Here is a 56357-nt window from a genome sequence, read left to right as displayed (position 1 = left end):
CCTTGCGTAGGGCCGCGTTGGAGAGCCGGACATCTGTATCCCTGTTCTGTGTTCGCTAGTGCGAAACACAGTTCCTCGAATACGTAGCGATATTGGGGCAGCGATGTGGTGATGTTGCGCCAAGGCACTCGTGCTTGCGATCACCGCAAGAACGAAGAAAAAGAATCATGGAACCAGGCAAAGAGCTGCGAGTTGCAAACCGTTTGTGCAAGAACCGTTGCGCGCGATAGGCGAACCGCGCCTCGTTTCACGCAGCGCTGGCGACGTTCGCCGGCACTGCGAGGTGATCGAGCAACGTCTTCGCCGATTTCTTCCACGAATAGAGTGCAAGGCGATCCTGTTGCCGCCGGCGTTCCTGGTCCGAGATCGCGCCGATTGCCAATCTTTCGAGCATGAGCTGCTTCAGCGCATCGGCATCAGTGGCGTCAAAATACGCAGCCGCGTCGCCGCACGTCTCCACGACGGCGTCGGCCCTCGAGGCGATCACCGGGCAGCCGAAGATCATGGCTTCGAGCGGCGGCACGCCGAACCCCTCGTAGAGCGAGGGAAACACGAAGGCCGATGCGTGCGCATAGAGCGCGGCAATCTCGCTGTCGGTCAGACGGCCGGCCAGCACCAGGCCGGAAGCCCCTTCGCCCGAATTATCCTGAAAGACCTTGCTGTTATCGCCGCCGACAATGACCAGGGGAACGTCGGCCCGGTCGAGCAGCTGGATGGCGCGGATCGCGACGGACAGATTCTTGTTCTTGGTTTTCGAGCCCACGAAGAGGAAGAACTTCTGCGGCTGAACGCCAAGTCGGGCCAGGATGCTGGGATCGGGCTTCGTGGCTGCAAAGTGCTCGGCGCTGTTGGGGAAGACGGGAATGCGCGATGCCGAGAGATTCAGCACGTCCGCAAGCTCCTTGCGGGAAAATCCCGACACCGTTGCGATGCTTGCGTGCCGCGCGAGCATCCGGCCCATCGTGCGATGGACGGTCAGATAGCGCCAATTGAAGAAGTCGGGCCTGCGAAAGACCTGGGCGTCGTGAAGCACGACAATATGGTCGCGATGGAAGACAGGCCCGGAATTGGCCAGGCTGATCAAGCGGCCTCCGGCGGCAGCGCGGGCGAGATCGATTTGATCCCACGCGTGCCCATGCAACCGGCCGACAGCGCGAATCTTGATCCGGTCGAGATTAAGTTCCTCGCTTGCATCCGCGGGCTTCAACAATTGCCAGTCTGCGTTGCGCAGCGAGGCCGGAATCTGCTCCGACGCGAGCAGCACGTCGATTGCCTTGACCATTTCAGCGGCATAGCGCTGCACGCCCGTGAGCTTTTGCGACAGAAAGCGGCCGTTGATGAAGAATTTCAATTGAGGACCACGATGGTTCATGGAGTTCCGGCCGGGTTCGCGGGGAGCTCGCGGTGGAGGAGCCGCACGTGAGCAATCGTTAGGTACAGAAATATGACGCAGCCGGGCATGGCTCGGAGGCGCCGCCTGCATGGCCCGGCGTCGCCTTGCTGCGTGCCAGGCCGGGGTGTAGAGGTCGGCCATGACCGATGACACCCACTCCTTCCGCTGCGGCTCGCTCACCGCGACCGTCAAGGCGCACGGCGCCGAGCTCTGCTCGCTGAAGGGCGGCGGCACCGAATTCCTTTGGCAGGCGGGGCCGGAATGGCCGCGTCACGCGCCGCTGCTGTTTCCGATCGTCGGGCGCCTTGCCAACGACGAATTGCGGCATCAGGGCAAGACGTATCGGATGACGCAGCACGGCTTCGCCCGCGACAGCCGCTTTGCGTGGGCAGAACGCGGCGAGAGCCGTTGCACCCTGGTGCTCGAGGACAATGAGACGACGCGCGCGCTCTATCCGTTCCCGTTCCGGCTGACGGCGGCCTATGCTCTCGATGAGTCCGGCCTCGATCTGACGCTCACGATCGCCAACACCGGCAAGGAGACGTTGCCGGCCTCGCTCGGCGGTCATCCCGCCTTCAATTGGCCGCTGCAGCCCGGCGCGGCGAAGGAGAGCCATGCGCTGACTTTCGCGAGCGCCGAACCGTCTCCGGTCCGCCGTCTCGAAGGTGGATTGCTGCGGCCGGCAGCGGAGCCGAGCCCGGTCAAAGGCACCTCGCTTCCCTTGTCGGACTCCCTGTTCGTCGACGACGCCATCATCCTTGACCGCATCGAGAGCACTTCGGTCCGCTATGCCGCGGCGGGAGGTGCATCGACCGGGCCATGGCTGAAAATGTCCTGGCGCGGATTTCGCGAGCTCGGCGTCTGGTCGAAACCGTCAGGCGCGCCGTTCCTCTGCATCGAGCCCTGGCGCGGCTACGCAAGTCCCGCCGGCTTCCATGGCGAGTTCGCCGACAAGCCGGGACTGATGCACATCGCGCCGGGCGCTGAGGAAGAGTTATCCTACCGGATCGAGGTCGGATCGTCCTGACGCCGAACGGCTTCCGCACGCATGATTTGTTGCGGCGCGCGTGCTTCGATCTTCGATCATCCTCAGACCTCGATGCGCGTGAGATCCTCGCCGACCACGACGGGTCCTGCATAGTCCCGCCTGACGTCATCAAGCAATGCGTTCAGCATGGCATCGTCGGTGCGCGGACGGTGATGGGTCAGCGCGAGCTTCTTGACGCCGGCTTTGGCCGCGATCTTCCCGACGGTGTCGCCGCAGGCGATCGTATATTTCGCGAGCCGGCGCAAATGTTCGTTGTTGATCTCCGGCGTGGCGAGGAAGCAGCACTGCACCAGCAGGTCGGCTCCCTCGGCCAGCCGCTCGAGCCCGGGGCAGGGGACGGTGTCGCCGGAAATAGCAATGACCTTGCCTTCCGCTTCGAAGCGATAGCCGAGACACATCCAGCGCGCCAGAAAGGCCGGCGACATGTCGAGGCCGTCGCCATGCGAGACCAGTTCGGCACTGATCTTCCAGCGACCGGTGTCGACCACGGGGCCTGGAATGATGTCCGTTGCGGCGACGGGCTTCCAGCCGCCGAAGGTCGGCTCGCCCTGGTCGCGCCAGGCGATGTCCTTGTCGTAGACCTGCGTGACCAGCGTGTTGACGAGGCGTTCGGTCTCGGGCGGCCCGTAGACGCGCAACGCGTCCTTGCGCCCGTGCATCCACGAATTCAACATCACATCGTAGAGATCACCGATGTGATCGAAATGGTGATGGGTGAGGAAGACCGTGTTGATGGCGCCGAGCGGCACGCCCGCCTTGTGAAGCTGCACCATGACGCCACGACCGGCGTCGAACAGGATGTTCTCCTCGCCAAGCCTTATCAGCGTGGTCGTCGCCATGCGGCGCGGGTCCGGGCGCGGGCCGCCGGTGCCGAGCAGTATGACCTCCATGCGCCACCTCCGAGTGCAGGCTTTTGGAGGCACAGTAGATGCGAAGCTCACAGGGGAGCAAGCCGCAGGCGGCCGCTCGAAGTACGAGCTGATGTTCCGAATCGAGAGGCTGTCGGCGCGACGGTGCGCGGAATGAGAATTGTGGGCCAATTCATACTTAATGTGCCAAGAGCATGACCAATATTGTTTGCGCATCACAACGCGCCTAGTATCGCGGCAGGCAATTTCGGGGGCTCGAACAGGCTGTGAATGTCCGTTCACATGACGGCGCGTTGCGCGGCGACTTGAATCTGCAGGTCGGGACGCAGGCACATGGGACCGCCAGGACGGCGGTAGCTTCCGGTCGGCCGCGAGCGGCTGATCGTCGTCGAGGACGATCCGGTCACGCGGACCATGCTGGTCGACTATTTCAGCGACAACAATTTCGACGTGGTCGGCGCCGGCACCTGCACGGAGTGCCGTCAGGCGCTGCGCGCGCACCGATCTCGTCTTCCTCGACGTGCAACTGCCTGACGGGGACGGCTTCAAGCTCGCCAAGGAGATCCAGGCCACCAGCAACGCGGGCATCATCTTCGTGACGCGGCGCGACACCGACGTCGACCGCATCCTCGGCCTCGACGTCGCCGGCGACCATTACGTCACCAAGCCGATCAACCTGCGCGATCTGCTCGCGCGTGCGCGCAGCGTGCTGCGGCGTCGTTCGATCGACTGCAAGGCGGCGCGCAGCCACAATTCGATCGCGTTCGGCGACTGGATCATCGACCTGACCCGGCGCGAATTGCTCGGAAACGACGGCAAGCCGGTTGCGCTGACGCGCGTCGAATTCGACCTGCTGGCGGCGCTCGTCGGCGCCGACGGCAGGCCGCTCAGCCGCGACTATCTGATCGAGGTGGTCAGCAACCGCCAGGCCGAGGTCGACATCCGCACCGTCGATGCGCTGGTGGCGCGGCTGCGCCGCAAGCGCGTCGGCAGCGGCACGCCCGTGATCGCGACCGTCACCGGCGTCGGCTACAAGCTCGCGCTCAGCGAGCGGCTGTAGCGCATGATCCGGAAAAGCGTGCAGCGGTTTTCCGGCAAGATCATGCTCAGACAATAGGACATCGCCGTCAGCGCGACGCGACGCGCTTCCAACGTGCTTCGATGCGCGCCTTGATCTGGCCGACCCTGGCCTCATGGGCGGCCCAATAGGCGCGGCTGGCGGCCGCGGTGCCTTGACGATAACGGGCATAGACCGCCTTGGGCTGCACCGGGATTTTCGGGCGGCTCGCCGGTTTCACGGGCGCCGCAGCCGCAGCCGCAATCGCGGGCGCCGGATCCGGCGCAGCCGCAGCTTCGGGCCGTTCCGGCATCGCGCTCATCGCGACAAGCCGGTTGCGGGCCCGGTTGCAATAGACCTGCGACCGCGCGGTCATCTCCTCTTCGCCATGACCCGCCCGGTATTTCATCAGGGCGCGGCAGAGATCCCCGCCCGAAAGCCGCCAGGCCTCGCTGAGATAGAGCACCCCGTAATGGATGTTGATATCAGGCTCTGCCAGCTCCGCGTTGCTGCCGCGGAAGCCCAGCATCGCCGCGGTCTCGGGGCGCACCTGCATCAGGCCGATTTCGCCCGCGCTGCCGATGACCGCCGGGTTGTAGCCGCTTTCGACGAAGACGACCGCCTCGGCGATATCGGCCGGCAGATTGGTGTTCTTGGTTTCCCTCTCGATGATCTTCCGGATCGTGGCCCGCGACGACGGCGTTTCGCCGGCGCCGAGCTCGCTGCTGCCGTCGGCCGCATGTGCGCCGATCGGAGTCGACACGAGCAGGACGACCGCGACGTGCTTCCACGTCGCGCCGAGAATGAAGCGTGCCCGATCCCGCAGCATGGGCTTGTCATAGAGCGCCGGAGTTAACAAACCGGCCTCAGGCGTGTGTGCGTCACGGTCGCGCGCGGGCGCTCTGGTCGGTGGAACTGGCCTGCGACGGCTCCGCCAGCTGGTCATCGACCGCATAGAGCGTGCAGCTGGGCGACCATTTCATGCAGGCTGCCAGCGAGTCGCGCCGGGCCTCCTCGGTCGTCGCACGGCCGCTGCGCCAGCCGTAGCCGCCGTTCGGCGATACCGCAAAAGCCTTGTGCGGCAGCAGGCTGGCGAGATAGCGCGCGAACTCGGCCCGCGCGGCCTCGTTGAGCTGGCGTGGCGGCGGCAGCGGATCGGGCAGGCTCAGGAGGTCATGGCCGAGCCCGCGCTCGCGCAGGAAGGCGTCGAGATACGGCGTCCATTGCGGCCGGCCCGCGACCGAATAGAGATAATGCCCGTCTTCGCCGTAAGCCGGTGCCCCCACGAAGCTCGCATTGCCGCCGCCGGCGCGAAACCCGTCATGAAGCCGGCGCGCGAGATCGGGACCGAAATAGGAATCGTTGCTGGCATAGACCCACAGCATGGGCACGCGCGAGGTCTTGCCGAAGGTGGCGAAGGCCTGCACCAGCCCATCCGGATTGCAGACATCGTCGTCGTTGCGCGAGCCGCGGCCGCCGGCAAAATTGATCGCGGCGACGAGGCCCGCCGGCGCCTGTGCGCTCAGCGCCACCGTTGCAAGGCCGCCTGCGGAATGGCCGGCCGCGATCATGCCCGATGTCGTCACGTCGGCCCGGTGCGCCATCGCATCGATCGCGGTGCGCAGATCGGCAACCGCGACGGCGGCCGCCGGCAGGTACGCGGCCCTTGCGCAACTGCCGACGCTGTCGACGCGCCCGCCCGGCGAGGTGCCGTAGCCGCGCCGCATCACCACCAGCGCCGCAAAGCCGCGCCGGGCGTATTCCAGCGCGATGCCGTAATATCTGTGCGCCGACATGGTCGCGCGGTCCTCGAACTTGCGCGGCGATCCGTGGCTGAGCAGCGCCAGCGGATAGCGCTTGGTCCCGACTGGTCGGACCAGAAAGGCCTCCAGCCCCTGCGGTCCGGCCTCCGCCATCGGGATGCGCAGGTTCTCGGTGTAGAACTCCGCGGCGCGCGCCGGTGCACCGGCCAGGGCGAGGCCGGCGATCAGCACGAGCAGCTTGCGCGAAGGGATCATGAGACGATTCGAAAGGGCGGTGCTGCCGAGCATAGCACGAAGGCCGCTCATCGGGACTGCAGCGCCCTCAAGGAACGCCTTCCCGCTCGCGCGTGTTGTGCTCTTGGCGGGGGCTTGGCCGATGCTATGGTGTCCCGCACTCACGACAGGACGAGGGTATTCCAGTGGCTGATGTTCATCCCGCGGCGGGCAAGCAGGCCTCGCCGGACGCGCTCACCAATATTCCGCGGCTGGTGACGGCCTATTTCGCCGGCAAGCCGGATGCGTCCGATCCGGCACAGCGCGTGGCATTCGGCACGTCGGGCCATCGCGGCACCTCATTCAAGAACACCTTCAACGAAGGCCACATCCTCGCCACCACGCAGGCGATTTGTGATTACCGCAAGGAGAAGGGCCTGACCGGCCCGCTCTTCATCGGCATCGATACCCATGCGCTGGCCGAGCCGGCGCTTGCAAGCGCCATCGAGGTGTTCGCCGCCAACGGCGTCGAGGTCATGATCGACAAGGATGGCGGCTACACGCCGACGCCCGTCATCTCGCATGCGATCCTCACCTATAACAAAGGCCGCACCAGCGGCCTCGCCGACGGCGTCGTCATCACCCCCTCGCACAATCCCCCCGAGGATGGCGGCTACAAATACAATCCGCCTCATGGCGGCCCGGCCGATACGGACGTGACCGCTGCCGTCGAGAAGTGCGCCAACGCCTATCTCGCCGGCGAGCTCGAGGACGTGAAGCGCATCGACTATGCCAAGGCGCGCAAGGCCGCCAATGTCCACGCCTACGACTTCATCACGCCTTACGTCGCCGATCTCGGCAATGTCGTCGATCTCGACCTCGTCAAATCCGCCGGCGTCAAGATCGGCATCGATCCGCTCGGCGGCGCCGCCGTGCATTACTGGCATCCGATCATCGAGCGCTATGGCCTCAACGCAACGGTCGTGAACGAGGCGATCGACCCGACCTTCCGTTTCATGACGGTGGACTGGGACGGCAAGATCCGCATGGACTGCTCCTCGCCCTACGCGATGGCGAGCCTGATTGGCATGCGCGACCGCTTCGACGTCGCCTTTGCCAACGACACCGACGGCGACCGCCACGGCATCGTCACGCGCTCCGGCGGGTTGATGAATCCGAACCATTATCTGGCGACCGCGATCTCCTACCTGTTCGCGCACCGTCCGGATTGGGGCAAGGATGCCGCGATCGGCAAGACCGTGGTGTCGAGCTCGATCATCGACCGCGTCGCCAAGAAGCTCGGCCGCAAGCTGGTGGAGACGCCGGTCGGCTTCAAATGGTTCGTCGACGGCCTCGTCACCGGCGGCTTCGGCTTCGGCGGCGAGGAGAGTGCAGGGGCCTCGTTCCTGCGCCGCGACGGCGCGGTGTGGACCACCGACAAGGACGGCGTCATCCTCGGCCTGCTCGCTGCCGAGATCATGGCCAAGACCGGCCGCGATCCCAGCCAGATCTTCAATGATCTCACCGCCGAGTTCGGCATGCCGCATTACGCGCGCATCGACGTCGCCGCCACCGGGCCGCAGAAGAACATCCTGAAGTCCCTGACGCCAGAGCAGCTCGGCCTCAAGGACCTCGCCGGCGATCCCGTTCGCGCGACGCTGAGCAAGGCGCCCGGCAACGGCCAGCCGTTCGGCGGCATCAAGGTCGAGACCGATTTCGGCTGGTTCGCGGCGCGCCCGTCCGGCACCGAGGACGTCTACAAGATCTACGCCGAAAGCTTCCGCAGCCCCGAGCACCTGAAACGGATCCAGGAGGACGCCCAGGCGGGCCTAGCCAAGGTGTTCGCGGCGTAAGTTGTTCCGAGAGGTCGCCGCTGTCTTACCCTCCCCTGGAGGGCCCTCCCTCCAGGGGAGGGTAAGCGGAGCCGGAGCCGGACGCGGTCATCCCCCGCTATGTATACAATCAAAAGGATAAAGGTATTGAGGTAGAGCTAATTCTATCTTGAACAATTCCATCCTTTAGCTATTGTATACATAGCGTATTCATAAGCCGTGGGAGTGAGACATGACGAAACCCTTCCCCATGAACGCCTGGTACGCCGCGGCGTGGGACGCCGACGTCAAGGCGGCGCTGTTGCCGCGAACGATCTGCGGCAAGCATGTCGTGATGTATCGTAAGGCCGACGGCACGGTGACCGCCCTGGAGGACGCCTGCTGGCATCGCCTGGTGCCGCTGTCCAAGGGCCGGCTCGAAGGCGACACCGTCGTCTGCGGCTATCACGGTCTGAAGTACAATGCGCAGGGCCGCTGCACCTTCATGCCCTCGCAGGAGACCATTAATCCCTCGGCCTGCGTGCGTGCCTATCCCGTGGTCGAGCGTCACCGCTACGTCTGGCTCTGGATGGGCGATCCCGCGCTCGCCGATCCCGCGCTCGTCCCCGACATGCACTGGAATCACGATCCGGCCTGGGCCGGCGACGGCAAGACCATCCACGTCAAATGCGACTACCGCCTCGTGCTCGACAATCTCATGGACCTCACCCACGAGACCTTCGTGCACGGCTCCTCCATCGGTAACGACGCCGTCGCCGAGGCGCCGTTCGACGTCACCCACGGCGAGAAGACGGTAACGGTGACGCGCTGGATGCGGGGCATCGAGCCGCCGCCGTTCTGGGCCAAGCAGCTCGGCAAGCCCGGCCTCGTCGACCGCTGGCAGATCATCCGCTTCGAGGCGCCGTGCACCATCGCGATCGACGTCGGCGTCGCGCCGACAGGGACCGGTGCACCGGAAGGCGACCGCTCGCAAGGCGTCAACGGCTTCGTGCTCAACACCATCACGCCGGAGACCGAGAAGACCTGTCATTACTTCTGGTCCTTCGTCCGCAACTATCGTCTCGGTGAGCAGCGCCTCACCACCGAGATCCGCGAGGGCGTCTCCGGCATCTTCCGCGAGGACGAGCTGATCCTCGAAGCGCAGCAGCGCGCGATGGACGAAAACCCCGACCGCATCTTCTACAACCTCAACATCGACGCCGGCGCGATGTGGTCGCGCAAGCTGATCGATCGGATGGTGGCGAAGGAGAACGCCCCAAAGCACCTTCAGGCCGCGGAGTAGAACATGGCCGAGCGTGAGGTCGACCGCTCCATCTCGCAAACCGTGAAGGCGCAGCTCGCGCTGCGCGACCAGATCCTCTCGGGCGCCTTGCGGCCGGGCGAGCGCATATCCGAGCTTCAGGCGGTGGAGACGACAGGCGCCTCGCGCACGCCGGTACGCATGGCGCTGGTGCGGCTGGAGGAGGAGGGGCTGTTGGAGGCGATCCCCTCCGGCGGCTTCATGGTGAAGGCGTTTTCGGAGCGCGACATCTCCGATTCCATCGAGCTGCGCGGCACACTGGAAGGCCTGGCGGCGCGCTTTGCCGCCGAGCGCGGCGTCTCCGCGCGCGAGCTCGAGCCGCTGAAGGAGTGCCTTGCTGCGATCGACGAGCTGCTGGGGCAGGTGCCGATCTCGGTCGATGCTTTCTCGTCCTACGTCGCGCTGAATGCGCGCTTCCACGCCCAGCTCACGGAACTGTCGCGCAGCCCCCCGCTGATCCGGCAGATCGACCGCGCCTCGGCGCTGCCGTTTGCCTCGCCGAGCGGCTTCGTGATGGCGCAATCGGCGCTGCCGGAGGCGCAGCAGATCCTGATCATCGCCCAGGAGCACCATCGCGTCGTGATCGACGCCATCGAGAACCGCGAAGGCGCGCGCGCCGAGGCCGTCATGCGCGAGCATGCCCGGCTCGCGGTGCGAAACCTGCGGCTCGCGCTGCGCAACCGCACCCATCTCGACCTCTTGCCGGCGCTCGCGCTGCTCAAGACCGCAACCGATTGAGGGCAGTCACCATGCGCTTCATCGAGACCTGGACCCCGGCAACGCTCGTCACCACCCGCGATCTCACCCCGAACGTCCGCGAATTCCTGATCAAGCCGGATCAGTTCGAGGCCGCGGCCTATCCGGTCGGCAGCCACATCAATGTCAGCGTCACCATCGACGGCCTGCCGGAGACGCGGTCCTATTCGCTGGTCGGTGAGGTCTCGTCGCACGGCCTCCGAATTGCTGTGCGCCGTGCCGAGGATTCCCGTGGCGGCTCCCGCTACATGTGGTCCTTGCAGCCGGGCGCGCGACTCGACATCACCCAGCCCGCCTCGCTGCTCGCGGTCGATTGGACCCGCGACAATTATTGCCTGATTGCCGGCGGCATCGGCATCACCCCGATCCTCGGCGCCGCGCAGGCGCTGGCGCGGCGCGGGGCGGATGTCACGCTGCATTATGCCGTACGCTCGCGCCGCGAGGCCGCCTATCTCGACGACCTCGCCACGATGCTTGGTGACCGCCTCGTCGTTCATGCCAGCGACAAAGGCAGCCGGCTCGATCTCGACGCGCTGTTCGCCTCATTGCCGCAAGGCACGCTGGCCCTGTTCTGCGGCCCGATGCGCATGCTCGACGCCGCACGCCATGCCTGGATCGGCGCCGGCCATCCGCTCCCCGATCTGCGCTACGAGACCTTCGGCTCCAGCGGCACGCTGCCGACCGAAACGTTCCGGGTGCGCCTGAAGGACTCCGGTGTCGAGCTCGAGATCCCGCGCGAGCGCTCGATGCTCGACGTGCTCAATGCCAGCGGCTTTGAGGTGATATCCGATTGCAAGCGCGGCGAATGCGGCCTCTGCGCCATCGACGTGGTCGACGTCGACGGCGAGATCGACCATCGCGACGTCTTCTTCAGCGACCACGAGAAGAAGAGCAACCACAAGATCTGCACCTGCGTCTCTCGGGCGCGCGGCACGATCACGGTAGATACGTTGCTGCGCGCGGATGCGGTTTGAAGGAGGCCGGAGCGGGACTCTCCTAGGAGCAAGCAGACGGCGCCGCGGGCTCCACCTCTCCCGCTTGCGGGAGAGGTCGCGCCGAAGGCGCGGGTGAGGGTTCTCTCCTCTGGGGGAATCCCTGTAGCCCGGATGGAGCGCAGCGAAATCCGGGGCGGTGTTGCTCCGGCGCACACTCGTCCCGGATTGCGCTCCGCTCCATCCGGGCTACGAAGGACCAATCGGTAGAGCCCTACGCCGCGTGGATCGCCCGATATTTCTTCGTCTCCAGCAGCGCCATCACCCCATCCGCGGCCACCGGCCGGCTGATCAGATAGCCCTGCACCTCGTCGCAACTGATCTGCCTGAGATATTCGAGCTGGTCGGCGGTCTCGACCCCCTCCGCAACGACGCCGATCCGCAAATCGCTCGCAAGCGAGATCACCGATTTCACGATGGCCGCGCAGTCCGGCTGCACCAGCATGTCGCGGATGAAGGACTGGTCGATCTTGATGCGGCTGAACGGCAGCTTGCGGAGGTAGGTCAGCGAGGAGAAGCCGGTGCCGAAATCGTCGAGCGCGAGGGTGACACCGAGCTCCAGCAGCGCGTTCAGGACCGTCGCGGCCGAACCGTATTTCGCCAGCAGCATCGATTCCGTGATCTCGATCTCGAGCCGATGCGGGGCGATCCTGGCGTCGGCGAGCGCCTGCACGATGGTCTGGAGGATGGCGGTGTTGTGGAATTGCGCGGCCGAGAAATTCACGGCGACCCTGATCTCTTCCGGCCAATCCGCAACCGTCGCGCAGGCGCGGCGGATGACCCATTCGCCGATCTCGTGGATCAGCCCGGTCTCCTCCGCGATTGGTATGAATTCACTCGGCGGTACCAGCCCCCGCGAAGGATGCTGCCAGCGCAATAGCGCCTCGAAGCCGGTGATCCGGTTGGTGCCGAGATCGAGGAACGGCTGGAACACCAGAAACAGCTCGTTGCGCGCAATCGCGCCTGCGAGGTCCGCTTGCAGCGCCTTGCGCTCGCGGGACGATTTGTCGTCGGCCTGTTCGAAGAAGCAGACCGTGCCCGGCCCCACCTTCTTGGCGCGGTAGAGCGCGGCATCGGCATTCTTCATGAGGTCGAGCGGCGTGTTGCCGTCGCGTGGCGCCAGCACGATGCCGACGCTGATCGCGCCGACCATCTGGCGGCCCTCGATCTGGAACGGCTCGCTGAACGCCGCGACGAAGCGTTCGGCGATCTCGAGCGCATCCTCGGGCCGTGTCAGATTGGCCATCACCAGCGCGAACTCGTCGCCGCCGATCCGCGCGACGTGCTCGGCGGCGCGCGTGCAGCGTTGCAGGCGGCTGGCGACCTGGACCAGGAATTCGTCGCCGGCGGGATGGCCGAACTGGTCGTTGACCTCCTTGAAGCGGTCGAGATCGAGCAGGAGCACCGCGAATTCCTCGCCCGATAGCGCCAGCCGCTTGAGCGCGGCATCGAGCGTTTCGTTGAAGGCGACGCGGTTGGGCAGGTGGGTCAGGGGATCGAGCCGCACCGTGCGCTCGGCCTCGATCTGCCGGATGACGCGCCGCGCGAACGAGAACGAATTGACGAACACGCCGCGCAAAAGGACGCTGCCGTAGATCACGACGAGAAAGGCGATGAGGAGAAAGGCGAGATCGCCGTTCCGGCCGAGGCAGATGGCGATGCCTAGGAAGATCGGCGCCGTGAAGGCGATCGCCGCGATCGGGATGGTCGCGAAGGCGAGCGCGCCGCCGGCCAGCATGCCCGCGCACAGGCAGGTAATGACGAGCTGGCCGCCGCTGGAAGCGTCGGCGAAGAAGGCGACCGGGACGATGCCCCAGGCCGCGCCGAGGATGAAGGCGTTGCGCACCAGCCGATACATCGCGCGACGCGAGACGAATTGCGGCTTGGTGATGCGGCGCGCGACGTGGGATTGCAGGCCAAATCCGATCGCGGCGCTGGCGACAGCCGCCGCCCAGATCAGGGCGGGCATCCTGTCCGGCGACTGCCACAGCGCGATGGCTAGCACAATGGCGTTGCAGGCATTGGCCAGCATGATCCCGACCGAATAGCCGAGCACCAGCGACATCTGCTCGGCGCGGATATGCCCGGCCACCGCCTCGTCGGTTGCGGGACCGCCAAAGGCCGACAGATCGCCGGCGAACAGCCGTGCGACATAGTTGGTCGTTCGAGTCCGCATTAAGGAGCCTGGCAGCGAGCGTCTTTCGTCGGGCGCGTAACCGAGAATTCGCCGCAAACCTTTGACGAACTATGAATTATCCCCCGTTTGGCGCGCCGGCCGCCACCACTTCTGCGTGTTCATCACGAAGTATCGATAACAAATCGATACAAACGCCCGGCAAGCCGGACATCAAACGGGGCGAGGGCGCGGCCTCAGCTGAGTGATGGCGACCCCCGACATCGCGAGCAGTCCGCCGACGATCAGCTTCGGCGTCAGTCGGTCGCCGAGAAACAGTACGCTCGAAAGCAAGGCGAACACCGGAAGCAGCAGACCGAAGGGCGCGACGCGGACCATCGAGCAACGGGCGATCAGCCAGAACCAGAGGCCAAACCCGACAATTCCTCCCACGAAGATCGTGTAGGCGAGCGCCAGCCAGCCCCGTTCGCCCGCTGTCGCAAGGCTCGCCGCTTGTCCATACTCCAGCAGCAGCGACATCAACATGACCTGCGGCACCGTGAGCAGCGACGACCATCCCATCAGCATCAAGGGGTCAAAGGGGCCGTAGCGTTTCGTCAGCACGTTGGATACCGCGAAGGCGAAAGCTGCTCCGACCACAAGCAGCAGCGGAAGGGGATTCGCGGACTGGCCCGGCTCCGCCGCCAACACGGTCACGCCGACGAATGCAAGCATCACCCCGGCGCAGGTGGCAAGTGACGGTCTCTCCGCCAGCAGCGGCCAGGCCAACAGGACGGTGAAGGGCGTGGCGAGTTGGTATGCGACGGCCGACATGCTTCCAGAGCCGAGCCCAAGGCCAACGTAGAAGAGCCCGAAATTCAGTCCGCCCAGGAAAAGCGAAATGGCTGCGACCGGGCCGAGCTGTCGATGCGTGGGCCTGGCGACGAACGGCACGAGCAGCAGTGCGATGGCCAGAAAGCGCAGTGCGAGGAAGAAGAGCGGCGGAAACTCCGCAACGCCCACCTTGATGGCCACGAACTGATAACCCCAGATCAGGGGAACGGCGATCGCGCAGACGATCTGGATGGCAGACATGGCGCACGTCCCTTTCAAGACTGATCAGTCCAAATATAGGCCCATCATCAGCGGAAGCATTGCGGGGTCCTTACCTGACGAAACGACCGATGAGAACGTCGACGGCGGCCTGCGATGTCGTTCGTACCGGTGCCGTCTTGCCGACCACGCGCAGCCCTTCAACGAAACAGACGAGAACCCGGGCGGCCGTTGCTGGCTCGATGCCGTCGGCCAACCTGCCCGCCGCTTTCGCGCGGGACAGGGCCTCCGTCACCTTGGCCTCCATCGCCTTGAAGAAGCTCGCAACGCGTCGACCGACTTCGGCATCCCCGCCAGCCAGTTCCATGGCCGTGGCCACCAGGAGGCATCCGCGCCGACCATTGCTGCCGCTGGTGCGCTCGACGTAGCCGGCAAGATAGGCCCGCAGGCCGTCGACCGGGTCGTTTCGAGGATCGAATTCGACATCCATCCGCGCCAAGGCATCCGCAATGTAGCGATCGAGCGCGCGCAAGAAGAGCGAATGCTTATCACCGAAAGCGGCGTAGAGACTGCCCCGCGACAGCCTGGTCGCACGAAGGAGATCGGGCAGCGCCGTGGCGTGATAGCCGCGCGACCAGAACACATCCATCGCGCGTTCGACGGCGGCGTTCATGTCGAAACTTCGCGGTCGGCCACGGGGCAACGGCGCTGGGGTGTTTTGCCTCATGCGGATATATAGACCGATCAGTCGATAAATGACAAGCCCCTCGCAATCGCAGCGCACCGTGCTCTGGGGATCATCTGCTTCCCAGTCGGACGTCAACAGCAATTGCTCCGCTGCCGTTTGCTCGTCAGCGGATCGAGACGTCTCATTGATCGCGTGATACGTTCCTGGACCGATCAGGCGACCATGCGCCGCGTCGGCACGGATGCGTTCGAAATCCCGGGGGCCTGTCCATGAGCGAGCCTTCAGCCGACGTGTCGGCAACTGTCGAATACACGATGGACAAGTGGCGGATGGACCGGGTCCCATGGGCGATGTGGGCTTGCGTCGCCGGCCTTGCGGTCGCGCTTAACGCCGAGAGTCGCGGCCAGAATGGAGCCGTTTTGGCCGTCGTCTATGTGGCTCTATTGGGTCTGGCATTCGCAGGCTATGCACTGACGAGCCTGATCGGACGGTCCGGCCTGCCCTTGCTGCTGGAATTGTTGATCGGCGTCCTTGTCCTGATCATCGTCTCCGGCGTGATCGGTGTGATCAGCGTGTTGGTCGGCGGGCCAAGCGGCCGCTCCAGCTATGTCGGCGCCATGCGCAGTCTCTATTGGAGCCATCTCGTGAACCCATCGCTGAATGTTTTCGGCTGGATGATGCTTTACTTGGGATTGGGATGGATCGCGTTTTCAGCTTACCGGCACTTTTACGCGGATCGGGCGGTCGTCTCCATGTCTTCCGCGGGCATCCACTTCCACAGGCCATGGCTCAAAGGTCTCTTCATTCCCTGGCAGGAGGTGCGCGGGGTGGGCCATCTGGTCGTTCCCGGCATCTCGGGGGTGCCGTACGTCAGTCCATACGCTGCGGCCGTCACGGTAGGGCGGGACTTCTATGAGCAGCACATCGCCTCGAAGCGCAGCTTCTTCGCGCCACCCGGGGCAGAGGCCATGTTCCAGCCGAAAGGCGAGATGATGCAGGTGGTGCTGAGCAGCGCCGACATGGCGGTCAAGCCGGAAGATTTTCTCGGTCCTGCCGAGGTGCGATGGAAAGCCTTCGGGGATCGGGCCGGATCGTCATCACAGCCCGCCGGCACGATCGTCTATGGACGGTGGTCCATCAACGGATCTGCATGGCAGGCGGTTCAGTTTCTTGCGCCTCTCGTCGGCCTGGCCGTGGTCGTGCTGTACCGATAGGGCATTCCCGCTCAGCGTCCGAGTTGCTTCGGATCATAGAAGAAGCGCTCCTCGGCGATCTCATTGCCTCGCCAGGTCTGCCACGCAACCTCTTCCAATGTCCGCGTCGCGCCCTCGGCGTGGGTGAACGAGAATTTCCAGCGGCTGGCGACGACGTCGCCATCGATCAGGCTCGGGCCGAGCCGCACGGCCGTGACCTTCTTGAACGCCGCCAGCACGCCGCGCTCCTTGTCCGCGAGCTTGTCGCGCCCGACCACGGGCTCGGCCAGGTTCTCATAGGTCGCGGCGTCCGGAGTGTAGTAATCGAGGATGGCGCCGACGAAGTCGCCATCCTCCAGCCGCTTGGCAAAGGCTTCGACGATCTCTCGGCTCGGCATGGCGACCTCACAATTAAAACCGACTGATAGTCGGTAAATACCGACCGATAGTCGAAAAGTCAACTGGCCGGCTGTACCGAATTCAACTAGACGAGACTCATGGCCAAACAGGCGGAGCGGCGGGCGGCAACATCGGAAGCGATCCTGGCGGCGGCGCGGCGCCTGTTCGGGACGCACGGCTTTGCCGCCACCACCATGGACGACATTGCCGAAGGCGCTTCGGTCGCCAAGGGCGCGGTCTATCATCACTTCAAGACCAAGGAGGCGGTGTTCGCAGCCGTGTTCGACCAGGTCTCGCGCGACCTCGTTGCCGAGATCGACCGCACGGCGCGCACTGAAAAGGACGTGCTCGCCGCCATGGTCGCCGGCACCCAGCACTATTTTGCGGCCACCGCGAAAGGTCCGACCGGCCAGGTCATTTTGCGTGACGGCCCGGCCGTGCTCGGCTGGGAGCGCTGGCGCGAGATAGACGCACAACATTTTGGCGGCAAGCTGCCGCGTGCGCTCTCCGCAGCGATGGAGGCTGGCCTGATCGCGCGCCAGCCGGTCGAGCCGCTGGCCCGGCTGCTGCTCGGCGCGGTGACCGAGGCCGCGGTCGCCTGCGCCGGACGCGTCGATGTCGCAAAGGCCGGCGCGGAATATGCCCGTGCGTTCAAGTCGCTGGTCGAGGCGCTGCGCGTCAGGGCTTGATTGTGCTACTCACGAGCTCGAAACGCCCACGCCAACAAGAAGAACAGTAGCGCATGAACGCAACTTCCTCCCTCGCACCCACCGATCCCGAATTCGACTACATCATCGTCGGCGCCGGCTCCGCCGGCTGCGTGCTCGCCAACAGGCTCTCGGCGAACGGCATGCACAGCGTGCTGCTGCTCGAGGCCGGCCCGAAGGATTCCAACATCTGGATCCACGTCCCGCTCGGCTACGGCAAGCTGTTCAAGGAGAAGAGCGTCAACTGGATGTACCAGACCGAACCGGAGCCCGAGCTGAAGGGCCGCCAGGTGTTCCAGCCGCGCGGAAAAACGCTGGGCGGATCGAGCTCGATCAACGGCCTGCTCTATGTCCGCGGCCAGCACGAGGACTACGACCGCTGGCGCCAGCTCGGCAACACCGGCTGGGGCTATGACGACGTGCTGCCCTATTTCAAGAAGGCCGAGAATCAGTCGCGCGGCGCCGATCAGTATCACGGCACGGGCGGGCCGCTCCCGGTGTCCAACATGATTGTGACCGATCCGTTGTCGAAGGCCTTCATCGACGCCGCCGTCGAGAGCGGTCTGCCCTACAATCCTGATTTCAACGGCGCGACGCAGGAAGGCGTCGGCCTGTTTCAGACCACGACGCGCAACGGCCGGCGCGCCTCGACGTCGGTCGCCTATCTCGGGCCTGCCAAGTCCCGCAGTAATCTCAAGATCGAGACCTCTGCGCACGCCCAACGCATCCTGTTCGAGGGGCGCCGCGCCGTCGGCGTCGAATACCGGCAGGGCGCAGCTTTGCGCCGCGCGCGTGCACGGCGGGAAGTCGTCGTGTCGAGCGGCGCCTACAACTCGCCGCAGCTGCTTCAGCTCTCAGGCGTCGGGCCCGGCGATCTCCTGCGCAAGCATGGCATCGAGGTGGTGCTCGATGCTGCCGGCGTGGGCCATGATCTGCAGGATCACATGCAGGTCCGCATCGTCATGCGCTGCTCGCAGAAGATCACGCTCAACGACACCATCAATCATCCGCTTCGCCGCACCATGGCCGGCGCACGCTATGCGCTGTTTCGCAAGGGCTGGTTGACGATCGCTGCCGGCACGGCGGGCGCCTTCTTCAAGACCAGTCCGCGTCTCGCCTCGCCCGACATCCAGGTGCACTTCCTGCCGTTCTCGACCGACAAGATGGGCGAGAAGCTGCACGCCTTCTCCGGATTCACCGCCTCGGTGTGCCAGCTCCGGCCCGAGAGCCGCGGCACCCTGCGCATCAAGAGCGCAGACCCGACCGTGCCGCCGGAGATCCGGATCAATTACATGTCCACCGAGACCGACCGCACCACCAATGTCGAGGGCATCAAGATCCTGCGCAAGATACTGAACGCGCCGGCGCTGAAGCCTTTCGTGGTCAGTGAGTACGACCCCGGCGAAAAGGTATCCACGGACGCCGAGATCTTGGATTATTGCCGCGAGCGCGGCAGCACCATCTACCATCCGACCTCGACCTGTCGTATGGGCAACGACGCGCTCGCGGTGGTCGACCAGCGGCTGAAGGTGAGGGGGCTCGAAGCCTTGCGTGTCGTCGATGGCTCGGTCATGCCCGATCTGGTGTCGGGGAACACCAATGCGCCGATCATCATGATCGCCGAAAAGGCCTCCGACATGATATTGGAGGATGCGCATTAAATTCGCGCTTTGAAAGGATTTGGACTTGGCTACGCGACTGAAGATCGGCACACGCAAGAGCGCCATGGCGCTGGCACAGACGGAAGAGATTGCGCGCCGCCTGACCGCCGCCGTGCCCGGTCTCGACGTCGAGATCGTCAAGTTCGATACCACGGGCGACCTCGACCAGACCAGCAAGCTGCTGCCACATGGCGGCAAAGGCGGCGCCTTCGTGGCGCAGATCCGCGCCGCGGTGCTGTCGGGTGAGCTCCAGGCGGCGATGCATTCGTTGAAGGACATGCCGGGCAACGAGGACACGCCCGGCCTCGTCATCGGCGCCACGCTGTCGCGCGATCCGCCTGGTGATGCGCTGGTGCTGCGCGAGGGTGTGACGCTGGAGGCGCTACGGCAGTCCCGCGGCAAGGGTTTCAAGATCGGCACCAACGCGGTGCGCCGCGCAGCCTATGCGCGGCGGCTGTTCCCCGATGTCGAGGTGATCCACTTCCGTGGCGCCGCCGACACGCGTGTGCGCAAGCTCGACAACGGCGAGAAGCAGCGCCTGCCGGATGGCGGCGCTGTAGGGCCCGCGGATGCGCTGATCATGGCGCGCTCGGGCCTTGACCGCGTCGGCCTGTCCCATCGCATCGCCTACGAATTCACAGCAGTGGAGATGTTGCCGGCGGCAGGGCAGGGCATCGTCGCGGTCGAATGCGCCGCGCAGGATTGGCAGACGCGACAGATCCTGTCGTCGATCGACAACGCCGCTGCGCACGCCTCCGCCGACGCCGAGCGCGAGGTGCTGTGGGTGCTCAACGGCCACTGCAATTCACCGGTGGCGGGCTTCTCGACCATCACGGGCGATCAGATGTCGCTCACCGCCTCGGTGCTCGATCTCTCCGGCAACACCATCATCGAGGCCTCGCATACCGGGCCCGCCAACCGTCCGCGCGAGCTCGGCCGCGCGGTGGGATTGGACCTGCTGGCGAAGGGTGCGGGGGAGATCATCGAGCGCAGCCGGCCTAGGTAAGCCCTGCCGAAATCACGATTTCGATGATGTCATTCTGCGCCTGTTTTGCCCGACAAGTCAAAACGCACAGGCGAGTCATGCCAGTCCAAGCTTTTCAATGACTTGGCTACTGTGCATGGGGTTGTTTTCGCACTCTTGTTTTGCGGCGCCCAAAAGGGCGAAACAAATCACCCCCGCACGCGCCGGATCATCTGCTCGACATGGGCGATCGGCGTCTCCGGCTGGATGCCGTGGCCGAGGTTGAAGATCAGCCGCCCGGCAGCAAAATTGGCCAGCACGTCATCGACGGCGCGGTCGAGCGCGGCGCCGCCCGTGATCAGCACCAGCGGATCGAGATTGCCCTGCACCGCGACCCTGCTCTGCACCCGCTCGCGAATGAAGTCAGGCTCCGCGGTCCAGTCGATGCTGACGGCGTTGACGCCGGTGGCTTCGACGTAACCGGGGAGCTGCGCGCCGGCCCCGCGCGGGAAGCCGATGATCTTCGCGTCCGGCACCTTGGCCCTGACGCCCTCCACGATACGCCGCGTCGGTTCGACCGACCAGCGCGCGAACTCGGCGGGCGGCAGCACGCCGGCCCAGGTGTCGAAGATCTGCAACGCGTCGGCCCCGGCGTCGAGCTGTGCCAGCAGATATTGAATAGAGTTGTCGACCAGGACGTCGATGATCTGCGAAAAAGCTTCCGGATGCCGGTACGCCATCATCCGGGCCGGCGCCTGGTCCGGCGTGCCGTGGCCCGCGACCATGTAAGTCGCCACCGTCCACGGTGCGCCGCAGAAGCCGATCAGCGCGACCTTGGGATCGAGCGCGCCGCGCACGATCTTCAGCGCCTCGAACACCGGCTCGAGCTTGCCGAAATCTGCGCGCGTCGCCAGCGTCGCCACCTTGGCCGGATCGTCCAGCGGCTCGAGCCGCGGGCCCTCGCCGGCCTCGAACCGCACCGAACGTCCAAGCGCATAGGGGATCACCAGGATGTCGGAGAAGATGATCGCCGCATCGAAACCGAACCTCCGGATCGGCTGCAGCGTCACCTCGGCGGAAAGCTCCGGGTTGAAGCAGAGATCGAGGAAGCCGCCCGCCTTGGCGCGCACCTCGCGATATTCCGGCAGGTAGCGCCCGGCCTGGCGCATCATCCACATGGGCGGGATGGCTTGGCGCTGGCCAGAGAGGACGTCGATGAAGGGTTTCGTCGAAGGCTGGGGCACGAATGGTCCTGAAAAAGGTTGTGCCTCCTGATACACCGCTGCGGCCCTCAGCGGAACAGTGGAACCAGCGCAATCGGGCCGCGTTGACCAGCCAATGGAGGAGATCATGGCTGAGACATTCAACCCCGCGCCGCACGATAAGCACGCCGAAGACCTGCGCGAGGCGCTCGCTGCCGATCGGCAGTCCAAGCTCGACGACGGGCTGAGGGACACGTTCCCAGCGTCCGATCCCGTGAGCGCGGCGCAGCCGACGCCCTCGAAGGCCGACGCCGATGCCGAGCATCCTTCGCTCTGGGCCAAGGTCAAGGCCATCTTCAGCTAGCGGCGGCGGGCGCCGGATTCCGATCGGCCCGCTAATGTCTTGTTAGCGATGCGCCGATCGCCGCGTCCGTAAGACTACTGGAAAGGGCGGAAACCGCCGCGTAGTCCGGTAGCGATTTCAGAATTAAATAACACAAGCGGCAGAGGTTTCCGAGCGATCGGAGGACCCTGCCGCATGAGTGCTACCCAACGAGCCGGATGGAGCCGCCTGCCGCTGCGCGCGGCGGCTTTCGTCGCGCTGACCTGCGCGACCATCCTCGGCGTCAGCGGTTGGCGTGAATGGACGGCTCGCGATGCGGTGCTTAAGGACGCCGAGATGGAGATGGCGAACGTTGCCCGTTCGCTGACCCAGCATGCCGAAGACAGCCTCGATCTCCTGGATTCCGGTGTCGTCGGCGTGGTCAGCCGGTTGGAGATGGATGGCACCGCCCCGGTCACGATCGCGAAGCTGCGCACCTTGCTGGATGTGCGCAACAAGGCGATCGCGCGCATTCACAGCCTCGCCATCATCGATGATCGGGGCAACTGGCTGACCTCACCCGGTACGATTGGCACGACCTTCAGCGACGATGCCTTCTTCCGATATCACCAGCTCTCGCCGAAGCGCGAGGCCCATGTCGGCCGTCCGGTGAAGAGCCTGCTGGACGGCGAATGGGTCGTCACCCTGTCACGCCGCTTCAGCAAGCAGGACGGCAGCTTCGGCGGCGTGGTGCTCGCGACCATCAGCTCGAACTATCTGTCGCATTTCTACAAGCAGTTCGAAATCGGCCGCAACAGCTCCGTGTCACTGGCGCATGGCGACGGACTGATCGTCGCGCGCAATCCCAGCAACGAGACGTTCGTCGGGCGTAGTGTCGCCGACAAGCCGTTGTTCCGCGAGCCGAGCCTGCAACGGCCGAGCGGCGCTTATCATTTCACCTCGCCGCTGGACGGTGCCGAACGCGTCAGCTTCTTCAATCGCAGCAGTCGATTCCCGCTCCTCCTGCTCGCCACCGTCGACAAGGACGAGCTGCTCGCGCCGTGGCGCGCGGCGGCGATCTCCCGCATGCTCTACGTGCTCGCGCTGGTGATGCTGATCGCAGTCATCGGCGGCGTCCTGGTGCGGCAGTTGCAGCGCGGCCAGCGCATGGCCGTCGCGCTGACCGAGACGGAGGCGCATTTCCGCCTGCTCGCCGAAGGCTCCAGCGACATGGTGACGCGGATCGGCCTCGATGAGCGGCTGCGTTATGTCTCGCCCTCGTCAGTCCGTGTCGTCGGCTGGCGTCCAAATCAGTTGATCGGCACGCCTGCCCTCGCGGGTATCAATCCGGAAGACCTGCCGGAGGTCCAGGCGATCGTCGACGCGATGAAGCGCGGTGAGAAGGAGGAGGCGCGTCTCACCTACCGCAACTCGCATCGGCAGAACGGCGAAATCTGGCTCGAATCGACCATGCGGGTGACACGCAAGGACGATGGCCGCGTCGACGGTGTGGTTGCGATCTCCCGCGACATCACCGAGCACAAGAGGCTGGAAACCAGGCTCGAGACGCTGGCGATCGAGGACAGTCTCACCGGCCTCGCCAATCGCCGTCGTTTCGACGAACGCCTGAAGGAGGAATGGGCGCGCGCCTATCGCGACCGCTCCAGCCTTGCTCTGCTGATGATCGACGTCGACCACTTCAAGGCCTACAACGATGAATACGGCCATCCCGCGGGCGATGCCTGCCTGCGCCTGATCGCCAAGATCATCGCGGCCGAAGCGCAGCGCGCCGGCGATCTGGCGGCGCGTTACGGCGGTGAGGAATTCGCCATGCTGATGCCGAACATCGATGCCGCCGGCTGCGCCCGCGTCGGCGAACGGATCCGCATCGCCATTCACGAGGCCGGCCTCGCCCATAGCAGCAATCAGGCGGCTGGATGCGTCACTGCCTCGCTTGGCGGCGCAGCCTGCCGACCGGCGTTCGAACGAACCGCGGGGGTCGCTGCGCTGGTCGAAGCTGCCGACCGGGCGCTCTATGCCGCCAAGGCCGCAGGCCGCAACCGCCTGGTAATGTCCGGCGAGGTCATGGACCTGCTGCCCAAGGCGTCCGGCCAGTAACACCGTTCAATAATGCGGTGGAGGCTCGTTGGCAGGCCCTGGCGCATTTGCCTCGGCGTCCTGCAGCCGAGCATTGAGCTCGGTGATCTGCCGCGTCAGCCTGTCGATCTGCTTCCACTGCGCGGTGATGGTCTGGTTCAACGTCTCGATCGTATCGTCCTGATAGGCGAGGCGCGTTTCCAGCGTGTCGATGCGCTCGCTCAGCGTCTTGATCTCATTCGTCACGCGTTACGTCCTTGTTTTTCTCGCGCAAGCCGTGGCCGAGCGCCACGCGCTCGTCGAACACGAAGCATTCGCCGCGCCAGCGGCTCTCCGCCTCCGGCACCTCTTCCAGATATCTCAGGATGCCGCCCTTGAGGTGATAGACCTCGGCAAAGCCGCGTGCGAGCAGATGCGCGCTCGCCTTCTCGCAGCGGATGCCGCCGGTGCAGAACATCGCGATCCTGCGGTGCCGTGCCGGATCGAGCTGCTCGGCGGCAAAGTCCTTGAACTGGCCGAAGCTCTTGATGCCGGGATCGAGCGCGCCCTCGAACGTGCCCATCGCGACCTCGAAGGCGTTGCGGGTGTCGAGCACGAGGGTATCGGGTGCTGCGATCAGCGCGTTCCATTCGCGCGCATCGACATAGGTGCCGACCTGGCGCGTCGGATCGGCGGCCGCATCGCCCAGCGTGACGATTTCCTTCTTCAGCCGCACCTTCAGCCGTCCGAACGGCATCGCCTCCGCAGCGGAGAATTTCAATTCGAGATTATCGAGCCTGCCGGCGAACATGTCGCCGCGTGCGAGCTCGTGAGCGAAGGCGTCGATCGCCTCCCGTGCACCGGCGACCGTGCCGTTGATGCCCTCCTGCGCCAGCAACACGCTGCCCTTCAGCCCAAGGCCGGCGCAGCAGGCGCGCAGCGGCTCGCGCAGCTCGCGGTAATCCGGGAGGGCGACGAATTGATAGAAGGCGCAGACCTTGTAAGGCGTATTGCTCGACGTCATGGCCGCTCGTTTAGCAGGCGGCTCGCGCCCGGAAAACCCGCATAGCAAGAGCCTGCAAAGGTCCATACGCCCAGCGGATAGCAGCCATTTTCCTGGTATGCCAGCATTGCCCCGCGGGGCGGGAATGTGCCATGTAGACGCGGTTTTCGAGATGGCGCGCCAACCGCGCCGACGGCCAAGAGAGCAAGACATTCGATGAGAAACTTCCATTTCCCCGGCAGGTCCACGGTCCACGCCACCAATGCGATGGTGGCGACCTCGCATCCGCAGGCCTCGCTCGCCGCGATCGAGGTGCTGCGCGAGGGCGGCACCGCGGTGGACGCGGCGGTTGCCGGCTTCCGCCCTGCTCGGCGTGATCGAGCCGCAATCGACCGGCATCGGCGGTGATTGCTTTGCGCTGATCCAGCCGCGCGGCGAGGGCAAGATCGTCGCCTATAACGGCTCCGGCCGTGCGCCGAAGGCGGCGAATGCCGACTGGTACCTCGAACGCAAGATCAATTCCGTGCCGCTGACCTCGGCGCATGCGGTCTCGATCCCTGGCGTGATCGATGCCTTCGCGACTGTCTTGCGCGATCACGGCAGGTTCGGTTTCGACCGGCTGCTCCAGCCCGCGATCAAGGCGGCCGAGGAGGGCTACGTCGTCGCGCCTCGCATTGCCTTCGATTGGAAGAACCAGTTCGAGAAGCTGAAGAACGGTACCAACACCGTGCGCTATTTGTTGCCGGGCGGCCAGCCGCCGGTCGCCGGCGACGTCATTCGCCAGGTCGAGCTCGGCAAGACGCTGCGCGCGATCGCCAGGGACGGCCGCGACGCCTTCTACAAGGGCGAGATCGCGGAGGACATGGTCGAGACCCTGAGGGGTATCGGCGGCCTGCACACGCTCGACGATTTCGCCGCGCACACGACCGAAGTGACCACGCCGATCGGCACCATGTACAAGGGCTATGACGTCTGGCAGTGCCCGCCGAACGGCCCGGGCGTCACCGCGCTGTTGATGCTCAACATCCTGTCGCGGTTCGATCTGACCAAGTACGCGCCCGTGAGCGTCGAGCGCTTTCATCTCGAGGCGGAAGCGGCACGCATCGCCTACATGAACCGCGAGATGCATGTCGCCTCTCCCGAGCACATGAAGATCAACGTCGCCGAGATGCTCGAGAAGGGCTTTGCCGACGAGTACATCAGCAAGATCCGCCTGGACGGCATGCTCGACCTGCCGAACGTCGCGCCGCCCATGAATCCCTCGACCATCTACATCACGGTCGTGGACAAGGACCGAAACGTCTGCTCGTTCATCAATTCGGTTGCGCATTCCTTCGGCTCGGCGATTGTCTCGAACAAGACCGGTGTCCTGTTCCAGAACCGCGCCGGCGGCTTCCGCATCCAGCCGGGCCATCCCAATTGCATCGAAGGCGGCAAGCGCCCGCTGCACACGATCATGCCGGGCCTGCTCACCAAGGGCGGCCGTTCCACGATGTCGTTCGCGGTCATGGGCGGCCAGTACCAGCCGACGGGCCAGACTCATCTCCTGACCAACATCCTCGACTACGGCTGCGACGTGCAGGAAGCGATCGACATGCCGCGCGGTCTGCACTACGAGGGCCAGTATCAGCTCGAGGACAGCGTGCCGGCGGCCGTCGTCGAGGGCCTGAAGAAGCTCGGGCACAAGACCACCAGCGTGGTCGGCCCGCTCGGCGGTGCCCAGGCGATCTGGATCGATTGGGACAAGGGCACGCTCACCGGCGGCTCCGATCCGCGCAAGGACGGCTGCGCGCTGGGTTATTGATCGCCGGCGCAGTTCCCCACGCGAGATCAGGAAAAGTTGACGAAGGGCGGCGCGGCATTTGCAGCGCCGCCCTTCTTCATCCGGAACTGCGCCCATTGCTCCAGGTTAAGGGGCGATGAGCGGTGCAGGCGTGCGCTGCTTTACAGATCAGCGGCGGAGGCCTGCCATGCCCGACAAACCAGGTTCCAGATCATCCGGATTCGACCGGCGCGCCTTCATGACCGGCGCGGCGGGCAGCGCGCTGATCCCGATCACGGCGCGCGCGGCGTCGGAGGACGCGCGGGCGTCAGCGGCGCAGGATCCGTCGCTTCCGGTCGAGGTCACGCTGAACGTCAACGGCAAGGACAAGCGCCTGAGCATCGATGCGCGCACCACGGTGCTCGATGCCTTACGCGAACATCTCAAGCTCACCGGCAGCAAGAAGGGCTGCGACCACGGCCAGTGCGGCGCCTGCACGGTGCTGATCGACGGTCGCCGCGTGGTGTCTTGCCTGACGCTGGCACTCGCCGCCGAGGGGCAGGAGATCACGACCATCGAGGGCCTCGCCACCGACGACCGCCTGCATCCGATGCAGCAGGCCTTCATCGACAACGATGCGTTCCAGTGCGGCTATTGCACGCCCGGTCAGATCATGTCGGCGATCGCGTGTGTGAAGGAGGGCCATGCCGGCAGCGAGGCCGACATCCGCGAATACATGAGCGGCAACATCTGCCGTTGTGCTGCCTATCCCAATATCGTCGCTGCCGTGAAGCAGGCCGCGCCCGAGATCATGAAAGGTTAGGCGCATGCGACCGTTTTCGTATCAGAGAGCATCAGACCCGGATATGGCCGTGCAGGCGCTCGGCGCCGCCGCGGCCGCCAACGATCCGCTGACGAAGGCGGCGGCGCAGCCGCTTGCCGGCGGCACCACCCTAATCGATCTGATGAAGCTCGACGTGATGCGGCCCACCGCGATCGTCGATATCAGTCCGCTGGCCCATGCCTGGTCGGCGATCGCGCCAGGCGGCGACGGCTTGCGCCTCGGCGCGCTTGCCAAGATGTCCGACGTCGCCGCGCACGCGGAGATCCAGCGCAACTATCCCGTGATCGCGGATTCGCTGAAGCTCGCCGCCAGCGCCCAGCTGCGCAACATGGCAACGCTCGGCGGCAACGTGATGCAGCGGACGCGCTGCAACTACTTCCGCGATGTCTCCTATGAGAACTGCAACAAGCGCAACCCAGGCTCCGGCTGTGCCGCGATGGACGGCGTTAATCGCATTCATGCGGTGCTCGGGACCTCCGATCAGTGCATCGCGACGTATCCTGGCGATTTCGCGCAGGCGCTGATCGCGCTCGATGCCATGGTCGAGATCACCGGCAAGGCCGGTACGCGCAGCATGCCGTTCGCGCAGCTTCACAAGGCACCAGGCAGCACGCCCGACATCGAGACTGCGCTTCAGCCCGGCGAGCTGATCTCGTCGTTCTCGATTTCCGGCCGCTGGCCACGCTCGGTGTATTTGAAGGCCCGCGACCGGCAATCCTACGAATTCGCGCTGTCGTCAGCCGCGATCGCGCTCGACGTTCAGGACGGCGCGATCCGGGACGCCCGCGTCGCGCTTGGCGGCGTCGCCACCGTGCCGTGGCGGGCGCGTGAGGCCGAGGCGATGTTGAAGGGACAGAGGTTCGACGAAGCTCTGGCACAGCGCGTCGCCGATGCAGCTTTCGCAGACGCCCGCGGGCGCCGGTACAACAGCTTCAAGATCGCGCTCGGCAAGCGGGTCGTGGCACGCGCGCTCCAGCAGGCCGTAACGATGGAGATCTGACCATGACCGCTGCAGCTCCTGGGCCGAGGACGAATATGGGGCAGCCCGTGCCGCGCTATGATGCGGCCGCAAAGGTGACGGGGCGGGCGACCTATGCCTCGGACATGCCGCTGGACAATCCAGCCTACGCGTTCCTGGTCACCAGCGCCATCGCCAAGGGCCGCATCGACCGCTTCGACCTCGACGATGCCAAGCGCGTCCGCGGCGTGATCGACATCGTCACGCACGAGAACGCCCCGAAGCTGAAGGAGTCGAAACTGTTCAGCAATGGCGGCTATGCCGGCACCACGATCCAGCCTTTGAAATCGGCCGAGATCGCCCATGACGGCCAGATCATCGCCGTGGTGGTGGCGGAGAGTTATGAGGCCGCGCGCGAAGCGGCCAACCGCGTCAAGGTCAGCTATAGCGCTGCTACGCCCAGCGCGACTTTCGATTCGCCGGGGACGACGACAGCCGCCGCGAAAGGACAAAACTCGCAGTTCAAGGAAGACCCGAAGGTCGGGGACTTCGCCAAGGCGTTCGACGCGGCCCAGGTCAAGCTGACCGCGTCCTACGAGACGCCGACGCAGCATCACAATCCGCTGGAGCTGTTCACGACCAGCTGCACCTGGATGGGCGACAATCTCGTCATCTACGAGGGCAGCCAGTATGTCCATGGCCTGAAGAACGGCGTGGCCGAGCAGCTCGGCATCGACGCCGACAAGGTGCGCGTGGTCAATCCCTATGTCGGCGGCGGATTCGGGTCGCGAGGTTCGATGACGCCGCGCACCGCCATCATCGCCGCCATGGCCAGGCGCCTGAACCGTCCGATCAAGCTGGTCCCGACCCGCGACCAGGGCTTCACCATTACCACTCATCGCGCCGAGACCCGTCACGAGATCAAGCTCGGTGCGAGCCGCGACGGCAAGCTGGTCGCCTTGAGGCATGAGGGGGCCGAGGTCTCCTCGCGCCCCGACGCCTATTGCGTCGGCGGCACCAAGACCACGACGCGGCTCTATGCCTGCCCGAATGTGGACAGCCTGGTCTCGATTGTGCGTGCCGATCGCAACACGCCCGGCTTCATGCGCTCGCCCCCCGAGGTGCCGTACCTGTTCGCGCTGGAGAGCGCGCTGGACGAGCTCGCGGTGAAACTGAACATGGATCCAGTCGAGCTTCGCCGCATCAACGACGCCACCAGGGATCCCATCGATGGCAAGCCCTACACGTCGCGATCGCTCATGGCGTGCTTCGACGAAGCCGCCAGGGCGTTCGGCTGGTCGCAGCGCTCGCCACAGCCGAAATCGATGTCGGATGGCGACTGGTTGATCGGCTACGGCTGCGCCGCCACGTGCTATCCGACGCTGGCGGGACCGTCCGCCGCACGCGTGCGCCTGCAGCGCGACGGCCGCACGCGCGTCGAGATCGCCGGCCATGAGATCGGGACCGGTGCCTACACCGTCATAGCCCAGACTGCTGCCGAGCGGCTCGGCGTGCCATTGGAGAAGGTTGCGGTCTTCATGGGCGACAGCGACCTGCCGCCCGCGCCGGTTGCCGGCGGCTCCAATTCCACTGCCAGCACCTGCTCGGCCGTGATGATGGTGTGCGATCAGATCCGACAGCGCCTGTTCAAGGCGCTGATGCCCAGCGACAGCCTTGCCGACAAGGCCAAGGAGACCGTCGGCATCAGCCCGGCTCCCTCGACCCAGGCGGCCAAGGGCGATCGCTCGCTCGACATCGAGAAGGCGTTCGATGCGCTCGGCGTCGGCGTGGTCGAAGAATATGGCGAGTGGAAGCCGGAGGGCGCGCCGCTGGATTCCTTCAGGGCCATGCACAGCGGGCAGGTCCGGCTGGTCGGCGGCCATCAAATGAAGGACCAGATCGCCTATGCCTTCGGCGCCGAGTTCGTCGAGGTCCGCGTCAATCGCTTCACGCACGAGATCCGCTGCCCCCGCCTTGTCGGCGCGTTCGCGGCGGGCAGGATCATGAATCCGCGCACCGCGCGCAGCCAGCTCATGGGCGGCCTGATCTGGGGCATGTCCTCGGCGCTGCTCGAGGCCACCGAGATCGACGAGCGCAATGCGCGCTACGTCAACGACAATCTTGCCGATTACCTCGTGCCCGTGAATGCCGATGTGCCCGGCGTCGAGGTGATTATGCTGTCCGAGCAGGACGATCACATCAACCCGTTGGGCGCAAAGGGCCTCGGCGAGCTTGGCAATGTCGGCACCAATGCTGCGATCTGCAATGCGATCTATCACGCCACCGGCCAGCGCATCCGCAGGCTGCCGGTTCGGCTCGAAGATATCGAGCTCTAAAGGGGGTGGAAACGGCGACCGCCTTGGGTTAGACACCTCCCGCCTCAAACGGAAGGTGTTTTATGCAGCGTTTCCAGCGCGCGCTCCTCGCCCTGATGTCGGCACTCGCGATCACCGTGATCGCCAGCGTGTCGCATTTCGTTTCTACCACGGCCTCGGCCCAGACCGCAGGAAAGACCATGACCACAGCTTCAGGCTTGCAGATCATCGACTCCACCGTCGGCACCGGTGCCTCGCCGCAGCCCGGCCAGATCTGCGTGATGCACTACACCGGCTGGCTCTATGAGAATGGCCAGAAGGGCAAGAAATTCGACAGCTCCGTCGACCGCAAGGAGCCGTTCGAATTCCCGATCGGCAAGGGCCGTGTCATCGCCGGCTGGGACGAAGGCGTCGCCTCGATGAAGGTCGGCGGCAAGCGCACGCTGATCATCCCGCCGCAGCTCGGCTACGGCGCCCGCGGTGCTGGCGGCGTGATCCCGCCGAACGCGACGCTGATGTTCGACGTGGAATTGCTCGCGGTGAAGTGACTGACGTCTCTACATCGTCATGCCCGGGCTCGTCCCGCCTGCGCGGCCGAAGCGGCTTCGGCGAGGCGAAGGCCTGGGCATCCACGATCTTCGTGCCGTGCGGTCTAGACGTGGATGGCCGGGTCAAGCCCGGCCATGACGGATGAAATCGATACAAGCAAAAAGACCGGCCTTGCGGCCGGTCTTTCAGTTTCAATCCAACGCGCGTCACTCCGCGGCGCGGCGAGCCGCAGCGGCGGCGCGATCCATCGCATCCTTCGCGGCGTCCTTGGCATCGCCCATTGCCTGCTGGCCCTTGCCCTTCACTTCCTGCACCACGCCTTCGCCTTTCATCCGATCGGATCCGGTGGCTTCACCGACGCCCTGCTTGGCCTTGCCGATCGCCTCGTTGGCGGTGCCCTTGATCTTGTCGGTCGTGCTGCCCATGAAAATCTCCTTTCAGTTTGCTTGGAATGACAACGCTGGGCGGCTATGAGGGTTCCGATTTTGGTATGGCTTGCGGCTGCGGCTTTGGGTTAGTTTGCCGCGCACGGAACCAACAGAAAGCAAGTCCCATGACCGGCCATGACCATTCGCATTCCCACCATGACCATGGTCATCATCATGATGACCGCTGGAAACATGACGGCGTGCGCGTCATTCCCGGCAATCAGCTCGATACCAATGTGCCGTCGACAGCGGGCATGGACCGTGCGGCCGCGATCAATTTCGCCCGCGTCGGCGCCCAGAAATTGTGGGCGGGCACCGTCAGCATCAAGCCGGATGCCAAGACCGGCGCACATCACCACGGCCATCTCGAAAGCGTCATCTATGTCGTGAAGGGCAAGGCGCGCATGCGCTGGGGCGAGAGCCTGCAATTCACCGCGGAAGCCGGCCCTGGCGACTTCATTTTCGTCCCGCCCTACGTGCCGCACCAGGAGATCAACGCCAGCCCCGACGAGGTGCTGGAATGCGTGCTGGTGCGCAGCGACGGCGAGGCGGTGGCCATCAACCTCGACATTGAGCCGGTCGAGAAGCCCGAGACCGTGCTGTGGATCGACCCGGTGCACCGGGATCCCAACGAGAAGAAGTAAGTCTCTTCAGGGGCGCGGAGAGCGGCGCGACAGGGCCCCCGCAGTCGGGGTCCAAAAATTTGTCGGAAGTCATGTCGGATGGCGGCCTGGCCATCCGTCCTTGGCCAGTACCCCGCCAAGGAGCTTCCGATGCCCAAGATGATCTTCGTCAACCTGCCGGTGACCGACCTCAAGCGCGCGACTGCCTTCTATGAGGCGGTCGGCGCGGTCAAGAACCCGCAATTCAGCGACGAGACCGCGAGCTGCATGGTCTTTTCCGAGACCATCTTCGCCATGCTGCTGACTCACGACAAATTTCGCCAGTTCACGCCGAAGCCGATCGCGGACGCCAGGATCTCCAACCAAGCGTTGTTCTGCCTGTCCGCGGACAGCCGCAGCGAGGTCGATGACATCGTTGGCAGGGCGGAGGCTGCAGGAGGCGTTGCCGATCCCAGCCCGAAGGACGAATACGGCTTCATGTACGGCCGCAGCTTCGAGGATCCGGACGGCCATATGTGGGGCGTGAACTGGATGGACCTTTCCGCCGCCCCTCTGCAGCCCGACCTGGCGAACGCCTGAGCCGAAACAGCAGACCTCAAGAGGAGCATTCACCATGTCCAAGCTCGTGCCCTGCATGTGGTTCAACGGCGATGCCGAGGACGCTGCAAAATTCTACGTCTCGCTGGTCCCGAATTCGACGATCACACACGTTCAGCGCAACGTTGCGGACGGCCCGTCCGGCAAGGAAGGCTCCGTGCTCGTCGTCGAGTTCACCGTGGCCGGACAGCCGCTGGTCGCGCTCAATGGCGGGATGAAGATGGAATACACCCACGCGATCTCGCTGATGATTCATTGCGACGATCAGGCCGAGGTCGACCGCGTCTGGAACGCGTTCCTCGCCCATGGCGGCAAGGCGGAGCAGTGCGGCTGGCTGAGAGATCGCTGGGGCGTGGCCTGGCAGATCGTGCCGAAGGTGATGTTCGAGTTCCTGTCGAGCCCGGACAAGGCCGCAGCCGCACGCGCGATGGCGGCGATGATGAAGATGGTCAAGCTGGACGTTGAGGTGTTGCGGCGGGCGTTCGAGGGCAAGTCGGCCGCGTGAGGGCGGGTCGCTCTCGCCACATACTCACTGTCATCGCCCGGCTTGACCGGGCGATCCAGTACTCCGAGACGGCAGTGATTAAACCGATGGGCCGCGGCGTACTGGATGCCCCGGTCAAGCCGGGGCATGACAGCGGAATGTGAGGCGGGATTCTCGCCGGCTAATAATTGATCCGCAGCCCCACGCCGCCGTGGATGGTGTTGCCGACCGGCTGCGGGCCGAGCGTGCCGTTGGCGAAGAGGTCCACGATCCAGCCTTTCTGCACGCGGAAGCCGAGGCGGCCGCCATATTCGAACCAGCCCTGGTTGCCCATGGTCGGCACCACCGTGCCCTGGCCGGTCACTGTGGCGACGATGCCGCTGTGGCTGGCGAAGGACTGCACCCAGCCGCCATTGATGTTGGTCTCGATGTTGCTGCCGAACAGATGCGTCCACTGGCCGCCGATCTTGACGAGGCTGGTGCGGTCGGTGCCATCAGCGATGCTGGCGTCGAACGGGTTGAACGCCACCGCGCTGTCGCGATAGCCGGAGACGCGTTGCCAGAGCTGCCAGACCTCGATCGAGGCCGCGACCTCGTCGCGCGGCGAGAGGCGGCTCATCCAGCCGGCGCGGCCGTAAACGGCGTAGTTGGACGCGTTGGTCGAGCTCGTCACGGTCACCGGCCCGAGGCTGGTGTCGTAGCTGCGCGTGTAGCGCGCCTTCTCCCATGGGGTCAGGATCGCGCCGACGTCGAAGAACGGGCGCGACGAGCCCCAATCGGTGAAGTCGTAGCGCAGCGCGAAAGCGCCGATCGGTGCGCTCGTGATCTCGTAGCCGCCCCCTTCGTAGTGTGTGTAGGCGATGCCGGCGAGCAGCGACAGATTGTTGGTCAGCTGCTTGCGGCCGTGGATGCCGGCCGAGAACGAGCCGGCCGAGCCGAACGCGCTGATGCAGTCGCCGCAATTGATCTGCTCGTTGACGCCGAGCAGCACCGTGCCGAGCACCCGGTTGGTGATCATCTGATTGAAGCGCTGATTGGCAAGGCCGCCGATCGAATTGCCACTGGAATCCGCGCCCGTCGGTCCCGACGGCGACGGAGCCGGGCTCGGTGAAGGCGACGGATAGGGGCTGGGCGATGGGGAGGGGGTCGGCGTGGGCGAGGGATTCGGCGACGGGGAATAGGTCGGGGACGGATATGGCGACGGCGAATAGGTTGGGGAGGGAGTGGGCTCTGGTTCACCGCACTCGGACCCGCACTCCGAGGCCTGTGCAGCCGCCGGGCGGGCATCGAACGTGACGAGCGCAAACGCCGCAGATGCGGCCAGCGCAACGGCAAGGATGAGGTGCCGGACGGTGAACTTCGCCATCGTCAGCGCCCGCACAGCATGGCGTCGTCCTCGACGGCAGGCGTGATGGTCGGCGAGGCGCCGGCGTACTGGTTGACTGCGCACAACCCGGCGCTCGCGGCGCAATTGGCGGCGAAGGTCCAGGGCGGCGTGTTGCTCTTGGTGATGCTCACCTTGCCGCCAGTCGAGGTGATGATGGCGGTGTCGCCGGGCTGGGTGAGTTGCACGCACTGGGCGCTCTTCGTGCACACGCTGGCCGCGCCGTCCTGAAGCACGACGACGGAGCGCCCGCGCTGCGAGAGAATATCGAGCGTGGTGCCGCGCACGCCGATGGTGGCGAGCGGCGTCGTGATCTTGTAGGCGGCCTTGTCGGAGCGTCCGGTGACGAAGCGGAAGGCGCCGGTGGTCATGCGAATCGCGACGTCACGATAGCTGTGCTCGTCGTTGAAGACAGTGCGGTCGAGCTTCAGCGTGGCGCTCGGCCCGAGTGATAGATTGGTGCTGTCGGCCATCACGAAACGCGCCGCGCTGTCGGCGCCGGTCCGCACGGTCTCGTCGCGCAGCATGCTGTCGCCGACATTGATCGGCGTCGTGGTCGCGGCGACCCGCACCACTTCGTTCTGGATGACGACAGCCTGGCCGACGCGCGTCTGTGCTTCGGCGCCGGATGCCGCACAGATTGCGGCCGTGAGCAGTGTGGAGAAAAGGCAAAAACGCAAATTCATTTCGCAACCGATCGATGTGTCCCTGATCGTACCGGAACGCGCGCGCTTCTGATGTGGCGGAATTATCACAAGCGGCGCGGACGTGCGTCATGCTTAGTGACAGTTGCGGCAGAATGCGTTCAATGACGGGAAGCAGTTTATTTTTCTCCGCGGTGAAGCCGATTTGCCACGCAACACAGCCCCACAAAAGATGCGCGAATTGCCTGCGGTTCCTGCGGTGTCGCGGAGTGCAGTGATTGCTGTCGCGATTTTCCTGATCGCTCATCTGGTGCTGCTGATCGGAGTCACGACGCCGGAAAAATTCGTGTTCGACGAGGTGCATTACGTCCCGGCGGCGCGCCAGATGCTGACGCCTGCAATGTCGGAGCCGATGCTTAATCCGATGCATCCGCCGCTGGCCAAGGAGTTGATCGCGGCATCGATCGCAACGTTCGGTGACAACGCGCTTGGCTGGCGTTATCCCGCGACCTTGTTCGGCGCGCTCGCGATCGTCGCGATCTATCTGTGCGGACTCGCGTTGTTCGGCGCGCAGTCGCCGGCGATCGCCGCCGCGCTGATCGCAGCCTTCAACCAGATGCTGTACGTGCAGGCGCGCATCGCAATGCTCGACATCTTCGCGCTCGGCTTCGGCCTGCTCGCCACCGCCGCCTTCATGCATGGGTTTCGACGAGAGCGGCCGCAAGTGCTGTTCGCGGTGGCGGGCAGCCTGTTCGGCCTTGCGGCCGCGTGTAAATGGAGCGGCTTGTTCCCGCTCGGCGTTTGCATCGTCGTCGTTGCGGTGATCCGCCTGATGCAGGGCTGGCACATGCTGTTCGCCGATGCGAAGCCGGACGACTGGTATCGGCCGGAGCTTTGGCCAGGCCTCAAGCTGCATCATGTCGCGCTCTGCTTCGCCGTCCTGCCGGCATTGGCCTATCTTGCCGCCTTCGTCCCGCTCTACGGATTGTCGCCGCCGGACTTGATCGAGGCGCAGCGGCGGATCTTTGCCGACAGCACCACGACGGCCATCGCCGGCCACACCTATATGAGCGCATGGCCGTCCTGGCCGCTGCTCGCGCGCCCGGTCTGGTTCCTGTTCGACAAGACCGCGGAGGACCACATCGCCGCGATTGTCTTCCTCGGCAATCCGCTCGTGCTGTGGCCGGCTCTGCCCGCACTCGCCATAGTGCTGCGCGATTTCATCGTGGCGCGGCGCTGGGATGCATTCCTGATCGCCGCATTCTATTTCGGTCCCTGGCTCGCCTGGGCATTGCTGCCCCGCACGCTGGGTTTCATCTATTACTATCTGCCGGCCGCGACCGCGGCGTCCCTGGCACTGGTCTATGTGCTGCGCCGCGAGGGTCTGCCGCGCTGGCTGTTGTGGACCTATGTCGGCGTCGCGGCAGCCGGCTTTGCCGTGATGCTGCCGATTTCCGCGGCCTTCGTCGGCACCTCGATGGAGAGCTTCAACCGGCTGATGCTTTTCCAAAGCTGGATATGATTTCGCCGCCCGCCGGGCTGCGGCAGGCGGCGTGTTTTACTCCAGGAGCCGAGAATCACTTCGCTGCGGTCTTGGTGTCCATGTTCACGACCTGGACCCGGCGGTTGATGGCGTCAGCGCCGTTGGCAGCATCCTTCAGCTTGGTCTCGCCGTAGCCGACGGTGACGAGATCGTTGCCGTTGAGGCCGTAATTCTGCATCAGGTACTTCTTGATGGTATCGGCGCGCCGTTCGGAGAGCCCTTGATTGTACCCTTCACCGCCGGTCGCGTCGGTGTGGCCGGCGACCACGAAGGTCGAGCCCTTCAGCGCCGGATCGGACAGCGCCTTGCCGAGCGCCTGCACCGAGGCCATCGAGGTCTTGGCGATGTCGGCCGAGTTGTAGTCGAACTGGATCTCCAGATCGATCTTCGGCTTGGTCGCAGCGAGCTCGGCGATCTGCTCGCGCTCGCCTGTCGAGAGCGACCGGGTCGAGCGGTTGCGCACGGTGTTCAGGAAGGTCGCTTCCTTGGCCTGCACAGTCGTGTCGGTCTGGGGGCCAACGGACAGGCCGCGCGTCGCCGGCTTCGGCTTCAGCGCATCGACGATCTGGCCGGCGGAGATGTTGTTGTCGCCAGCCAGCGCAAGGCCGGCCGTCATCGACAGGACGGCTGTCAGGGTGATCGCCGTCAGTCCAAAAGACTTATTGAAATGCGTCATGGTGGTATCCTCGCTGTTACGCCTGATGGCGATTTGATGCTGCGAGCGTAGGGGAGGTTCAACGGCTCCGATGTGATCTCGGTCACATTCGAAATGGCGAGCCGAGGGCACTGTGGTCCGGTTCGATCATTTCGCAGTTTGCTTTCGAGCCGGCCGCAGCGGGTTTCTGGGAAACCCGAACGTCGCAAAGGCGTCGCCTCGCCGCCTGCCCGCGAACAAGAATTCGTCCAGATGCCCGCCTAATATCCTTCAATCATTGGATAATTTGACGTGAGGGGGCGAGTTCCATCCTGTGCCGAGGTCAAGTGACTATCAGCGCGACTATCAGTTCCATCGCAGCGGCCCGCCGGATCGGACAGCGACCCTGAACGCAATGCCCATCTATATCGGTGCGGCGATGATCGCGGTGGCCATCCTGCTCTCGACACTGATCGCCGGGCTGACCTCCCGCTATGTCGGGCTCGAAGGGCCGACCGACGAGGACATCTGGCTGGTCGATCGCCTCACCGGCAGTGTCTATCGCTGCCAGGCGGATGGACGCGGCAAGGCTATGTGCGAGCCGGAGGTTGCCACCGGCAGCGTCGGGGAGCGCCCAAAAGCCGCACGCTGAAAAGCGGGTACCACTGCAGCGCAGCAACGAAATTGTCTTTTCCCTGCAAACTCGTGTCGGAAGAATGGCGGTCGCGTTAGCCGGCATCAGGCCGGCTGCCTATTCGAGGAGAGAACTTGATGAAGACCCTGTTGCTCGCGACGGCATTCGTAGCACTCGCTCTGACCCCCGCATCGGCTGCCAAGATGGCGTGCACCAGTGCGAACATGGCAAAGCTCGTTGCCGGACTGGGCGGCGAAGACACGCCCAGCAAGATGGCAGCGCGGAAGTCGATGGCTGCGGCCAATTCCGACATGAGCAAAGGCAACATGCGCGGCGCCTGCAAGCACTACGCGAGTGCCGAGAAGGCGATGGCGAAAAAGTAAGACATTCCCGCCGAATTGACACGTTCTGGCCGCGCTGGCAGCAGATGGCAGCGCGGCTTTTTCGCGTCTCTGCTTCTTTGCCTCGCGGCGAATCCCGCTACATTGCACGCTGCAATGCCCCGCACGCCCAAACCGCTTCCGCTCTCGACGACACAGGCCCGGCAGATCTGGCTGCATGCCCAGCGGCTGACCGACCGCGCTCCGTTCGGCGAAGGCGCAGAGGCCGTCTCGGCCGCTGTCGCCCATCTCGGCTATGTGCAGATCGACACCATCAACGTCATCGAGCGTTGCCATCACCACATCCTGTTCAGCCGGATCCCGTCCTATCGCCGCGCCGATCTGCGCCACGCCCAGAGTGTCGACAAGACCGTGTTCGAGTACTGGACGCACGCGCTCTCCTACGTGCCGGCGAACGACTTCCGTTTCTTCCTGCCGGCGATGCGCGAGCACCGCCGCGAGGGACACAAATGGTTCGCCGCGGTGAAGCCGGCCGACACGCGCAAGGTGATGCGGCTGCTGCGCGGCGGGCCGCTGACGATCCGTGACATCGACGACGACGTGCTCGTCGAGAAGGAGCATCTGTGGCAGAGCCGCAAGCCCTCGAAGCGGGCGCTGCAGCTCGCCTTCTATACCGGGGCGGTCACCATCAGCGCGCGCCAGGGCATGCTTAAGACCTACGAGTTGACGACGCGTCATTTCGGCTGGGATAGGCTGCCGAAGCCGGCGCCGGCAAGCGAGATCACGGCCTATCTGCTCGACCGCGCGTTGCGCTCGCAGGGCGTGGTCAGCCTCGATTCGGTCTGCCATCTCGATGCGCCCAGCAAGAAGCCGGTCGCGCGCCTGATCGCCTCGCGCGTCCGCCGCGGCGAGCTCGTGCCCGTCGCGATCGAGGGCGCCGGTAAGCAGGAGCACTGGGCCTCGCCTGCAGCGCTTGAGCCGCATGAGGTGTCGCCCGATCTCGTCCACATCCTCTCGCCGTTCGATCCCCTGATCATCCAGCGCAAGCGCACCAACCTCATCTTCGGCTACAACCACCTGTTCGAAGCCTATGTGCCGAAAGCCAAGCGCAAGCTCGGCTATTTCGCGCTGCCCGTGCTGGTCGGGGACGAGATCGTCGCCGCGCTCGATCTCAAGACCGACCGGCAGAACAAGAAGCTGTTGATGCAGAAATGGACCTGGGTCGGGCAGGGCAGGAAGACGGCGGGCCGCAAGGAGCTGAAGCGCGTGATCGAGGAGGAGCTGGACCGTTTCGAACGGTTTCAACTGGCGGAGTGAGTCTCCGACGGCAGTCTTGTAGGGTGGGCAAAGCGAAGCGCGCCGCCTATTCGACGACGAGACGTGGGCACGGCGCTACGGCGTCTTTGCCCACCCTGCGGGACCGCGCATGGCAACCCGATCGATACACATGCCAAACGCAATCCCAAAAGCAGCGCGGATCAGTGAGGTCCGTAGAGGCGCAACAGGCGTGCCCGGCTGCGTCTCGTGCATTGCTTGCTCCATTGACTCTTTGCTCGCGATGCTGAAAACGGCCGCAGACCCGAAAAAAGCAACAACCCGGGAAGCCATGAGTCAAACCACCACCTATGCCGGTTCCGCCGGCGCCACCAAGTCGGACATCGAAACCTCGACAATCCGCGCCATCTCCTGGCGCCTGATTCCGTTCCTGGTGCTGGCCTACTTCTTCTCCTATCTCGATCGCGTCAATCTCGGCTTCGCCGCGCTGACCATGAACGCCGATCTGAAATTCACGCCGCTGATCTACTCCTGGGGCGCCGGCATCTTCTTCATCGGCTATTTCATCTTCGAGGTGCCGAGCAACCTCGCGCTGGAGAAATTCGGCGCGAGCCGCTGGATCGCCCGTATCATGGTGACCTGGGGCATCATCTCGGCGCTGATGGCCGTCGTGAGCGGCGTCACCAGCTTCTACGTCCTGCGCTTCCTGCTCGGCGTCGCCGAGGCCGGCTTCTTCCCCGGCATCATCCTCTATCTCACCTATTGGTATCCGGCCGAATATCGCGCCCGCTTCCTTGCTGCCTTCGCCATCGCGGTGCCGGTCTCGACCGTGATCGGCGCGCCGATCTCGGGCCTGTTGCTCGGGCTCGACGGCATGATGGGGCTGAAAGGCTGGCAGTGGCTGTTCATCCTCGAGGGCATCCCATCGGTGCTGCTTGGCATCGTCACCTGGTTCTATCTCACCGACAAGCCGGAGAAGGCGGACTGGCTCTCGGCCGAGCAGAAGGCCTGGCTGAAGGCGAAGCTCGATTCGGAGATCGCGGCCAAGCAGGCGGTGAAGCATTTCTCACTCGGCGAGGCGCTGTCTTCACCGAAGGTGATCGCGCTCAGCCTGGTCTATTTCGGCTTCGTCGGCGCGCTCTACGGCATGCAGTTCTGGCTGCCGCAGATCGTCAAGGCGTTCGGCCTCACCAACGCCCAGACCGGATTCGTCACGGCGATCCCGTATCTGTTCGGCACCATCGCCATGATCCTGTGGGCGAGGCATTCGGATGCGAGCCGCGAGCGCGTCATGCATGTCGGCGCGCCGCTGCTGCTCACCGCAGTCGCGCTCGGCATCTCCTCCTATCTCACCGATCCCACGCTGACGATGGTGGCGCTGACGGTGGCCGCGATCGGCGTGTTCTGCTGCTTCGGCGTGTTCTGGACGCTGCCGACTGCCTGGCTCTCCGGCACGGCCGCCGCCGGCGCCATCGCGCTGATCAACTCGATCGGCAACCTCGCCGGCTTCGGCGGGCCCTATCTGATCGGCTGGGTCAAGGAAGCGACGGGGCAGACCTCGACGGGCCTCTTGGTGCTCGCCGTGCTGCCGTTGATCGCGGGCATCCTGGTGTTCGTCGGCGGACACGACAGCAAGCACGAATTCGCCGAACGGGGGCGGTGAGGGCGCAGCTCGTTACTCTCGGTAGGGTGGGCAAAGGCGCACTTGCGCCGTGCCCACCACCTTCCACCAAGAGCAAATGGGGGGCACGCTCCGCTTTGCCTACCCTGCGATAGCACCTCCGCAGTGGTCCCCAAATCCTTACCACCCGTTCACGATCACGCATTCCTGATGACTGACGATTATTGACTTTTATCAGTGAACAGTCGACATTCCTCTCAATCGAGATGCAGGAGTGTCCTTCGATGTTCGTCCGGTCGATTTTGTCGAGCTATTCCAAGCTTTTCGCAGGAGCCGCGCTCGCCCTGATGGCCGTTTCGCTGGCAGGGTGCAACGATACCGTCGCCGAGAAAGCCGAGCCGCCGCGGCCGGTTCTGGTGGCAACCGCCCACTACGCTGCCGAGACCCCGGAGCGCAGCTTCGTCGGCACCATCCGTCCCAGGATCGAGAGCGATCTCGGCTTCCGCGTCGCCGGCAAGGTTGCCAAACGCCTCGTCGAAGTCGGCCAGACAGTCGAAATCGGCCAGCCGCTCGCCACCCTCGACGAGGTCGACCTGAAGCTCCAGGCCGAGCAGGCCGTTGCCGAGCAGACCGCCGCAACCGGCGTGCTGGCCCAGGCCGCCGCCGCCGAGCAGCGCGCCAAGGACCTCAAGGCCAAGGGCTGGACCACGGACGCCCAGCTCGACCAGAGCCGCGCCGCCGCCGATGAAGCCCGTGCGCGCTTGAACCGGGCCGAGCGCTCGGTCGAGTTGACCAAGAATTCCCTTTCCTACGCGACGCTCAACGCCGACGCCCGCGGCGTCGTCACCGCAACGCTGATCGAGCCCGGCCAGGTGGTTGCCGCGGGCCAGGCTTCGATCCGTGTTGCCCGCTTTGCCGAGAAGGAAGCGGTCGTCGCGATCCCTGAGACGCTGGTCGGACGCGCCAAGTCGGGCGTCGCCAGCGTCACTCTCTGGTCCGAGCCGAACAAGAAATACACGGCCAAGCTGCGCGAGATCGCGCCGGCAGCCGATCCCGCCACGCGGACCTATCTGGCAAAGTTCTCGCTGCCCGAGGCCGACGACAAGGTCGCGCTCGGCATGACGGCGACGCTGACGCTGTCGGATGCCGCGATCGAGCGCGTCGCGCGGTTGCCGCTGTCGGCGCTCTTCAACGAAGGCGGCAAGCCCTCCTTCTACGTCGTCGACGACAACGGTGGCGTCACGCTCAAGCCGGTCACGGTGAAGTCCTACGAGAGCAAGGACGTCGTCATCACCGGCGGCGTCGAAGAGGGCGCCAAGATCGTCGCGCTCGGCGTGCAGAAGCTCGATCCCGGCCAGCGGGTGCGGATCGTGTCGTCACTGAGTTTCTAGTCCTGTCATTTTCCGGGTTCGCCCTGCGGTCGCCCCGGATCGGCGAGACAAAAGAAGTGAGTTACGTCGTGTGAGGTGAGTTTCGGCCTTTGTCCCTAAGCAAAGGCTGAAGCGGCGAAGCGATCCAGAACCTGCCCAGCCCCCTGGATTGCTTCGCTGCCTCGCGACGACGGTTTGAACAGAGCGGCTGTCGTTGTTTGCAACTGGATCGTCTTTCGGAGAGTGCGATGAAGCGCTTCAACCTTTCGGCCTGGGCCGTCAGCCATCCGACGCTGGTGCTCTTCCTGATGATCATCCTCGGCGTCGCCGGCTTCTTCTCCTACGAGAAGCTCGGCCGTGCCGAGGATCCGTTCTTCACGGTGAAGGTGGTCAACGTCTCCGTGATCTGGCCCGGCGCGACCGCGCAGGAAATGCAGACCCAGGTTGCCGATCCCATCGAGAAGAAGATCCAGGAGCTGCCCTATTTCGAGAAGGTGCAGACCTATTCCAAGCCCGCCTTCACCGCGCTCCAGGTCACCTTCCGCGACAACACGCCGCCGAAGGACGTGCCCTACCTCTTCTATCTCCTGCGCAAGAAGCTGGTCGACGTGCAGGGCCAGCTGCCGTCCGGCATTCTCGGGCCCGTCGTCAACGACGAGTTCTCCGACGTCGATTCCATCCTCTACATGATGACCGGCGACGGCGCCGATTATGCCCAGCTCAAGAAGGTCTCCGAAGGTTTTCGCCAGCGCTTGCTCAAGGTGCCGGGCGTGACCAAGGTCGACGTCTACGGCAACCAGGATGAGCGCATCTTCGTCGAGTTCAGCCATGCCAAGCTCGCCACGCTCGGCATCACGCCGCAGGCCCTGTTCGATTCGCTCGCCAAGCAGAACAACGTGACGCCGGCCGGCACGGTCGAGACCTCCTCGCAGCGCGTGCCGCTGCGCGTCACCGGCGCGCTCGACGGTGCCAAGGCCGTCGCCGAAACGCCGGTCGAGAGCAACGGCCGCGTGTTCCGTCTCGGCGATATCGCCACCGTCACCCACGGCTATGTCGATCCGCCGAGCTTCGTCGTGCGCCAGGAAGGCAAGCCCGCCATCGGCATCGGCGTCGTCACCGCCAAGGGCGCCAACATCCTCGAGCTCGGCAAGGAGGTCGAGAAGGCGACGGCCGACTTCATGAAGGCGGTGCCGCAGGGCGTCGACGTCAAGCTGATTGCCGATCAGCCCAAGGTGGTCGAGCACGCGGTCGGCGAGTTCGTGCACTCCTTCATGGAAGCGCTCGTCATCGTGCTGTTCGTCTCGTTCCTGGCGCTCGGCTGGCGCACCGGCATCGTGGTCGCATTGTCGGTGCCCCTCGTGCTCGGCATCGTCTTCATCGTCATGAACACGATGTCGCTCGACCTGCACCGCATCACGCTCGGCGCGCTGATCATCGCGCTCGGCCTGCTCGTCGACGACGCCATCATTGCGGTCGAGATGATGGTGGTGAAGATGGAGCAGGGCTGGGACCGCATGCGTGCGGCGTCCTTTGCCTGGGAATCTACTGCGTTTCCGATGCTCACGGGAACGCTGGTCACGGCCGCTGGCTTCCTCCCCATCGGCTTTGCCAATTCCGCGGTCGGCGAATATGCCGGCAGCATCTTCTGGATCGTGGCAATCGCGCTGGTCGCCTCCTGGTTCGTGGCGGTGATCTTCACGCCCTATATCGGCGTCAAGCTGCTGCCCGAGATGAAGGCGCACCACAATCACGATCCGCACGCGGTCTACGAGACCCGCATGTACCGCGGCCTGCGCGCCATCGTGAAATGGTGCGTCAACCACCGCATCACCGTGGTGGTCGCGACCGTCGGCGTCTTCGCCGCCTCGATCGTCGGCTTCGGCCAGGTCCAGCAGCAGTTCTTCCCACTCTCGGAGCGCCCCGAGCTGTTCCTGCAGCTGCGCCTTCCGGAAGGCACCGCCTTCAACGTCACCGAGAAGGCGGTGAAGAAGGCCGAGACGCTGCTCAAGGACGACAAGGACATCGAGACCTATACCGCCTATGTCGGCCAGGGCTCTCCGCGTTTCTGGCTCGGCCTCAACCCGCAGCTTCCGAACGAGGCCTTCGCCGAGATCGTCATCGTCGCCAAGGGCGTCGAGGCACGCGAGCGCATCAAGGCCAAGATCGAGACCGCGGCTGCCGAGGGCTTCCTGACCGAGGCACGCGTGCGCGTCGACCGCTTCAATTTCGGTCCGCCGGTGGGCTTTCCCGTCCAGTTCCGCGTGATCGGCCCCGACGCCAACAAGGTCCGCGAGATCGCCTACCAGGTCCGCGACGTCATGCGGGAGAACAAGAGCGTCAAGGACGTCCAGCTCGACTGGAACGAGCAGTCGCCCTACCTCAAGCTCGTCGTCGACCAGGATCGTGCCCGCGCCATGGGCCTGACCCCGCAGGACGTCTCGCAGGCGCTGGCGATGCTGATCTCGGGCTCGCAGGTCACCACCGTGCGCGACGGTATCGAGAAGGTCGGCGTAGTCGCCCGCGCGATCCCGTCCGAGCGCCTCGACCTCGGCGGCGTCGGCGATCTCACCATCACCTCGCGCAATGGCGTCGCCGTGCCGCTGCAGCAGATCGCCAAGATCGAATACGCGCACGAGGAGCCGATCATGTGGCGGCGCAACCGCGACATGGCCATCACTGTGCGTTCCGACGTGGTCGACGGCGTGCAGGCCCCTGATGTCACTAACCAGATCACGCCGAAGCTGAAGCCGATCATGGATCACCTCGAGCCGGCCTACCGGATCGAGCCGGGCGGCGCGTTCGAGGAATCCGCCAAGGGCAACGCCTCGATCTTCATCCTCTTCCCGGTGATGGTCATGGTGATGCTGACGCTGCTGATGATCCAGCTGCAGAGCTTCTCACGCCTAATCCTGGTGTTCCTGACCGCGCCGCTCGGCATCGTCGGTGCCTCGCTGGGCCTCAACGTCGCCAATGCCCCGTTCGGCTTCGTGGCGCTGCTCGGCCTGATCGCGCTCGCCGGCATGATCATGCGCAACACGGTCATCCTGGTCGACCAAATCGAGACCGACGTCAGCCACGGCCTGACCCGGCGCGAGGCGATCGTTGAGGCGACTGTCCGCCGTGCCCGGCCGGTGGTGCTGACGGCGCTCGCCGCCATTCTCGCCATGATCCCGCTGACGCGCTCGGCCTTCTGGGGCCCGATGGCGATCACCATCATGGGCGGCCTGTTCGTCGCGACCTTCCTGACGCTGCTGTACCTGCCGGGCCTCTACGCCCTGTGGTTCCGCAAGAGCCTGGACGAGGCCGGAACGCCCGAGCAGCCGGCCGCGCCGCAGCATGGGAGCGATGACCCGCACGCAATTCCGCTTGCCGAAGCGGCTGAATAGATGAGAAGACTGCTGACCAGCGAGTCCTGACTATGGCCCTTGTTTCGGAACATATCGAAGTCGACACCCGGGATCGCATCCTCGAGGTGGCCGAGCGGCTGTTCCGCCAGATCGGCTACCAGAAGACGACCGTCGGCGACATCGCCAAGGAGCTCAGGATGAGCCCCGCCAACGTGTATCGCTTCTTCGAATCGAAGAAGGCGATCCATCAGGCGGTGGCCCGCTCGCTGATGGGCGAGGTCGAGCTGGAGGCGCAGCGGATCGTGGCAAGGCCCGGTCCGGTGCTGCCGCGCTTCCGCGAGCTGCTCATCACCATCAATCGCATGAATACCGAGCGCTATGTCGGCGACAACAAGCTGCATGAGATGGTCGAGATCGCGATGCAGGAGGACTGGGAGGTCTGCGTCACCCATATGGAGTGCATTGCCGGAATGATCGGCCAGATGATCGCGCAAGGCGTCGCCTCCGGCGAGTTCGAGGCGCCCGACCTGCAATTGGCCGCGCTCTGCTCATGCACGGCAATGATGCGCTTCTTCCACCCTCAGATGATCGCCCAGTGCGCCACCAAGCCGGGCCCGACCATTGACCAGATGATCGATTTCGTCATCGCGGGTCTGTCGCCGCGCCACTGACGCGGCAGCGGGTTTCCTCCTATAAGCAGACTGATCGCCCGGGCATGACCGCCGGAGGCGGACCGGGACGGACCCACAAACTCCGTCATTGCGAGCGCAGCGAAGCAATCCAGACTGTCTTCGCGGAGGGATTCTGGATTGCTTCGCTGCGCTCGCAATGACGAAAAGGAAGCAGCGCGTGACCGACAAAGACCTGTACTTCTACGAGCCCTCCAAGGGCCACGGCCTCAAGCACGACCCCTTCAACGCCATCATCGCGCCGCGGCCGATCGGCTGGATCTCCTCGCGCGACGCCAGGGGGCACGTCAACCTCGCGCCCTACAGCTTCTTCAACGCGTTCTGCTACGTGCCGCCGATCATCGGCTTCTCCTCGACCAACTGGAAGGACACGGTCGAGAACATGCAGCAGACCGGCGAGTTCGTCTGGAATCTGACGACGATGGATCTCGCCAAGCACATGAACGCGACCGCGGCGCATGTCGCCCCCGAGGTCGACGAGTTCGAGGTCGCGGGCCTCACCGCCGTGCCCGGCAAGCTCGTCAATGTCCCGCGCGTCGGCGAGAGCCCCGTCGCCTTCGAGTGCAAGGTGTCCGACATCGTCCGCCTCAAGGGCGCCAATGGCAAGGAGGCCGACGCCTGGCTGACGCTGGGCGAAGTCGTCGCCGTCCACATCGACAAGGCCTTGATCAAGGACGGCGTCTACCAGACCGCCGCCGCCCGCCCCATCGTCCGCGCCGGCCGGCGCGGCGATTATTTCGAGATTAAGCCGGAAAACATGTTCGAGATGGTGCGGCCGGATTAGGCCCTCTCCCTCAACACGGTCATTCCGGGGCGCGCCGTTGGGCGCGAGCCCGGAATCCATACTCCCGATGGTGGTTATGGATTCCGGGCTCGACGCTTGCGCGTCGCCCCGGAATGACGTCGACAAATAGTTAACCCATTTCCCCTCCCGGAACTGCACCCACGCCCCCGCCGTTATCGCTCGGGCGGCCGCCCGGCCGCGTCAATGTTGCAGGCGAGATGCTCGCCTCCGCCAGCCGATTTCCGCTAAAATGCCTGACAACCGCGCCGATGCATGAGGTCCGCCATGAGCTTCCGCCGCGACACCATCACAAAGCCGATCTTCTCATGGGCGCGCGGCGTGCTGCCGGCGATGTCCGACACCGAGCGCGAGGCGCTGGAGGCGGGGGACGTCTGGTGGGATGCCGATCTCTTCACCGGCAACCCCGACTGGTCGAAGCTGCTGAAGGTCCCGCAGGCGACGCTGACGGACGAGGAGCGGGCCTTCCTCAATGGCCCCGTCGACGAGCTCTGCGCCATGCTCGACGAGTGGAAGATTTTCTGGGAAACGCGCGACCTGCCGCAGGACGTCTGGCACTTCGTCAAGCGCGAAAAGTTCTTCGGCATGATCATTCCGAAGGAGTTCGGCGGCCTCGGCTTCTCGCCCTACGCGCATTCGGAAGTGGTGCGCAAGATCTCGACCCGCTCGATCGCCGCCGCAGTCACGGTGATGGTGCCGAACTCGCTCGGCCCGGGCGAGCTCCTGATGCGCTTCGGCACCGCAGAGCAGCAGCAGCGCTGGCTGCCGCGCCTTGCCGACGGCCGCGAGATTCCCTGCTTCGGCCTCACCAGCCCGGAAGCCGGCTCCGACGCCGCCTCGATGGTCGACACCGGCATCATCTGTAAGGGCGAATTCGAGGGTCGCGAGGTCGTCGGCCTTCGCCTCAACTGGCACAAGCGCTACATCACGCTCGGTCCCGTAGCGACGCTGCTCGGTCTTGCCTTCAAGGCCTATGATCCCGATCATCTCGTGGGGAGCCGGGAAGAGCTCGGCATCACCGTGGCGCTGATCCCGACGAACCTGCCCGGCGTCGAGATCGGGCAGCGTCATCTGCCCTCGATGCAGGTCTTTCAGAACGGCCCGAATTGGGGCCGTGACGTCTTCATCCCGCTCGACTACGTCATCGGCGGCAAGGAGCGGCTGGGGCAGGGTTGGAAGATGCTGATGACCGCGCTCGCCGCCGGCCGCGGCATTTCGCTGCCGTCACTGTCGGCCGCCGGGGCCGCCTATGCGGCGCGCACCACCGGCGCCTATGCGCGCATCCGCGAGCAGTTCGGCATCTCGATCTCCAAGTTCGAAGGCGTCGAGGAGCCGCTCGCCCGCATCGTCGCGACCGCCTACCAGCTCGACGCCGCGCGCCGGCTCGCCTGCGCGGCACTGAACGCCGGCATCCATCCCGCCGTCATCTCCGGCATCATGAAGCTGCACGCGACCGAGCGGATGCGCACCGCGGTCGACGACGCCATGGACATCCATGGCGGCAAAGCCGTGATCGACGGTCCGCAAAACTATCTCGGCAATCTCCACCGCGCCGTGCCGGTCGGCATCACCGTCGAAGGCGCCAATATCCTGACCCGCAATCTCATCGTGTTCGGGCAAGGCGCGATCCGCGCCCATCCTTACCTGCTCGACGAGATGAACGCGCTCGCAGATAGCGATCGCGAGCGCGGCCTCGGCGCGTTCGACAAGGCGTTCTGGAAGCATGTCGGCCACAGCTTCAGGACACTCTTCCGCGCCATGGGTCGCAGCTGGACCTTCGGCGCATTCGCCCCAGTGCCCGATGCGGGCGATGCCACGCCCTTCTATCGCCAGCTCTCGCGCTACTCGGCGGCCTTCGCGCTCTGTGCCGACATGGCGCTGCTGACGCTCGGCGGCGCGCTCAAGCGCAAGGAAATGCTGTCGGCCCGCTTCGGCGACATCCTGTCCGAGCTCTATCTGCTCTCGGCCGCGCTGAAGCGCTGGCAGGACGAGGGGCGGCAGAAGGAGGACTTTGCCGCGCTGGAATGGTGCATGGCGACCGGGTTCAAAACTATCGAGAACCGGCTCGCCGAAATTCTCGCCAACCTGCCGAACCGCTTCGTTGCCAGCTTCCTCAGGCTCGTGGTCCAGCCGTTCGGCGCCCGCGTGCTCGGCCCGTCCGACCGAATCGTGCACCAATGCGCTGCCATCGTGCTGGAGCCATCGGCGGCACGCGAGCGCCTCACGCCGGATCTGGCCCATGTCGACGACGACGGCGGCTTTGCGCGGCTGGAGCGCGCGTTCAAGCTGGTCGCGGCGACGGATGCGATCGCCAGGCGCATGCGCGCTGCGCAGATCCGCGACTGGAAGGAGGCGGTGACCAAGGGCGTGATCACGCAAGCCGAGGGCGAGCAACTCGCCGCTGCCCGCGAAGCCGTCACAAAAGTGATAGAGGTCGACGATTTTGCGCCGGAGGCGCTGTCGCCGATTTACAAGAAAACCGTCAATGTGCATCAGTTCTTCCAGGAACTCGGTGAGCAGAGGGCGGCGAGCTGATGGCACGACCGGTATTCATCGTCGACGGCAGCCGGACGCCGTTCCTGAAGGCGCGTTCGGGGCCGGGGCCGTTCACGCCGGTCGATCTCGCCGTGCAATGCGGCCGGCCGCTCTTGGCGCGCCAGCCGTTCTCGCCCGACAGCTTCGACCAGGTCATCCTCGGCTGCGTCAATGTGATCGCGGACGAGATGAACCCGGCCCGCGTCGCCGCGCTCCGGCTCGGCATGGGCGAGGATATGGTCGCCTTCACCGTGCAGATCAATTGCGGCTCGGGCATGCAGTCGATCGACACCGCCTACCGCTATATCCGCGAAGGCCATGCCGACATGATCCTCGCCGGCGGCACCGAGGCGCTCAGCCACGCGCCGCTGGTCTGGCCGAATTCCGGCGTGCGCTGGTTCGCCGGCCTTGCCACCGCCAAGGGCGTGGCAGCGAAGCTCGCCTCGGCGTTCAAGCTGAGGCCGCGCGATCTCAAGCCGATCATCGGCCTCGAGCGCGGCCTGACCGATCCCGTCACCGAGCTGAACATGGGCCAGACCGCGGAGGTCGTCGGCCATCTCTTCGGCATCACGCGCGCGCAGTCGGATGCCTATGCGGCCGAGAGCCATCGCCGGCTCGCGCATGCGCAAAGCGCGGGTTATCTGAAGGGCGAGGTCGAAACGGCGTTTTCCCGCGACGGTAAGTTCTTCGACCACGACGATGGCGTGCGTCCGGACTCCACCGCCGAGACGCTCGCAAAGCTCCGGCCGGTGTTCGAGCGCCCATGGGGGCAGGTCACCGCCGGCAATTCCTCGCAGATCACCGACGGTGCCTCCTGGGTGATCCTCGCCTCTGACGCTGCCGTTGCAAAGCACAAGCTGACGCCGAAAGCTGCGATCGTCGACAGCCATTGGGCCGCGCTCGACCCCAGCATCATGGGGCTCGGTCCGGTGATGTCGGTGACGCCGCTGCTGAAGCGCAACGATCTCACCCTCAAGGACGTCGAGACCTGGGAGCTGAACGAGGCCTTCGCAACGCAAGTGCTCGGCTGTCTCGCCGCCTGGAACGACGACAAGTTCTGCCGCGAAATCTTGCGGCTCGACGGCGCCGCCGGCGAGATCGAGCGCGAGAGGCTGAACGTCGACGGCGGCGCGATCTCGCTCGGCCATCCCGTCGGCACCTCCGGCAACCGCATCGTGCTGCATCTCGTCAACGCGATGAAGCGGCTCGGCACGCGGCGCGGAATTGCCACCGAATGCATCGGCGGCGGGCTCGGCGGCGCCATGCTGATCGAGGCGGTATGACCATGGATTCCAAGATCATGACCGTGCTCGCCGACCGCGTGCTGGAGCTCGGGCCGCGCCCTGCGCCGGATGGTCCCTACAAGCACTTCAAGCTGACGCGAGATGAAGACGGCGTCGCCTGGCTGCTGTTCGACCGCGCTGATGCCAGCGCCAACACCCTGTCCTCCGACGTGATGGAGGAGTTCGACGCTGTGCTCGCGGCGATCGAGACCGAGCGTCCCGCCGGTCTCGTCATCCGCTCGGCAAAGCCGTCGGGCTTCATTGCCGGCGCCGACGTCAATGAATTCCGCGGGGCGAGCGATGCCGGCATGGTGGAGACGCGCATCCGCGCCGCGCACGCCGTGGTCGACCATCTGGAAGCACTGAAGCTGCCGACGGTCGCTGTCATTCACGGCTTCTGCCTCGGCGGCGGGCTCGAGGTGGCGCTGGCCTGCCAGGCGCGCATCGCCATCGAGGGCGCACGCTTCGGCTTCCCGGAGGTGATGCTCGGCCTGCATCCCGGCCTTGGTGGCACGGCGCGGTTCACGGCGCTGGTCAACCCGACCCAGTCGATGGCCCTGATGCTGACCGGCCGCACCATTGACGCCCGCCGCGCCAAGGCGATCGGCCTCGTCGACACCGTGACGCAGGAGCGGCATGTCCAGGGCGCGGTGAAGGATGCGCTGTTCGGCCGCCTGAAGCGGGCCAAGCCCGGTCTGCTGACGCGCGCCGCCAATCTCGGGCCGGTGCGCAGCCTGCTGGCCAAGCGCATGCGCGCGGAGGCCGCGAAGGCCGCATCGCGCGAGCATTATCCAGCGCCTTACGCGCTGATCGATCTCTGGGAGTCCCATGGCGGCAGCAAGTCCGCGATGCTGAAGGCCGAGCAGGCCTCGTTCGCCAAGCTGATGGTGACGCCGACCGCGCAGAACCTGATCCGGGTCTTCTTCCTGCGCGAGCAGATGAAGAAGGCGGCAGGCGCCGGCAGCACGGTGAAGCATGTCCACGTCATCGGCGCCGGCGCGATGGGCGGCGACATCGCGGCCTGGTGTGCGGGGCAGGGCCTTCGCGTCCCGCTCGCCGACATGAAGCCGGAGCCGATCGCAGGCGCGGTCAAGCGCGCGGCCGACCTCTATCGTAAGATCATCCGCAAGCCCACCGAAGTGCGCGATGCGCTCGATCGGCTGATCCCGGACATGGACGGCGAGGGCGTTCGCAACGCCGACCTCATCATCGAGGCGGTGCCGGAAAAGCTGGAGCTGAAACAGAAGGTCTATGCCGTGCTCGAGCCGCGGATGAAGCCCGGAGCCATCCTTGCGACGAACACGTCCAGCATTCCGCTGCAGGACCTGCGCACCACGCTGGCGCGGCCGGAGCGGCTGGTCGGCCTGCATTTCTTCAACCCGGTGTCGCGGCTGCAATTGGTCGAGGTCGTCAGCCATGACGGCAACGATGCACACGTGCTGAAAGAGGCGCTCGCCTTCGTCGGAGCGATCGACCGTCTGCCTTTGCCTGTAAAGAGCTCGCCGGGCTTCCTCGTCAACCGCGCGCTGACGCCCTACATGCTGGAAGCGATGATGATGCTGGACGAGAAGATCGACCAGCGCCTGATCGATGAAGCGGCCGTGCAGTTCGGCATGCCGATGGGTCCGATCGAGCTGGCCGATCAGGTCGGGCTCGACATCTGCCTCGACGTCGGCGACATGCTGCGCACCAAGTTCGGCGATCTCCTGCCGCCGACGCCGGCCTGGCTGCGGGAGAAGGTCGCCAAGGGCGAACTCGGCCGCAAGACCGGCAAGGGCTTTTACACCTGGAAGGACGGCAAGGCGGAGAAAGCACCGTTGCCGGAGACCGGACCGCGCGTCACCGACCAGATGATCGACCGCCTGGTGCTGCCGATGTCCAATGTCTGCGTTGCGGCGCTTCGCGAGGGTATCGTCGACGACGCCGAAGCGGTCGATGGCGCCATGATCTTCGGCACGGGGTATGCCCCGTTCCGGGGCGGTCCGCTGAACTATGCGCGCACGCGCGGCGTGGAAAACATCGTATCCACCCTGCGCGCGCTGGCGGAACGATTCGGCGCGCGTTTCGCGCCCGATCCGGGCTGGGACAATTTCAAGTGAGAGTCATATGAGCGAACAAGAGACCGGACCGAGCGGGGATCTCTGCATCCGCACGCTGGCGATGCCGGCCGACACCAACGCCAATGGTGACATCTTCGGCGGCTGGCTGCTCAGCCAGATGGACGTCGGCGGCGGCGTGTTCGCCTCGAAGGTCGCGCGGTCGCGCACCGTGACGGTCGCGATTGAGGCGATGAATTTTCGCAAAGCGGTCTATGTCGGCGATCTCGTCTCGGTCTATGCCAATCTCGTGCGCGTCGGGCGCACCTCGCTAACCGTGCATCTCGAGGCCTGGGCATTGCGGCGCAAGGAGTTGCATCCGTTCCTCGTCACCGACGGTCATTTCACCTACGTCTCGATCGACGACCACGGCCGTCCACAGGCTATCCAGCGAAACGATCCGCCGATCGCGACGTAATCCGCGCGCGACGCTCTGCCCCACCTGCGAGGTCTTGCAGCGCCGCAAAACACGGCACGAGCTAGTCACCTCGTCGCGGCTTCGCCAAGAACCAGTCATAAAACGGATGAGGTCCCGGCGTACTCAATTGCGTGTCGATTCGGGGTGGAAACGGCCTCAATGCCCTAGGGAACCTTTGGGCACGAGCACCGTTATTTGCCCGCACTGAGGAAGCCACGGACTATGCCGGACAGCTACATCATCGAAGTCGATTCGCAGACCGCAGGTATCGTCGTTCGTTCTTCTGGAGGCTACTGCTTCTTCGCCTCATCGCACCGCTTCAACCGTCTCGAAGGCCAGTTATTCCGCAACGCCCGCGAAGCCGAGCGCGCCGCGCGCAGGCTGGTGAATGGCGACGTGAAGGAGGCGGCGTAACTGTCATTCCGGCCCGCGAGGCGTGGTCGGAATTTTTTGCCGCCCTTGATGTTGCTGCCTTCTTCCTTCTCCCCTTGTGGGAGAAGGTGGCGTAGGCCGCCTCCGGCGGCCGTGCCTTAAGAGAACGCCGAAGCAAAGCTTCGACTATGGCGCCGGATGAGGGGTATCTCTCCTCATGCTCAGGCGTTTGAGAGTATCGTTCGCGGAGAGATACCACTCACCCGTCTCGCCGCTGCGCGGCGAGCCACCCTCTCCCACAGGGGGAGAGGGTAAGCGCAATCATCACAACTTCGTCGCCGCCCGCGACAACAGCTTCCACTCGTCGCCTTGCTTCTGCCAGTTCATCAGGATGTGAAGGTTGGTCGATACTTTTTTCCCATCGGCCGCCATCTCCTGCTCGCCCAGCCAGTGGAAACGCACGATCGCTGCGGGGCCGACGACCTTGATGGTGGGATCCTTGTATTCGATGGACAGAAATTTCGACTTGCCGTCGGTCGCGTTGGCGATGAACGTCGCCTTGTCCTCGACCTTGCCGCTCGAATGGCTGTAGCTCAGTTCCTCCGCGCAGAGCGCGCCGAGCGCCTTGGGATCGGCCGCGATCTGGGCGAGGCGGAAGGCCTCGACCCTCTTCGCCACCGCTTCCTCGTCTGCCGAAGCGGCGAGCGCGGGCGTCGCGAACGCAAGCGCGGACACGGCGAGCGTCGAGAGAGCCAGATCGCGTCGGTTGATCGTCATGGTTTCCTCCTTTTTGATCTTGCAATCAGTGTTGCAGTCGCACGCGACTTTGTCGAGTGTCACCTGCCTGATGTGGATGCGTCATTGCGCGATCGAGGCCGTATTGATACGCCTTCCGCATCGATGCGCCGCGCATTTGGGAAAGTACGGAAATGATCGAGACCAAACACGATGGAATGGGCCGGGCGCTGTTGTTCGACATCGACGGCACGCTCGCCGACACCGATCCGTTGCACTTGAAGGCTTTCAACCAGGTGCTCGGCCCGCACGGACACGTCTTCGATCACGCACGTTTCTCCCGCGAGCTGCAGGGCTTCGCCAATGTCGCCATCGGCGATCGCTTTCTGTCCCACGAGGCGCCGGAGCGGCGCGCCCTCATCCTCGACGAGAAGGAGGAGGTCTTCCGCACGCTGGTGGCCGGGCAGATCGCACCGCTGCCGGGCCTGATGGCGCTGCTCGACCGCGCCGATGGCGCCGGCATTCCCATGGTCGCGGTGACCAACGCGCCGCGTCTCAACGCCGAGCTGCTGCTCTCCGGCCTCGGCATCACGCATCGTTTCAAGGCGCTGGTGATCGGCGCCGAGCTGCCGCACGGCAAGCCGCATCCGCTCCCCTATCAGGAAGGGCTGCGTTTCGTCGGCGCGAGCCCGCAAGCCTCGATCGCATTCGAGGACTCCCGCACCGGCGTGCAGTCCGCAACGGCTGCTGGCATCCCGACTGTCGGCATCCGCACCAGCCTCAGCCATTCTGACCTGGTTGGAGCAGGCGCAGTCACGTCCGCGAGCGCGTTCGACGACCCGACGCTGCTCGCGCGTCTCGCGAGTGCCATGGCATGGTAAGACCTCGGTCGGTTAACCGTGATCGGCACCGCATTGACCGAGGGCGCAAACCGCCGCACCATGCGTTGTTCTGATGTGAGGCCTTTGCCGTGACCGGATTGACCCATCGCCAAGCCGAAATCCTCAACATCGCGCGCGCCTCCGGCCGTGTCATGGTCGAGGAGCTGGCGCGCCGCTTCGAGGTGTCCGCGCAGACCATCCGCAAGGATCTCAACGATCTCTGTGAGCGGAGATCGCTGACCCGCATCCATGGCGGCGCCATCATCGCCTCGGGCGTGGAAAACCTTGCCTATGAGGCGCGCCGTTTCGTCGCCGCCGACGAGAAGAAGGCGATTGGCGCTGCCGCCGCCTCGCTGATCCCGAACGGCTGCTCACTCTTCATCAACATCGGCACCACGACGGAGGAGGTGGCGAGCGCGCTGACCTCGCATGAGGATCTGCTCGTCATCACCAACAACCTCAACGTCGCCATGCTGCTCTACCGCCATCCGCGCATCGAGGTGGTGGTCGCCGGCGGCACGGTGCGGCGCGCCGATGGCGCCGTGGTCGGCTCGACCGCGACGCAGCTGATCGGCCAGTTCAAGGTCGA

General features: G+C 65.1%; 50 protein-coding genes and 2 pseudogenes (1 of these 52 running past the window's edge). 36 read left to right on the top strand and 16 right to left on the bottom strand.

Features of this window, described 5'->3' with window-relative positions:
* Nucleotides 1–247: 247 nt before the first annotated feature.
* Entirely contained in the window at nucleotides 248–1351 is a 1104-nt protein-coding gene (locus ABIA45_RS20970) for a glycosyltransferase family 4 protein (protein ID WP_404546335.1), read from the bottom strand.
* A 181-nt stretch (nucleotides 1352–1532) separates the two neighbouring features.
* On the opposite strand from ABIA45_RS20970, the gene ABIA45_RS20965 reads away from it, so the two are divergent.
* Nucleotides 1533–2420 (top strand): aldose 1-epimerase family protein, encoded by an 888-nt coding sequence (locus tag ABIA45_RS20965; RefSeq protein ID WP_404653448.1) that lies wholly within the window; start codon nucleotides 1533–1535, stop codon nucleotides 2418–2420.
* A gap of 62 nt (nucleotides 2421–2482) precedes the next feature.
* On the opposite strand, the gene ABIA45_RS20960 is transcribed toward ABIA45_RS20965, so the two are convergent.
* A complete protein-coding gene (locus ABIA45_RS20960) occupies nucleotides 2483–3331 on the bottom strand; it encodes an MBL fold metallo-hydrolase (RefSeq protein WP_404543470.1) in 849 nt (282 codons plus the stop codon).
* 245 nt (nucleotides 3332–3576) lie between these two features.
* Here ABIA45_RS20960 and ABIA45_RS20955 point away from each other — a divergent pair.
* Nucleotides 3577–4370 (top strand): annotated as a pseudogene (locus tag ABIA45_RS20955) (response regulator).
* 67 nt (nucleotides 4371–4437) lie between these two features.
* Here the strand turns inward: ABIA45_RS20955 and ABIA45_RS20950 are convergent.
* Both ABIA45_RS20950 and ABIA45_RS20945 read right to left on the bottom strand, forming a co-directional pair.
* The gene (locus tag ABIA45_RS20950) at nucleotides 4438–5196 is read right to left on the bottom strand and encodes a transglycosylase SLT domain-containing protein (protein ID WP_404653446.1); all 759 of its coding nucleotides are present in this window, start codon (nucleotides 5194–5196) and stop codon (nucleotides 4438–4440) included.
* 52 nt (nucleotides 5197–5248) lie between these two features.
* Nucleotides 5249–6385, bottom strand: coding sequence for an alpha/beta hydrolase family protein (locus tag ABIA45_RS20945; RefSeq protein ID WP_404653444.1), 1137 nt, complete (start codon nucleotides 6383–6385; stop codon nucleotides 5249–5251).
* A 164-nt stretch (nucleotides 6386–6549) separates the two neighbouring features.
* Here ABIA45_RS20945 and pgm point away from each other — a divergent pair, with 164 nt between their 5' ends.
* The 4 genes from pgm to ABIA45_RS20925 all read left to right on the top strand — a co-directional run bounded on the left by pgm (nucleotide 6550) and on the right by ABIA45_RS20925 (nucleotide 11205).
* A complete protein-coding gene (pgm, locus tag ABIA45_RS20940; protein WP_404653442.1) occupies nucleotides 6550–8196 on the top strand; it encodes a phosphoglucomutase (alpha-D-glucose-1,6-bisphosphate-dependent) in 1647 nt (548 codons plus the stop codon).
* Nucleotides 8197–8407: 211 nt separating this feature from the next.
* On the top strand, nucleotides 8408–9457 hold the full coding sequence (locus ABIA45_RS20935) for an aromatic ring-hydroxylating dioxygenase subunit alpha (RefSeq protein WP_271538465.1): 1050 nt from the start codon (nucleotides 8408–8410) through the stop codon (nucleotides 9455–9457).
* Between the two features lie 3 nt (nucleotides 9458–9460).
* Nucleotides 9461–10213, top strand: coding sequence for a GntR family transcriptional regulator (locus ABIA45_RS20930; RefSeq protein WP_271538464.1), 753 nt, complete (start codon nucleotides 9461–9463; stop codon nucleotides 10211–10213).
* An 11-nt stretch (nucleotides 10214–10224) separates the two neighbouring features.
* The gene (locus ABIA45_RS20925) at nucleotides 10225–11205 is read left to right on the top strand and encodes a PDR/VanB family oxidoreductase (RefSeq protein ID WP_271538462.1); all 981 of its coding nucleotides are present in this window, start codon (nucleotides 10225–10227) and stop codon (nucleotides 11203–11205) included.
* 232 nt (nucleotides 11206–11437) lie between these two features.
* Here the strand turns inward: ABIA45_RS20925 and ABIA45_RS20920 are convergent, their stop codons facing one another.
* The 3 genes from ABIA45_RS20920 to ABIA45_RS20910 all read right to left on the bottom strand — a co-directional run bounded on the left by ABIA45_RS20920 (nucleotide 11438) and on the right by ABIA45_RS20910 (nucleotide 15062).
* A complete protein-coding gene (locus ABIA45_RS20920; RefSeq protein ID WP_271538460.1) occupies nucleotides 11438–13399 on the bottom strand; it encodes a bifunctional diguanylate cyclase/phosphodiesterase in 1962 nt (653 codons plus the stop codon).
* 171 nt (nucleotides 13400–13570) lie between these two features.
* A complete protein-coding gene (locus ABIA45_RS20915) occupies nucleotides 13571–14431 on the bottom strand; it encodes a DMT family transporter (RefSeq protein WP_271538458.1) in 861 nt (286 codons plus the stop codon).
* Between the two features lie 70 nt (nucleotides 14432–14501).
* On the bottom strand, nucleotides 14502–15062 hold the full coding sequence (locus ABIA45_RS20910) for a TetR/AcrR family transcriptional regulator (RefSeq protein WP_271538456.1): 561 nt from the start codon (nucleotides 15060–15062) through the stop codon (nucleotides 14502–14504).
* Nucleotides 15063–15346: 284 nt separating this feature from the next.
* Between ABIA45_RS20910 and ABIA45_RS20905 the strand changes: the two genes are divergently transcribed.
* On the top strand, nucleotides 15347–16291 hold the full coding sequence (locus ABIA45_RS20905; RefSeq protein ID WP_271538454.1) for a hypothetical protein: 945 nt from the start codon (nucleotides 15347–15349) through the stop codon (nucleotides 16289–16291).
* Between the two features lie 11 nt (nucleotides 16292–16302).
* Here ABIA45_RS20905 and ABIA45_RS20900 read toward each other — a convergent pair whose 3' ends face one another.
* Nucleotides 16303–16668, bottom strand: coding sequence for a nuclear transport factor 2 family protein (locus ABIA45_RS20900; RefSeq protein ID WP_271538452.1), 366 nt, complete (start codon nucleotides 16666–16668; stop codon nucleotides 16303–16305).
* Nucleotides 16669–16767: 99 nt separating this feature from the next.
* Between ABIA45_RS20900 and ABIA45_RS20895 the strand changes: the two genes are divergently transcribed.
* Genes ABIA45_RS20895 through hemC form a run of 3 tightly spaced genes read left to right on the top strand, consistent with a single transcriptional unit; the run spans nucleotide 16768 to nucleotide 20043 of the window.
* Complete coding sequence (locus ABIA45_RS20895; protein ID WP_271538450.1) at nucleotides 16768–17358, top strand: TetR/AcrR family transcriptional regulator; 591 nt, start codon at nucleotides 16768–16770, stop codon at nucleotides 17356–17358.
* 53 nt (nucleotides 17359–17411) lie between these two features.
* Nucleotides 17412–19037, top strand: coding sequence for a GMC family oxidoreductase (locus ABIA45_RS20890; protein WP_404653440.1), 1626 nt, complete (start codon nucleotides 17412–17414; stop codon nucleotides 19035–19037).
* A gap of 25 nt (nucleotides 19038–19062) precedes the next feature.
* On the top strand, nucleotides 19063–20043 hold the full coding sequence (hemC, locus tag ABIA45_RS20885; RefSeq protein WP_404653439.1) for a hydroxymethylbilane synthase: 981 nt from the start codon (nucleotides 19063–19065) through the stop codon (nucleotides 20041–20043).
* A gap of 167 nt (nucleotides 20044–20210) precedes the next feature.
* Here the strand turns inward: hemC and hemE are convergent, their stop codons facing one another.
* Nucleotides 20211–21245 carry a uroporphyrinogen decarboxylase gene (gene hemE, locus ABIA45_RS20880; protein ID WP_404653438.1) on the bottom strand — a complete coding sequence of 345 codons (1035 nt, stop codon included), beginning with the start codon at nucleotides 21243–21245 and terminating at the stop codon, nucleotides 20211–20213.
* Nucleotides 21246–21351: 106 nt separating this feature from the next.
* On the opposite strand from hemE, the gene ABIA45_RS20875 reads away from it, so the two are divergent.
* Both ABIA45_RS20875 and ABIA45_RS20870 read left to right on the top strand, forming a co-directional pair.
* On the top strand, nucleotides 21352–21567 hold the full coding sequence (locus ABIA45_RS20875) for a hypothetical protein (RefSeq protein ID WP_036035323.1): 216 nt from the start codon (nucleotides 21352–21354) through the stop codon (nucleotides 21565–21567).
* Between the two features lie 174 nt (nucleotides 21568–21741).
* Complete coding sequence (locus tag ABIA45_RS20870; RefSeq protein WP_404653437.1) at nucleotides 21742–23643, top strand: diguanylate cyclase; 1902 nt, start codon at nucleotides 21742–21744, stop codon at nucleotides 23641–23643.
* 6 nt (nucleotides 23644–23649) lie between these two features.
* Here ABIA45_RS20870 and ABIA45_RS20865 read toward each other — a convergent pair whose 3' ends face one another.
* Both ABIA45_RS20865 and ABIA45_RS20860 read right to left on the bottom strand, forming a co-directional pair.
* The gene (locus ABIA45_RS20865) at nucleotides 23650–23868 is read right to left on the bottom strand and encodes a SlyX family protein (protein WP_036024763.1); all 219 of its coding nucleotides are present in this window, start codon (nucleotides 23866–23868) and stop codon (nucleotides 23650–23652) included.
* Nucleotides 23858–24625, bottom strand: coding sequence for a rhodanese-related sulfurtransferase (locus tag ABIA45_RS20860; protein ID WP_404543453.1), 768 nt, complete (start codon nucleotides 24623–24625; stop codon nucleotides 23858–23860). The genes ABIA45_RS20865 and ABIA45_RS20860 overlap by 11 nt, the downstream gene beginning before the upstream one ends.
* Nucleotides 24626–24820: 195 nt before the next feature.
* Here ABIA45_RS20860 and ggt point away from each other — a divergent pair.
* From ggt to ABIA45_RS20835, 5 genes and pseudogenes are all read left to right on the top strand, one after another.
* Nucleotides 24821–26408: pseudogene (gene ggt / locus ABIA45_RS20855) on the top strand (gamma-glutamyltransferase).
* A gap of 166 nt (nucleotides 26409–26574) precedes the next feature.
* Complete coding sequence (locus ABIA45_RS20850; RefSeq protein ID WP_275497511.1) at nucleotides 26575–27189, top strand: (2Fe-2S)-binding protein; 615 nt, start codon at nucleotides 26575–26577, stop codon at nucleotides 27187–27189.
* A gap of 4 nt (nucleotides 27190–27193) precedes the next feature.
* Nucleotides 27194–28210 carry an FAD binding domain-containing protein gene (locus ABIA45_RS20845; RefSeq protein WP_404653434.1) on the top strand — a complete coding sequence of 339 codons (1017 nt, stop codon included), beginning with the start codon at nucleotides 27194–27196 and terminating at the stop codon, nucleotides 28208–28210.
* 2 nt (nucleotides 28211–28212) lie between these two features.
* The gene (locus tag ABIA45_RS20840) at nucleotides 28213–30504 is read left to right on the top strand and encodes a xanthine dehydrogenase family protein molybdopterin-binding subunit (protein WP_404653433.1); all 2292 of its coding nucleotides are present in this window, start codon (nucleotides 28213–28215) and stop codon (nucleotides 30502–30504) included.
* Between the two features lie 62 nt (nucleotides 30505–30566).
* Nucleotides 30567–31031, top strand: coding sequence for an FKBP-type peptidyl-prolyl cis-trans isomerase (locus tag ABIA45_RS20835; protein ID WP_036013901.1), 465 nt, complete (start codon nucleotides 30567–30569; stop codon nucleotides 31029–31031).
* A 207-nt stretch (nucleotides 31032–31238) separates the two neighbouring features.
* Here ABIA45_RS20835 and ABIA45_RS20830 read toward each other — a convergent pair whose 3' ends face one another.
* Complete coding sequence (locus tag ABIA45_RS20830; protein ID WP_036013900.1) at nucleotides 31239–31457, bottom strand: CsbD family protein; 219 nt, start codon at nucleotides 31455–31457, stop codon at nucleotides 31239–31241.
* A 128-nt stretch (nucleotides 31458–31585) separates the two neighbouring features.
* Between ABIA45_RS20830 and ABIA45_RS20825 the strand changes: the two genes are divergently transcribed.
* The 3 genes from ABIA45_RS20825 to ABIA45_RS20815 all read left to right on the top strand — a co-directional run bounded on the left by ABIA45_RS20825 (nucleotide 31586) and on the right by ABIA45_RS20815 (nucleotide 33185).
* Complete coding sequence (locus ABIA45_RS20825; protein ID WP_128262978.1) at nucleotides 31586–32104, top strand: cupin domain-containing protein; 519 nt, start codon at nucleotides 31586–31588, stop codon at nucleotides 32102–32104.
* A 129-nt stretch (nucleotides 32105–32233) separates the two neighbouring features.
* Nucleotides 32234–32662: a VOC family protein gene (locus ABIA45_RS20820; RefSeq protein WP_128262979.1), complete on the top strand. Its 429-nt coding sequence runs from the start codon at nucleotides 32234–32236 to the stop codon at nucleotides 32660–32662.
* Between the two features lie 34 nt (nucleotides 32663–32696).
* Nucleotides 32697–33185 carry a VOC family protein gene (locus ABIA45_RS20815; protein WP_404653431.1) on the top strand — a complete coding sequence of 163 codons (489 nt, stop codon included), beginning with the start codon at nucleotides 32697–32699 and terminating at the stop codon, nucleotides 33183–33185.
* Between the two features lie 160 nt (nucleotides 33186–33345).
* Here the strand turns inward: ABIA45_RS20815 and ABIA45_RS20810 are convergent, their stop codons facing one another.
* Nucleotides 33346–34530, bottom strand: a complete 1185-nt coding sequence (locus ABIA45_RS20810) for a hypothetical protein (protein WP_404543450.1) — start codon at nucleotides 34528–34530, stop codon at nucleotides 33346–33348.
* 2 nt (nucleotides 34531–34532) lie between these two features.
* Nucleotides 34533–35234 (bottom strand): FecR domain-containing protein, encoded by a 702-nt coding sequence (locus ABIA45_RS20805; RefSeq protein ID WP_057026234.1) that lies wholly within the window; start codon nucleotides 35232–35234, stop codon nucleotides 34533–34535.
* Between the two features lie 190 nt (nucleotides 35235–35424).
* Here ABIA45_RS20805 and ABIA45_RS20800 point away from each other — a divergent pair, with 190 nt between their 5' ends.
* Nucleotides 35425–36714, top strand: a complete 1290-nt coding sequence (locus ABIA45_RS20800) for a phospholipid carrier-dependent glycosyltransferase (protein ID WP_404655717.1) — start codon at nucleotides 35425–35427, stop codon at nucleotides 36712–36714.
* Nucleotides 36715–36769: 55 nt separating this feature from the next.
* On the opposite strand, the gene ABIA45_RS20795 is transcribed toward ABIA45_RS20800, so the two are convergent.
* Nucleotides 36770–37411: an OmpA family protein gene (locus tag ABIA45_RS20795; protein ID WP_128262984.1), complete on the bottom strand. Its 642-nt coding sequence runs from the start codon at nucleotides 37409–37411 to the stop codon at nucleotides 36770–36772.
* 373 nt (nucleotides 37412–37784) lie between these two features.
* On the opposite strand from ABIA45_RS20795, the gene ABIA45_RS20790 reads away from it, so the two are divergent.
* The 13 genes from ABIA45_RS20790 to ABIA45_RS20730 all read left to right on the top strand — a co-directional run bounded on the left by ABIA45_RS20790 (nucleotide 37785) and on the right by ABIA45_RS20730 (nucleotide 54194).
* Nucleotides 37785–38021 (top strand): hypothetical protein, encoded by a 237-nt coding sequence (locus ABIA45_RS20790; RefSeq protein ID WP_404653429.1) that lies wholly within the window; start codon nucleotides 37785–37787, stop codon nucleotides 38019–38021.
* A gap of 119 nt (nucleotides 38022–38140) precedes the next feature.
* The gene (locus ABIA45_RS20785) at nucleotides 38141–38386 is read left to right on the top strand and encodes a hypothetical protein (RefSeq protein ID WP_271538416.1); all 246 of its coding nucleotides are present in this window, start codon (nucleotides 38141–38143) and stop codon (nucleotides 38384–38386) included.
* Nucleotides 38387–38500: 114 nt separating this feature from the next.
* Nucleotides 38501–39661 carry a winged helix-turn-helix domain-containing protein gene (locus ABIA45_RS20780; RefSeq protein WP_271538414.1) on the top strand — a complete coding sequence of 387 codons (1161 nt, stop codon included), beginning with the start codon at nucleotides 38501–38503 and terminating at the stop codon, nucleotides 39659–39661.
* A 289-nt stretch (nucleotides 39662–39950) separates the two neighbouring features.
* Nucleotides 39951–41282: an MFS transporter gene (locus ABIA45_RS20775; protein WP_271538412.1), complete on the top strand. Its 1332-nt coding sequence runs from the start codon at nucleotides 39951–39953 to the stop codon at nucleotides 41280–41282.
* 242 nt (nucleotides 41283–41524) lie between these two features.
* Nucleotides 41525–42631, top strand: a complete 1107-nt coding sequence (locus ABIA45_RS20770) for an efflux RND transporter periplasmic adaptor subunit (protein WP_271538410.1) — start codon at nucleotides 41525–41527, stop codon at nucleotides 42629–42631.
* A 227-nt stretch (nucleotides 42632–42858) separates the two neighbouring features.
* On the top strand, nucleotides 42859–45996 hold the full coding sequence (locus ABIA45_RS20765; RefSeq protein WP_271538408.1) for an efflux RND transporter permease subunit: 3138 nt from the start codon (nucleotides 42859–42861) through the stop codon (nucleotides 45994–45996).
* A 32-nt stretch (nucleotides 45997–46028) separates the two neighbouring features.
* Complete coding sequence (locus ABIA45_RS20760; RefSeq protein ID WP_157286426.1) at nucleotides 46029–46628, top strand: TetR/AcrR family transcriptional regulator; 600 nt, start codon at nucleotides 46029–46031, stop codon at nucleotides 46626–46628.
* Nucleotides 46629–46806: 178 nt separating this feature from the next.
* Entirely contained in the window at nucleotides 46807–47430 is a 624-nt protein-coding gene (locus tag ABIA45_RS20755) for a flavin reductase family protein (RefSeq protein ID WP_036024785.1), read from the top strand.
* Between the two features lie 285 nt (nucleotides 47431–47715).
* On the top strand, nucleotides 47716–49983 hold the full coding sequence (locus tag ABIA45_RS20750; RefSeq protein WP_404653426.1) for an acyl-CoA dehydrogenase: 2268 nt from the start codon (nucleotides 47716–47718) through the stop codon (nucleotides 49981–49983).
* The gene (locus tag ABIA45_RS20745; RefSeq protein WP_157286423.1) at nucleotides 49983–51266 is read left to right on the top strand and encodes an acetyl-CoA C-acetyltransferase; all 1284 of its coding nucleotides are present in this window, start codon (nucleotides 49983–49985) and stop codon (nucleotides 51264–51266) included. The genes ABIA45_RS20750 and ABIA45_RS20745 overlap by 1 nt, the downstream gene beginning before the upstream one ends.
* 2 nt (nucleotides 51267–51268) lie before the next feature.
* Complete coding sequence (locus ABIA45_RS20740) at nucleotides 51269–53365, top strand: 3-hydroxyacyl-CoA dehydrogenase NAD-binding domain-containing protein (protein ID WP_404655715.1); 2097 nt, start codon at nucleotides 51269–51271, stop codon at nucleotides 53363–53365.
* A 7-nt stretch (nucleotides 53366–53372) separates the two neighbouring features.
* On the top strand, nucleotides 53373–53780 hold the full coding sequence (locus tag ABIA45_RS20735) for an acyl-CoA thioesterase (RefSeq protein WP_157286421.1): 408 nt from the start codon (nucleotides 53373–53375) through the stop codon (nucleotides 53778–53780).
* Between the two features lie 222 nt (nucleotides 53781–54002).
* Nucleotides 54003–54194 (top strand): hypothetical protein, encoded by a 192-nt coding sequence (locus ABIA45_RS20730; protein ID WP_036013862.1) that lies wholly within the window; start codon nucleotides 54003–54005, stop codon nucleotides 54192–54194.
* 282 nt (nucleotides 54195–54476) lie between these two features.
* Here the strand turns inward: ABIA45_RS20730 and ABIA45_RS20725 are convergent, their stop codons facing one another.
* The gene (locus ABIA45_RS20725; RefSeq protein ID WP_157286420.1) at nucleotides 54477–54929 is read right to left on the bottom strand and encodes a nuclear transport factor 2 family protein; all 453 of its coding nucleotides are present in this window, start codon (nucleotides 54927–54929) and stop codon (nucleotides 54477–54479) included.
* 152 nt (nucleotides 54930–55081) lie between these two features.
* Here ABIA45_RS20725 and ABIA45_RS20720 point away from each other — a divergent pair, with 152 nt between their 5' ends.
* Together ABIA45_RS20720 and ABIA45_RS20715 are read left to right on the top strand one after the other, a co-directional pair.
* Nucleotides 55082–55768, top strand: coding sequence for an HAD family phosphatase (locus tag ABIA45_RS20720; protein ID WP_157286419.1), 687 nt, complete (start codon nucleotides 55082–55084; stop codon nucleotides 55766–55768).
* A gap of 89 nt (nucleotides 55769–55857) precedes the next feature.
* Nucleotides 55858–56357, top strand: partial view of a DeoR/GlpR family DNA-binding transcription regulator gene (locus ABIA45_RS20715; RefSeq protein WP_036013860.1) — the 5' portion only. It continues 346 nt past the right edge of the window; only the first 500 of its 846 coding nucleotides appear in the window; its start codon is at nucleotides 55858–55860; its stop codon lies off the right edge, out of view.

Source organism: Bradyrhizobium sp. USDA 336 (genome assembly GCF_044908355.1).
In the GTDB taxonomy this organism is placed as follows: Bacteria; Pseudomonadota; Alphaproteobacteria; order Rhizobiales; family Xanthobacteraceae; genus Bradyrhizobium; species Bradyrhizobium yuanmingense.
This window is presented reverse-complemented; position numbering and strand designations above follow the sequence as displayed.

What these genes read in the sequence shown, in the direction of transcription:
- ABIA45_RS20805 (WP_057026234.1), bottom strand. Translation starts at nt 35,234, where the DNA reads ATGAATTTGCGTTTTTGCCTTTTCTCCACACTGCTCACGGCCGCAATC.
- ABIA45_RS20840 (WP_404653433.1), top strand. Translation starts at nt 28,213, where the DNA reads ATGACCGCTGCAGCTCCTGGGCCGAGGACGAATATGGGGCAGCCCGTG.
- ABIA45_RS20780 (WP_271538414.1), top strand. Translation starts at nt 38,501, where the DNA reads ATGCCCCGCACGCCCAAACCGCTTCCGCTCTCGACGACACAGGCCCGG.
- ABIA45_RS20860 (WP_404543453.1), bottom strand. Translation starts at nt 24,625, where the DNA reads ATGACGTCGAGCAATACGCCTTACAAGGTCTGCGCCTTCTATCAATTC.
- ABIA45_RS20810 (WP_404543450.1), bottom strand. Translation starts at nt 34,530, where the DNA reads ATGGCGAAGTTCACCGTCCGGCACCTCATCCTTGCCGTTGCGCTGGCC.
- ABIA45_RS20910 (WP_271538456.1), bottom strand. Translation starts at nt 15,062, where the DNA reads ATGAACGCCGCCGTCGAACGCGCGATGGATGTGTTCTGGTCGCGCGGC.
- ABIA45_RS20900 (WP_271538452.1), bottom strand. Translation starts at nt 16,668, where the DNA reads ATGCCGAGCCGAGAGATCGTCGAAGCCTTTGCCAAGCGGCTGGAGGAT.
- ABIA45_RS20925 (WP_271538462.1), top strand. Translation starts at nt 10,225, where the DNA reads ATGCGCTTCATCGAGACCTGGACCCCGGCAACGCTCGTCACCACCCGC.
- ABIA45_RS20845 (WP_404653434.1), top strand. Translation starts at nt 27,194, where the DNA reads ATGCGACCGTTTTCGTATCAGAGAGCATCAGACCCGGATATGGCCGTG.
- ABIA45_RS20745 (WP_157286423.1), top strand. Translation starts at nt 49,983, where the DNA reads ATGGCACGACCGGTATTCATCGTCGACGGCAGCCGGACGCCGTTCCTG.
- ABIA45_RS20920 (WP_271538460.1), bottom strand. Translation starts at nt 13,399, where the DNA reads ATGCGGACTCGAACGACCAACTATGTCGCACGGCTGTTCGCCGGCGAT.
- ABIA45_RS20915 (WP_271538458.1), bottom strand. Translation starts at nt 14,431, where the DNA reads ATGTCTGCCATCCAGATCGTCTGCGCGATCGCCGTTCCCCTGATCTGG.
- ABIA45_RS20945 (WP_404653444.1), bottom strand. Translation starts at nt 6,385, where the DNA reads ATGATCCCTTCGCGCAAGCTGCTCGTGCTGATCGCCGGCCTCGCCCTG.
- ABIA45_RS20825 (WP_128262978.1), top strand. Translation starts at nt 31,586, where the DNA reads ATGACCGGCCATGACCATTCGCATTCCCACCATGACCATGGTCATCAT.
- ABIA45_RS20950 (WP_404653446.1), bottom strand. Translation starts at nt 5,196, where the DNA reads ATGCTGCGGGATCGGGCACGCTTCATTCTCGGCGCGACGTGGAAGCAC.
- ABIA45_RS20905 (WP_271538454.1), top strand. Translation starts at nt 15,347, where the DNA reads ATGAGCGAGCCTTCAGCCGACGTGTCGGCAACTGTCGAATACACGATG.
- ABIA45_RS20850 (WP_275497511.1), top strand. Translation starts at nt 26,575, where the DNA reads ATGCCCGACAAACCAGGTTCCAGATCATCCGGATTCGACCGGCGCGCC.
- ABIA45_RS20760 (WP_157286426.1), top strand. Translation starts at nt 46,029, where the DNA reads ATGGCCCTTGTTTCGGAACATATCGAAGTCGACACCCGGGATCGCATC.
- ABIA45_RS20895 (WP_271538450.1), top strand. Translation starts at nt 16,768, where the DNA reads ATGGCCAAACAGGCGGAGCGGCGGGCGGCAACATCGGAAGCGATCCTG.
- ABIA45_RS20740 (WP_404655715.1), top strand. Translation starts at nt 51,269, where the DNA reads ATGGATTCCAAGATCATGACCGTGCTCGCCGACCGCGTGCTGGAGCTC.
- ABIA45_RS20870 (WP_404653437.1), top strand. Translation starts at nt 21,742, where the DNA reads ATGAGTGCTACCCAACGAGCCGGATGGAGCCGCCTGCCGCTGCGCGCG.
- ABIA45_RS20790 (WP_404653429.1), top strand. Translation starts at nt 37,785, where the DNA reads ATGCCCATCTATATCGGTGCGGCGATGATCGCGGTGGCCATCCTGCTC.
- ABIA45_RS20735 (WP_157286421.1), top strand. Translation starts at nt 53,373, where the DNA reads ATGAGCGAACAAGAGACCGGACCGAGCGGGGATCTCTGCATCCGCACG.
- ABIA45_RS20730 (WP_036013862.1), top strand. Translation starts at nt 54,003, where the DNA reads ATGCCGGACAGCTACATCATCGAAGTCGATTCGCAGACCGCAGGTATC.
- ABIA45_RS20935 (WP_271538465.1), top strand. Translation starts at nt 8,408, where the DNA reads ATGACGAAACCCTTCCCCATGAACGCCTGGTACGCCGCGGCGTGGGAC.
- ABIA45_RS20720 (WP_157286419.1), top strand. Translation starts at nt 55,082, where the DNA reads ATGATCGAGACCAAACACGATGGAATGGGCCGGGCGCTGTTGTTCGAC.
- ABIA45_RS20835 (WP_036013901.1), top strand. Translation starts at nt 30,567, where the DNA reads ATGCAGCGTTTCCAGCGCGCGCTCCTCGCCCTGATGTCGGCACTCGCG.
- ABIA45_RS20815 (WP_404653431.1), top strand. Translation starts at nt 32,697, where the DNA reads ATGTCCAAGCTCGTGCCCTGCATGTGGTTCAACGGCGATGCCGAGGAC.
- ABIA45_RS20785 (WP_271538416.1), top strand. Translation starts at nt 38,141, where the DNA reads ATGAAGACCCTGTTGCTCGCGACGGCATTCGTAGCACTCGCTCTGACC.
- ABIA45_RS20830 (WP_036013900.1), bottom strand. Translation starts at nt 31,457, where the DNA reads ATGGGCAGCACGACCGACAAGATCAAGGGCACCGCCAACGAGGCGATC.
- ABIA45_RS20800 (WP_404655717.1), top strand. Translation starts at nt 35,425, where the DNA reads ATGCGCGAATTGCCTGCGGTTCCTGCGGTGTCGCGGAGTGCAGTGATT.
- ABIA45_RS20765 (WP_271538408.1), top strand. Translation starts at nt 42,859, where the DNA reads ATGAAGCGCTTCAACCTTTCGGCCTGGGCCGTCAGCCATCCGACGCTG.
- ABIA45_RS20890 (WP_404653440.1), top strand. Translation starts at nt 17,412, where the DNA reads ATGAACGCAACTTCCTCCCTCGCACCCACCGATCCCGAATTCGACTAC.
- ABIA45_RS20930 (WP_271538464.1), top strand. Translation starts at nt 9,461, where the DNA reads ATGGCCGAGCGTGAGGTCGACCGCTCCATCTCGCAAACCGTGAAGGCG.
- ABIA45_RS20960 (WP_404543470.1), bottom strand. Translation starts at nt 3,331, where the DNA reads ATGGAGGTCATACTGCTCGGCACCGGCGGCCCGCGCCCGGACCCGCGC.
- ABIA45_RS20795 (WP_128262984.1), bottom strand. Translation starts at nt 37,411, where the DNA reads ATGACGCATTTCAATAAGTCTTTTGGACTGACGGCGATCACCCTGACA.
- ABIA45_RS20725 (WP_157286420.1), bottom strand. Translation starts at nt 54,929, where the DNA reads ATGACGATCAACCGACGCGATCTGGCTCTCTCGACGCTCGCCGTGTCC.
- ABIA45_RS20875 (WP_036035323.1), top strand. Translation starts at nt 21,352, where the DNA reads ATGGCTGAGACATTCAACCCCGCGCCGCACGATAAGCACGCCGAAGAC.
- ABIA45_RS20770 (WP_271538410.1), top strand. Translation starts at nt 41,525, where the DNA reads ATGTTCGTCCGGTCGATTTTGTCGAGCTATTCCAAGCTTTTCGCAGGA.
- ABIA45_RS20820 (WP_128262979.1), top strand. Translation starts at nt 32,234, where the DNA reads ATGCCCAAGATGATCTTCGTCAACCTGCCGGTGACCGACCTCAAGCGC.
- ABIA45_RS20965 (WP_404653448.1), top strand. Translation starts at nt 1,533, where the DNA reads ATGACCGATGACACCCACTCCTTCCGCTGCGGCTCGCTCACCGCGACC.
- ABIA45_RS20750 (WP_404653426.1), top strand. Translation starts at nt 47,716, where the DNA reads ATGAGCTTCCGCCGCGACACCATCACAAAGCCGATCTTCTCATGGGCG.
- ABIA45_RS20775 (WP_271538412.1), top strand. Translation starts at nt 39,951, where the DNA reads ATGAGTCAAACCACCACCTATGCCGGTTCCGCCGGCGCCACCAAGTCG.